The 51,731-nt window shown below is 59.8% G+C and carries 51 protein-coding genes and 1 rRNA gene; 19 read left to right on the top strand and 33 right to left on the bottom strand.

Annotated elements, in window-relative coordinates:
• The first annotated feature begins 208 nt into the window (after positions 1-208).
• Together rrf and BSU04_RS15445 are read left to right on the top strand one after the other, a co-directional pair.
• A 5S ribosomal RNA gene (gene rrf, locus BSU04_RS15450) occupies positions 209-321 on the top strand.
• Between the two features lie 180 nt (positions 322-501).
• Positions 502-2,115, top strand: coding sequence for an NAD(P)/FAD-dependent oxidoreductase (locus tag BSU04_RS15445; protein WP_089161426.1), 1,614 nt, complete (start codon positions 502-504; stop codon positions 2,113-2,115).
• 177 nt (positions 2,116-2,292) lie between these two features.
• On the opposite strand, the gene BSU04_RS15440 is transcribed toward BSU04_RS15445, so the two are convergent.
• From BSU04_RS15440 to BSU04_RS15430, 3 genes are read right to left on the bottom strand one after another with little or no spacing between them, the layout of a single operon-like run.
• Positions 2,293-3,834: a UxaA family hydrolase gene (locus tag BSU04_RS15440; protein ID WP_089161425.1), complete on the bottom strand. Its 1,542-nt coding sequence runs from the start codon at positions 3,832-3,834 to the stop codon at positions 2,293-2,295.
• A 12-nt stretch (positions 3,835-3,846) separates the two neighbouring features.
• Positions 3,847-4,965, bottom strand: a complete 1,119-nt coding sequence (locus BSU04_RS15435; RefSeq protein WP_089161424.1) for a D-mannonate oxidoreductase — start codon at positions 4,963-4,965, stop codon at positions 3,847-3,849.
• A 16-nt stretch (positions 4,966-4,981) separates the two neighbouring features.
• Complete coding sequence (locus tag BSU04_RS15430) at positions 4,982-6,004, bottom strand: zinc-binding alcohol dehydrogenase family protein (protein WP_089161423.1); 1,023 nt, start codon at positions 6,002-6,004, stop codon at positions 4,982-4,984.
• Positions 6,005-6,175: 171 nt separating this feature from the next.
• On the opposite strand from BSU04_RS15430, the gene BSU04_RS15425 reads away from it, so the two are divergent.
• A complete protein-coding gene (locus tag BSU04_RS15425; protein WP_089161422.1) occupies positions 6,176-6,883 on the top strand; it encodes a FadR/GntR family transcriptional regulator in 708 nt (235 codons plus the stop codon).
• A 75-nt stretch (positions 6,884-6,958) separates the two neighbouring features.
• On the opposite strand, the gene BSU04_RS15420 is transcribed toward BSU04_RS15425, so the two are convergent.
• Positions 6,959-7,279, bottom strand: a complete 321-nt coding sequence (locus BSU04_RS15420; protein ID WP_031362147.1) for a hypothetical protein — start codon at positions 7,277-7,279, stop codon at positions 6,959-6,961.
• A 448-nt stretch (positions 7,280-7,727) separates the two neighbouring features.
• Between BSU04_RS15420 and BSU04_RS15415 the strand changes: the two genes are divergently transcribed.
• The gene (locus tag BSU04_RS15415; protein ID WP_256982799.1) at positions 7,728-8,624 is read left to right on the top strand and encodes a class I SAM-dependent methyltransferase; all 897 of its coding nucleotides are present in this window, start codon (positions 7,728-7,730) and stop codon (positions 8,622-8,624) included.
• 2 nt (positions 8,625-8,626) lie between these two features.
• On the opposite strand, the gene BSU04_RS15410 is transcribed toward BSU04_RS15415, so the two are convergent.
• Both BSU04_RS15410 and BSU04_RS15405 read right to left on the bottom strand, forming a co-directional pair.
• A complete protein-coding gene (locus tag BSU04_RS15410) occupies positions 8,627-9,181 on the bottom strand; it encodes a DUF1415 domain-containing protein (protein ID WP_089161421.1) in 555 nt (184 codons plus the stop codon).
• Positions 9,178-9,828: a TetR/AcrR family transcriptional regulator gene (locus BSU04_RS15405; protein WP_089161420.1), complete on the bottom strand. Its 651-nt coding sequence runs from the start codon at positions 9,826-9,828 to the stop codon at positions 9,178-9,180. Before BSU04_RS15405 ends, BSU04_RS15410 begins: the two co-directional genes overlap by 4 nt.
• Before the next feature lie 130 nt (positions 9,829-9,958).
• On the opposite strand from BSU04_RS15405, the gene BSU04_RS15400 reads away from it, so the two are divergent.
• The gene (locus BSU04_RS15400; RefSeq protein ID WP_089161419.1) at positions 9,959-11,242 is read left to right on the top strand and encodes an MFS transporter; all 1,284 of its coding nucleotides are present in this window, start codon (positions 9,959-9,961) and stop codon (positions 11,240-11,242) included.
• 137 nt (positions 11,243-11,379) lie between these two features.
• Positions 11,380-11,976 (top strand): nitroreductase family protein, encoded by a 597-nt coding sequence (locus tag BSU04_RS15395; RefSeq protein ID WP_089161418.1) that lies wholly within the window; start codon positions 11,380-11,382, stop codon positions 11,974-11,976.
• A 195-nt stretch (positions 11,977-12,171) separates the two neighbouring features.
• Here the strand turns inward: BSU04_RS15395 and BSU04_RS15390 are convergent, their stop codons facing one another.
• Complete coding sequence (locus BSU04_RS15390) at positions 12,172-13,653, bottom strand: MFS transporter (protein WP_089161417.1); 1,482 nt, start codon at positions 13,651-13,653, stop codon at positions 12,172-12,174.
• On the opposite strand from BSU04_RS15390, the gene BSU04_RS45435 reads away from it, so the two are divergent.
• Entirely contained in the window at positions 13,652-13,855 is a 204-nt protein-coding gene (locus BSU04_RS45435) for a hypothetical protein (protein WP_144021244.1), read from the top strand. The two genes, BSU04_RS15390 and BSU04_RS45435, sit on opposite strands and share 2 nt — an antisense overlap.
• Positions 13,852-15,102, top strand: a complete 1,251-nt coding sequence (locus tag BSU04_RS15385) for an Hsp70 family protein (RefSeq protein ID WP_089161416.1) — start codon at positions 13,852-13,854, stop codon at positions 15,100-15,102. The genes BSU04_RS45435 and BSU04_RS15385 overlap by 4 nt, the downstream gene beginning before the upstream one ends.
• Before the next feature lie 165 nt (positions 15,103-15,267).
• On the opposite strand, the gene BSU04_RS15380 is transcribed toward BSU04_RS15385, so the two are convergent.
• Positions 15,268-15,471, bottom strand: a complete 204-nt coding sequence (locus tag BSU04_RS15380) for a cold-shock protein (protein ID WP_089161415.1) — start codon at positions 15,469-15,471, stop codon at positions 15,268-15,270.
• A 422-nt stretch (positions 15,472-15,893) separates the two neighbouring features.
• Here BSU04_RS15380 and BSU04_RS15375 point away from each other — a divergent pair, with 422 nt between their 5' ends.
• On the top strand, positions 15,894-17,486 hold the full coding sequence (locus BSU04_RS15375; protein ID WP_089161414.1) for an APC family permease: 1,593 nt from the start codon (positions 15,894-15,896) through the stop codon (positions 17,484-17,486).
• Positions 17,487-17,591: 105 nt separating this feature from the next.
• Here the strand turns inward: BSU04_RS15375 and BSU04_RS15370 are convergent, their stop codons facing one another.
• The 7 genes from BSU04_RS15370 to BSU04_RS15340 all read right to left on the bottom strand — a co-directional run bounded on the left by BSU04_RS15370 (position 17,592) and on the right by BSU04_RS15340 (position 23,698).
• Positions 17,592-18,377: a DODA-type extradiol aromatic ring-opening family dioxygenase gene (locus tag BSU04_RS15370; RefSeq protein ID WP_089161413.1), complete on the bottom strand. Its 786-nt coding sequence runs from the start codon at positions 18,375-18,377 to the stop codon at positions 17,592-17,594.
• Between the two features lie 97 nt (positions 18,378-18,474).
• Positions 18,475-19,089 (bottom strand): UbiX family flavin prenyltransferase, encoded by a 615-nt coding sequence (locus tag BSU04_RS15365; RefSeq protein WP_089161412.1) that lies wholly within the window; start codon positions 19,087-19,089, stop codon positions 18,475-18,477.
• 2 nt (positions 19,090-19,091) lie between these two features.
• Positions 19,092-19,403 carry a Grx4 family monothiol glutaredoxin gene (gene grxD / locus BSU04_RS15360; protein WP_089161411.1) on the bottom strand — a complete coding sequence of 104 codons (312 nt, stop codon included), beginning with the start codon at positions 19,401-19,403 and terminating at the stop codon, positions 19,092-19,094.
• Between the two features lie 176 nt (positions 19,404-19,579).
• Positions 19,580-20,407: a peptide chain release factor N(5)-glutamine methyltransferase gene (gene prmC / locus BSU04_RS15355; RefSeq protein ID WP_089161410.1), complete on the bottom strand. Its 828-nt coding sequence runs from the start codon at positions 20,405-20,407 to the stop codon at positions 19,580-19,582.
• Positions 20,404-21,486 carry a peptide chain release factor 1 gene (prfA, locus tag BSU04_RS15350; RefSeq protein WP_089161409.1) on the bottom strand — a complete coding sequence of 361 codons (1,083 nt, stop codon included), beginning with the start codon at positions 21,484-21,486 and terminating at the stop codon, positions 20,404-20,406. The genes prmC and prfA overlap by 4 nt, the downstream gene beginning before the upstream one ends.
• A gap of 97 nt (positions 21,487-21,583) precedes the next feature.
• On the bottom strand, positions 21,584-22,897 hold the full coding sequence (gene hemA, locus BSU04_RS15345) for a glutamyl-tRNA reductase (RefSeq protein WP_089161408.1): 1,314 nt from the start codon (positions 22,895-22,897) through the stop codon (positions 21,584-21,586).
• A 51-nt stretch (positions 22,898-22,948) separates the two neighbouring features.
• The gene (locus BSU04_RS15340; RefSeq protein ID WP_089161407.1) at positions 22,949-23,698 is read right to left on the bottom strand and encodes a response regulator transcription factor; all 750 of its coding nucleotides are present in this window, start codon (positions 23,696-23,698) and stop codon (positions 22,949-22,951) included.
• A gap of 201 nt (positions 23,699-23,899) precedes the next feature.
• Between BSU04_RS15340 and BSU04_RS15335 the strand changes: the two genes are divergently transcribed.
• From BSU04_RS15335 to BSU04_RS15325, 3 genes are all read left to right on the top strand, one after another.
• On the top strand, positions 23,900-24,163 hold the full coding sequence (locus BSU04_RS15335; protein ID WP_089161406.1) for a hypothetical protein: 264 nt from the start codon (positions 23,900-23,902) through the stop codon (positions 24,161-24,163).
• A 71-nt stretch (positions 24,164-24,234) separates the two neighbouring features.
• Entirely contained in the window at positions 24,235-26,055 is a 1,821-nt protein-coding gene (locus tag BSU04_RS15330) for an aminopeptidase P family protein (RefSeq protein ID WP_089161405.1), read from the top strand.
• A gap of 30 nt (positions 26,056-26,085) precedes the next feature.
• A complete protein-coding gene (locus BSU04_RS15325; protein WP_089161429.1) occupies positions 26,086-26,709 on the top strand; it encodes an HAD family hydrolase in 624 nt (207 codons plus the stop codon).
• Here the strand turns inward: BSU04_RS15325 and BSU04_RS15320 are convergent, their stop codons facing one another.
• The 4 genes from BSU04_RS15320 to ychF form a co-directional block, all read right to left on the bottom strand.
• A complete protein-coding gene (locus tag BSU04_RS15320) occupies positions 26,710-27,828 on the bottom strand; it encodes a DUF748 domain-containing protein (protein WP_089161404.1) in 1,119 nt (372 codons plus the stop codon).
• An 88-nt stretch (positions 27,829-27,916) separates the two neighbouring features.
• Entirely contained in the window at positions 27,917-29,584 is a 1,668-nt protein-coding gene (ettA, locus tag BSU04_RS15315) for an energy-dependent translational throttle protein EttA (RefSeq protein ID WP_089161403.1), read from the bottom strand.
• A 226-nt stretch (positions 29,585-29,810) separates the two neighbouring features.
• The gene (locus tag BSU04_RS15310) at positions 29,811-30,101 is read right to left on the bottom strand and encodes a DUF3761 domain-containing protein (protein WP_089161428.1); all 291 of its coding nucleotides are present in this window, start codon (positions 30,099-30,101) and stop codon (positions 29,811-29,813) included.
• A gap of 567 nt (positions 30,102-30,668) precedes the next feature.
• Positions 30,669-31,763 carry a redox-regulated ATPase YchF gene (gene ychF, locus BSU04_RS15300; protein WP_089161402.1) on the bottom strand — a complete coding sequence of 365 codons (1,095 nt, stop codon included), beginning with the start codon at positions 31,761-31,763 and terminating at the stop codon, positions 30,669-30,671.
• Between the two features lie 252 nt (positions 31,764-32,015).
• On the opposite strand from ychF, the gene BSU04_RS15295 reads away from it, so the two are divergent.
• From BSU04_RS15295 to BSU04_RS15280, 4 genes are all read left to right on the top strand, one after another.
• The gene (locus tag BSU04_RS15295; RefSeq protein WP_089161401.1) at positions 32,016-33,188 is read left to right on the top strand and encodes a UbiH/UbiF family hydroxylase; all 1,173 of its coding nucleotides are present in this window, start codon (positions 32,016-32,018) and stop codon (positions 33,186-33,188) included.
• A 47-nt stretch (positions 33,189-33,235) separates the two neighbouring features.
• Positions 33,236-33,967: a DsbC family protein gene (locus BSU04_RS15290; protein ID WP_089161400.1), complete on the top strand. Its 732-nt coding sequence runs from the start codon at positions 33,236-33,238 to the stop codon at positions 33,965-33,967.
• A gap of 166 nt (positions 33,968-34,133) precedes the next feature.
• Entirely contained in the window at positions 34,134-35,933 is a 1,800-nt protein-coding gene (locus BSU04_RS15285; RefSeq protein ID WP_089161399.1) for a M61 family metallopeptidase, read from the top strand.
• A gap of 148 nt (positions 35,934-36,081) precedes the next feature.
• A complete protein-coding gene (locus tag BSU04_RS15280) occupies positions 36,082-36,678 on the top strand; it encodes an FMN-dependent NADH-azoreductase (protein WP_089161398.1) in 597 nt (198 codons plus the stop codon).
• 60 nt (positions 36,679-36,738) lie between these two features.
• Here the strand turns inward: BSU04_RS15280 and BSU04_RS15275 are convergent, their stop codons facing one another.
• The 8 genes from BSU04_RS15275 to rpe all read right to left on the bottom strand — a co-directional run bounded on the left by BSU04_RS15275 (position 36,739) and on the right by rpe (position 43,972).
• The gene (locus BSU04_RS15275; protein ID WP_089161397.1) at positions 36,739-37,512 is read right to left on the bottom strand and encodes a uracil-DNA glycosylase; all 774 of its coding nucleotides are present in this window, start codon (positions 37,510-37,512) and stop codon (positions 36,739-36,741) included.
• The gene (locus BSU04_RS15270) at positions 37,509-38,165 is read right to left on the bottom strand and encodes a CYTH domain-containing protein (RefSeq protein WP_089161396.1); all 657 of its coding nucleotides are present in this window, start codon (positions 38,163-38,165) and stop codon (positions 37,509-37,511) included. Before BSU04_RS15270 ends, BSU04_RS15275 begins: the two co-directional genes overlap by 4 nt.
• Positions 38,166-38,186: 21 nt before the next feature.
• On the bottom strand, positions 38,187-38,972 hold the full coding sequence (gene trpC, locus BSU04_RS15265) for an indole-3-glycerol phosphate synthase TrpC (protein WP_089161395.1): 786 nt from the start codon (positions 38,970-38,972) through the stop codon (positions 38,187-38,189).
• Positions 38,973-38,984: 12 nt separating this feature from the next.
• Positions 38,985-40,016, bottom strand: a complete 1,032-nt coding sequence (gene trpD, locus BSU04_RS15260; protein WP_089161427.1) for an anthranilate phosphoribosyltransferase — start codon at positions 40,014-40,016, stop codon at positions 38,985-38,987.
• Between the two features lie 14 nt (positions 40,017-40,030).
• Positions 40,031-40,615 (bottom strand): aminodeoxychorismate/anthranilate synthase component II, encoded by a 585-nt coding sequence (locus BSU04_RS15255; RefSeq protein WP_089161394.1) that lies wholly within the window; start codon positions 40,613-40,615, stop codon positions 40,031-40,033.
• A 14-nt stretch (positions 40,616-40,629) separates the two neighbouring features.
• Positions 40,630-42,126, bottom strand: a complete 1,497-nt coding sequence (gene trpE / locus BSU04_RS15250) for an anthranilate synthase component I (RefSeq protein WP_089161393.1) — start codon at positions 42,124-42,126, stop codon at positions 40,630-40,632.
• Between the two features lie 404 nt (positions 42,127-42,530).
• Positions 42,531-43,280 carry a phosphoglycolate phosphatase gene (locus BSU04_RS15240; protein WP_089161391.1) on the bottom strand — a complete coding sequence of 250 codons (750 nt, stop codon included), beginning with the start codon at positions 43,278-43,280 and terminating at the stop codon, positions 42,531-42,533.
• On the bottom strand, positions 43,277-43,972 hold the full coding sequence (rpe, locus tag BSU04_RS15235; RefSeq protein ID WP_089161390.1) for a ribulose-phosphate 3-epimerase: 696 nt from the start codon (positions 43,970-43,972) through the stop codon (positions 43,277-43,279). Before rpe ends, BSU04_RS15240 begins: the two co-directional genes overlap by 4 nt.
• Before the next feature lie 273 nt (positions 43,973-44,245).
• Here rpe and apaG point away from each other — a divergent pair, with 273 nt between their 5' ends.
• Positions 44,246-44,620 carry a Co2+/Mg2+ efflux protein ApaG gene (apaG, locus tag BSU04_RS15230; RefSeq protein ID WP_089161389.1) on the top strand — a complete coding sequence of 125 codons (375 nt, stop codon included), beginning with the start codon at positions 44,246-44,248 and terminating at the stop codon, positions 44,618-44,620.
• A 44-nt stretch (positions 44,621-44,664) separates the two neighbouring features.
• Here apaG and BSU04_RS47615 read toward each other — a convergent pair whose 3' ends face one another.
• On the bottom strand, positions 44,665-44,787 hold the full coding sequence (locus BSU04_RS47615) for a hypothetical protein (protein WP_256982789.1): 123 nt from the start codon (positions 44,785-44,787) through the stop codon (positions 44,665-44,667).
• Here BSU04_RS47615 and mltA point away from each other — a divergent pair.
• Complete coding sequence (gene mltA / locus BSU04_RS15225) at positions 44,786-45,952, top strand: murein transglycosylase A (protein WP_089161388.1); 1,167 nt, start codon at positions 44,786-44,788, stop codon at positions 45,950-45,952. The two genes, BSU04_RS47615 and mltA, sit on opposite strands and share 2 nt — an antisense overlap.
• Before the next feature lie 64 nt (positions 45,953-46,016).
• Here mltA and paaK read toward each other — a convergent pair whose 3' ends face one another.
• The 4 genes from paaK to paaN all read right to left on the bottom strand — a co-directional run bounded on the left by paaK (position 46,017) and on the right by paaN (position 50,488).
• Positions 46,017-47,321, bottom strand: coding sequence for a phenylacetate--CoA ligase PaaK (paaK, locus tag BSU04_RS15220; RefSeq protein ID WP_089161387.1), 1,305 nt, complete (start codon positions 47,319-47,321; stop codon positions 46,017-46,019).
• Positions 47,322-47,395: 74 nt separating this feature from the next.
• Positions 47,396-47,827, bottom strand: a complete 432-nt coding sequence (paaI, locus tag BSU04_RS15215; RefSeq protein WP_089161386.1) for a hydroxyphenylacetyl-CoA thioesterase PaaI — start codon at positions 47,825-47,827, stop codon at positions 47,396-47,398.
• A 33-nt stretch (positions 47,828-47,860) separates the two neighbouring features.
• Positions 47,861-48,658 carry a 2-(1,2-epoxy-1,2-dihydrophenyl)acetyl-CoA isomerase PaaG gene (gene paaG / locus BSU04_RS15210; protein ID WP_089161385.1) on the bottom strand — a complete coding sequence of 266 codons (798 nt, stop codon included), beginning with the start codon at positions 48,656-48,658 and terminating at the stop codon, positions 47,861-47,863.
• 120 nt (positions 48,659-48,778) lie between these two features.
• Positions 48,779-50,488 (bottom strand): phenylacetic acid degradation protein PaaN, encoded by a 1,710-nt coding sequence (gene paaN / locus BSU04_RS15205; protein ID WP_089161384.1) that lies wholly within the window; start codon positions 50,486-50,488, stop codon positions 48,779-48,781.
• A 130-nt stretch (positions 50,489-50,618) separates the two neighbouring features.
• Between paaN and BSU04_RS15200 the strand changes: the two genes are divergently transcribed.
• The gene (locus tag BSU04_RS15200) at positions 50,619-51,395 is read left to right on the top strand and encodes an enoyl-CoA hydratase (protein ID WP_089161383.1); all 777 of its coding nucleotides are present in this window, start codon (positions 50,619-50,621) and stop codon (positions 51,393-51,395) included.
• Here the strand turns inward: BSU04_RS15200 and BSU04_RS47110 are convergent.
• Positions 51,382-51,731: hypothetical protein (locus tag BSU04_RS47110; RefSeq protein ID WP_218827291.1), on the bottom strand; the 350-nt coding region annotated here is incomplete at its 5' end. The genes BSU04_RS15200 and BSU04_RS47110 overlap by 14 nt on opposite strands.

Here is a 51,731-nt window from a genome sequence, read left to right as displayed (position 1 = left end):
GCCGTTCGTGCTTCAGCACTTATGGATGCCCCATCCCGCGCAACGCGCGGGGTCTTAAGCACACGCCTAGGTTGAGATCATGTTGTGCCAAGTAACAAACACAATCCAGTAACAACGAGGCGCTCGGGCTTAAACACCCCGGTGAACTCGACTACTTCTTCCCCAGATTGGTTGTAGCGCCCCCAAGCGATACAACACCCCCTTTATGCCTGATGACCATAGCGAGTTGGTCCCACCCCTTCCCATCCCGAACAGGACCGTGAAACGACTCCACGCCAATGATAGTGCGGATACCCGTGTGAAAGTAGGTAATCGTCAGGCTCCTCATGCGCTGCATTGCATCGCAGCTAAACAAAAACCCCACCCCACAAAGGTGGGGTTTTTGCGTTCCTGAACCCTTCCTCCTACTCCCACTTCCCATCTCAACGCTTCCACATCCTTCAACACGCTAAAATAGCGCTTTAGCCTGATGTGTTCACGGCTTTTGCAAAACAGGTCCCCATGCTACGTCTAAGCGAAATCAAGCTGCCGCTTGAGCATTCGGAAAGCGAACTCGAGTCGGCAATTCGCTCACGTCTCGCGCTTATTCATGTCCCCACCGATGGGCTGATCCGCTATACGGTATTCCGTCGTGCGCACGATGCACGCAAGCGCGCGGACATCAAGCTCACATATATCGTCGATGTGGACGTGAAGGACGAAGCCTTAGCGCTTCGTTATCTGAACGATCAACCGCATTGCAGCGTAACGCCGGACATGGCGTACAAGTTCGTCGCGAAGGCGCCGGTGTCGATGACATCGCCGAGGCCTGTGGTAATTGGCATGGGGCCGTGCGGTTTGTTCGCTGGATTGATTCTCGCGCAGATGGGATTTCGTCCCATCATCCTGGAACGCGGCAAGGCTGTTCGCGAACGGACCAAGGACACTTGGGGCTTGTGGCGGAAAAACGTGCTGAACCCCGAGTCGAACGTGCAGTTTGGCGAAGGGGGGGCCGGGACGTTTTCGGACGGCAAGCTCTACAGCCAGATCAAGGACCCGAAGCACTACGGCCGCAAGGTGCTCGAGGAGTTCGTGCTTGCCGGTGCGCCCGAAGACATTCTCTTTCTGAGCCGGCCGCATATTGGTACGTTTCGGCTGGTGGGGATGGTCGAGAAAATGCGCGCGACGATTCATCAACTTGGCGGAGAAGTGCGCTTTGAGTCGCGTGTCGAAGATATTGAGATTGACGGCGGCAAGGTGCGAAGTCTCACGCTCTCTGACGGCGAAAGGTTGCGATGCGATCACGTCGTGTTGTCGGTGGGACATAGCGCTCGCGATACGTTCGAGATGCTGCACGATCGCGGCGTCTACATGGAAGCGAAGCCATTTTCACTCGGGTTCCGGATTGAGCATCCGCAAGGACTGATAGATCGGAGCCGGTTCGGCAAATTCGCGGGACATAAACTGCTGGGCGCAGCCGATTACAAAGTCGTCCATCATTGCAGCAACGGTCGGGCGGTCTATAGTTTTTGCATGTGTCCGGGAGGGACGGTGGTTGCGGCGACCTCGGAATCGGGTCGTGTCGTTACGAACGGGATGAGCCAATATTCGCGCAATGAGCGTAATGCGAACGCGGGAATTGTCGTCGGAATTACGCCGGACGATTTCCCGGGCGGACCACTTGCAGGGATCGCGTTTCAAAGGCAGTGGGAAGAGCGGGCGTTCGAACTCGGCGGTGGTGATTACTGCGCGCCAGCGCAGTTGGTGGGTGATTTTATTGCGAGGCGGCCGTCTACCGCGCTTGGAACAGTGGAGCCGTCGTATAAACCTGGCGTGCGAATGACTGACCTGACGAGCGCGTTGCCTGAGTATGTGGTCGAGGCGATTCGTGAAGCCTTGCCGCAGATCGACAAAAAGATCCCCGGTTTCGCTATGCACGACGCTGTCCTGACGGGCGTCGAGACACGTACGTCGTCGCCAATACGGGTTCGCCGAAAAGACGATTACCAAAGCGTTAATGTCGATGGTCTTTATCCCGCAGGCGAGGGTGCGGGATACGCTGGCGGTATCTACTCTGCCGCTATCGACGGGATAGAGGTGGCCGAGGCGCTCGCGTTGAAAATGATGGCGGGTTAAGGCGTTTTCTCACATCGCCAGCGCTTGGTGGGTTGGGCATGGATGGAGCGTCGTCGCTAATCAAAATGGCGGCGAGAGCCGCTCGCGCCGCTTCGGAACGTGGATCCGAATAGTCGGGCGAGCTATGCGCCATATTTTATTTCGCCGCAGCAGATGCCCGCGCCAATCAAAAACCCATCACGTAATCACACCCACCTGCCACGGCACGAATTCGTTCTGCCCGTAACCGTGGGCTTCGCTCTTCGATGCGACTCCCGACGCGCAATCCAGCATCATCTGGAAAATGGCTTCTCCAAGCTGATCGATGGATGCCGTTCCGTCGACAACCCCACCACAGTTGATATCGATGTCTTCCTCTTGCCGTTCCCATAGCGCTGTGTTCGTGGCGAGCTTAAGCGATGGCGAGGGCGCACATCCGTAAGCCGAGCCGCGCCCGGTTGTGAAGCAGATCAAATTCGCACCCGACGCAACCTGGCCTGTTGCCGAGACGGGGTCGTAGCCAGGCGAATCCATGAACACAAAACCCTTCGCATCAATAGGTTGAGCGTATTCATAGACCTCCACGAGCTTTGTCGTGCCGCCTTTCGCCACTGCGCCTAGTGATTTCTCGAGAATTGTCGTCAAGCCACCGACCTTGTTTCCCGCCGATGGATTGTTGTCCATCGCCGCACCGTTTCGCGCGCAATAGTCCTCCCACCACTTGATGCGTGTCAGTAGTTTTTCGCCGACTTCCCGGCTCACCGCGCGTCGCGTAAGCAGATGTTCCGCACCGTAGACCTCGGGTGTCTCCGAGAGAATCGCCGTGCCGCCATGCTGAACCAGACGGTCGACGGCCGCGCCCAGCGCCGGATTCGCCGAGATTCCCGAATAACCGTCCGAGCCCCCGCATTGCAATCCAACCACCAGGTGCGACGCCGGCACGGGTTCGCGTTTCACGCGGTTGGCATCGGCGAGCAGTTCTTTCACCATCGCGATGCCGCGTTCGATCGTCTTGCGGGTGCCGCCGCTGTCCTGGATCGTGAAACTTTGTAGTTTCGCGCCGTTATCTTTCAAGCCGGCCGAACCGAGGATCCCCGAGATCTGATTCGTCTCGCAGCCCAGGCCGATGAACAGCACAGAATGAAAGTTCGGATGGACGGCGTAACCCGCGAGGGTGCGACGCAGGATCGCGATGCCGTCGCCGAGTGAATCGATGCCGCAGCCCAACCCATGCGTCAACGCGATCACGCCATCCACGTTCGGATAATCGGCCAGCGCTTCAGGGCGAACATCGCGGCGAAAGTGATCGGCGATGGCCCGCGCCACCGTGGCCGAGCAATTCACACTCGTCAGGATGCCGATGTAATTGCGCGTGGCCACGCGGCCGTCATCGCGGCGAATACCCATGAATGTAGCGGGTTTATCGACGAAATGGGTTTCGCGCATATCGACGCCGAACTCGTGTTCGCGCTCGAAATCCGCCATGCCGAGGTTTTGGACATGAACGTGCTGGCCACGCGAGATGGCGCCCAGCGCCACACCGATGATCTGGTTGTAGCGTCGCACGGGTTCACCTTTGGCGATGTCACGCGTCGCGATCTTGTGGCCCGGCGGAATCAGCCCGCTCACCACCAGCGGTTCGACTTCAGACGTAATGCGTGCGCCCGACATAAGCTGGCGCGTCGCGATCACGACATCGTCGTTGGGATGAAGGCGGATGACCGTGTGATCGATAGACATAGCAAGCGTTCCTCAGGACAGCGCCGCGACAAGCCGCCGCTGTTCAATATTCAAACCGAGTTGATGCGCAAGTTCGACCGCCTGTTTGAAACGGCGTTGTTTTTTCTCTGCGTGATTACGCGCGATGTCTGAGAGCCGATGATCCAGAAACGGATTCTCGAAGCGGTCCCGGACATCGACGAGATACGCGCGCGCGGCGTCGTGCTCGCCGAGGGCATCGAAGATTGGCAGCACTTCGTCGCTCCATGTCGATTCCAATGTCGTGCGCCACGCTTCGTTGCGCATGGCGTCCTTGACGTTGGTGTCGGCGGCGGCAGGATCGGCGAGCCAGAGTTCCGCGAGCATCGTATGGCCGAGGTTGAGCAGGAGAAGTTTGAGGCGCTCGTAGTGGGCGAGGTCGTCAGTCAGCACGATGTCTTCGTGCTCGCAAGGCAGGACCATGCCAGGCTGACGCTCGATTGCCCATAACGCGTAGGGCTCGGCGATTGCACCAACGGGATGAATCGGTTCCGAGACAATGCGGTCGACCAGCGAGTTCACCCATATGCAATCGTGTTGCAAATAGCGGATGAACGCGTCGTCTGCTCGCCACTGACTTGCAATGCCGATAATCAGATCGCGCAATGTGTCGCCGTTACGCGATACCAGTTCGCAAGGGAACAAGGTCACCGGTTCAGCGCCCGCGACAAACCGGTCGTGCAGCAGCACTGCGAGCTTGGCGGGAAAGCCACGCGGGACAGAGTTTTCCTCAATGCTTCGCACGATGTCGTCTTCAAACGGTGCGTACCCGGTATCGCCGGTATTCGACACGATCACCTTGACGTCGTGCCGCATGCGCTCTCGGAGCGTCGGCCAGTCATCGGCGGCGTTAAGGGCTTCGGTGATCGCGTCGCATTGCACGGTGACGTCGATGGTCGCCGCGCCTTGCTGGCCGCGAATCCGCACGGGGTACACGCTAGCGGCGCGCAACGCGTCTATACGCGCTCGGCTTTCCGCATTCGATGTGCTCTGCACGACGGTAATCCGTCCGAGCGCCTGCGACGGCTCACGTCGCGCAGCCTCCGCAACGAATAAATCGACATGCGCCTGAAGGAAGCGGCTCGTCCCGAACTGGAGAATCGGATTGCTCATCGTCTATACGGCCGTGTCAGCACTCGACCAGTGCCTTGATCACGCCTGCAGACGGGTCGAGCAGTTTGGAAAATTCGCTCGGCAAATCGCTCAGCTTGAGCGTATGCGTATTCAGCGCCGCCGTGGGAATGAGTCCCGCACGCATGGCCTTCAGCACGGTTTCGAAGTCGTCCGGCGTGGCGTTACGGCTTGCAAGCAGGGTGGTCTCGCGCTTGTGAAACTCGGGATCTGCAAACGAGATCCGGTCACTGACAATCGATATCAGCACGTATTTTCCGCCATGTGCAACGAACTCCAGACCACGCTCCATTGCTTTCACATTGCCGGTGGCATCGAAGACGATATCGAAAAACTCGTTGCCGGTGAGTTCCGCAAGCTGTTTTGCATCCGCTGCGGCGCCGGTTGTATCCAGACGCACGACATGGTCGGCGTTCAGCAGCGTCTCACAGAATCGCAACCGGTCCTCGCGGCCATCCAGCACCGTTACTTCCGCGCCGCGCAACTTGGCGAAGATCAATGCCGCCATTCCGATCGGCCCGGCGCCGACCACCAGCGCCCGCTGCTTCGGCTGCACGTCGGCTCGCGCGACGGCGTGCGCGCCGATAGCGAGGAATTCGATCATCGCTGCCTGGTCGAGCGTCACACCATCGGCTTTGAACACAAACTCCTGTGGCACGGCGAGTTGCTCGACCAGGCCGCCGTCGGTATGCACACCCAGGACACGAATATTCATGCAGCAATTCGGCTTCTTGGCCCGGCACGCGATACATTTCCCACACGCCAGATAGGGCATCACGTACACCTGATCGCCCTTTGCCACGCGTGCGCCGGCCGGTGCCGATTCCACGATCCCCGATAATTCATGCCCCATTACCCGCGGATACGATAAAAACGGTTGATTCCCGGTGTAGATATGCAGGTCCGTACCGCACACGCCGACACGCTTGATGCGGATCAGAACGTCGTCGATTCCGGGTTCGGGCGACGGGCGATCAATCAGGACGAGCGAGCCGGGTTGTTCGCAGATGACAGTTTTCATGGGGATAGGAATGATTTTTTGGCCTTACCAGAATGCATATTAATTTCCTAAAACGCAATTGGTCAAGCCAATTAGCCTCGGCTAGGGGTTTGGCCTGACCATTGACGGCATCGTTGTTTAGAATTCAGCCTTGCCGCCGGTGCGGCCCGCCTGCCCAGATAAGGAGCCTTCGTGGCTGTCAAACCCATTGAGACGCGTCGTCTCTACCTTCAGATCGCCGATAAACTGCGCGCGCGAATCGAAGAACAAGGCTTCGCGCCAAACGGACGCCTTCCTTCCGAGCGTGAGTTGGCGCTGATGCTGGGGGTGTCGCGGCCGTCGGTGAGAGAGGCTCTGGTGGCGCTGGAGCTCGAAGGGCGCGTGGAGATCCGGATGGGATCGGGCGTCTATATCTGTGCGCCGTCCGCGTCCGGATCGCGCCCGAATCTGCCGCCGGGAACGGAATTCGGTGAAAGTCTGCTCGAAATCATGACGGCGCGAATGGTGATCGAGGGCGCGATTGCGGCGAATGTCGCGGCGTTCGGCAAACCCAAGGCGCTCAAGGCGCTGCGCGAGATCTACGAAAGCATGGCGCGGGATGTGGCGAACGGGCAAATTCCGCTGGCGGCGGATCGCGCGTTTCATTTAGCCGTCGCGCAGATGTCAGGAAACGACGTGTTGGTGCGCACGGTACAGGGACTTTTCGATGAACGGCATAGTCCGCTGTCATCGAAGCTGCGTGTGCATTTTGAGGGGGAGGAAACCTGGGCGGCCGCTTTAAGCGAGCACAAGGACATACTGGACGCGCTCGAAGCGCGCGATGCCATTCAGGCCCAGGCTTCGATGCAGCGCCATTTGAAGGCGTCATACGAGCGGTTGATGACGCGCCGCAAGCATTGAAAAATAACCATCAGGCCAGTCCGCAGTCAACTCCGGACTGGTCTCCGAACAACGTACACAACGTACAAGCAGCGTTCAACCAGGATAAGCCTCATCCACTTTCAGCCCGGCGAGCTTGAAGATCACGCGCAACGTCTGCGGCGCAATCTCGCGGCGCGAGGCGAGGGTCGTCAGCACGAAATCCATCACTTTCGCGTACTTGAGCATGGTCAGGCACGTTTCCATGTCGGTGGTGCCGTCGCGCATGACTTCCGCGAGCCGCAACATTTCGCCGGAAATTTCTCTGGCCATTTCGAGTTCAAGTTGCTGTTTTTCGCTCCACTCGGGCATTGACGTGAGCTTTGCAAGCATTTCCTGAAACTGCTGTTCGGCTTTACTGTCTCGGATTGGGTCCATCGCCGTCCTCATTTTGTTCGCGTGTTCCCCGCGGGAACGCGCCGTGTGCGTTAGGTGTTACGTAACAGACCATGCGTCGACGTTCGCCGGTGCGTTTCACCGGCCATGGCCCCAAGGGTTGCCGAGGTCATCAATTCGTCGCGCTTGGCCTTGCTACCAGGGCGTCCAGCTATAAAAGTCGCGGCCTTGTGCCGCCGTAATATCCGTCCATCCCGTTGGTTGTCCCGTTCTAAATGCACGAAATGTTCCATCCGAAACCCAAGTTCCTCAGTGCTGCGTTGAGGCGACTCGAAACCTCTGTCAGTTCCCGATGCTGCGTCATGCGGGAGCGTCTTTGCGCTTTTGGGTAAACTTGCTCATTTACATCGATACAACCAGCGGTTAGCGCACACTTCGCGCCAAAAATTCCGCGTGACCCCGACTACAGAATCACTACGGTATCCAGACGATGGCCAAGAAGTCCCGGGCGCCGAACGCGCCCATTGCATCAACGGATTCGTCCGATCAAAAGCCGGAAACTTCGGCCAAGCACGACATTCGTCCCGGTCAGTCCCTCGAACTTTTGAAGGAACTGCACATCTTGACGCGCGACGGCAAGATGAATCAAGACAGCCGTCGAAAGTTAAAACAGGTCTATCACCTGTTTCAGTTCATCGAACCTTTGCTTGCGGAAATTCATGCAAAAGAGGGTTCGGTGACGCTGGTCGATCATGGAGCGGGCAAGTCTTACCTTGGCTTCATTCTCTACGATCTCTACTTCAAAGCTCTGCGCGATCGGTCACATATCTTTGGCATTGAGACACGTTCAGAGCTGGTCGAAAAGTCCGAGGAATTGGCCGCGCGGTTGGGATTCGAAGGTATGTCGTTTGTGAATCTATCCGTGGCTGAATCTATTACCTCAGACCGAATGCCTGCGACGGTGGATGTCGTCACGGCATTGCATGCATGCAATACCGCGACCGATGACGCGATTCATTTCGCTTTGCAGAAGAAAGCGAAAACCATTGTGGTGGTGCCCTGTTGTCAGGCCGAGGTGGCCTCTGTTCTACGCAAGAACAAAGGGCATTCGCTCTCGAAGAACGTGTTGACGGAGATGTGGCGGCATCCGCTGCATACGCGCGAATTCGGCAGCCAGATCACGAATGTGCTTCGCTGCCTGCAACTGGAATCGCACGGGTATCAGGTGAGCGTGACGGAACTCGTCGGCTGGGAGCACTCGATGAAAAACGAGTTGATCATTGCGCAGTTCAAGGATCTGCCACGCGGTAAGCCGGCGCAGCGTCTGTCCGATGTGCTCGAAACGCTCGGTCTGGAAGAGATGCGCGAGCGGTTTTTTACGACTTGAATCTACTGGTCGAGCCCGGCGTCACGTTTCATGTGTTCGAGCCAGCCGGCGTGGCCGAGACGGCGTAGCGTGGCCATGTTGCGCTCGTAGATATCGGCGGCGTCGGGGAACGCTTCCACTGCCCGTTCAATGCTTGCCTCGCGCAGCAAATGGAAGATCGGGTATGGCGCGCGGTTCGAGAAATTTTCGATGTCGTCGGGTTCCGCGTCATCGAATTGATAGTTCGGGTGAAAGCTCGCGATCTGTAGTTCACCTTCCAGCTTGAGTTGCCTGAGGAGGGTATCGGCGAAATGAAGGGCGTCGTTGTAGTCGGCGAAATCGGCGAGCGCATGTGGGACGATCAACAACGTTGTGTCAGTTTTTTCCGGATCGGTATTGGCCAGATGCTTCAGTTCGGTTTCGATATCGGTGAGCACATCTTCGAACGTATGCGCCTCGCTGACGGCGTAGCGAATCTGGTCTTTCACATACACGGCTTTGGCAAACGGGCACAGGTTCAGGCCAATGACTGCGCGCGAAAGCCAATGTCGCGTTGAGTCGATAATCTCGTCCTTCACAGCTCGATCCTGTCTTCACCGCGCGCCGCTTGCACGAGCAACGCGGCCGCCGTGGGCGCTGCGCGCATCGGTCCACAGCCGGGGCCGTAAGTCTGGCTCGCGGCGTACACGCCTTCTATCAGCAACGCGAGTGAATCGGCGAGAAGTTGAGGATCGGCCGCGCCCGCCGCTGTCGATAACTCCAGCAACCGGGCAATCAAATACTCCTTGTTGCGCGCGACCGATACCCGTGCCGGATGCTCTCGATCCGCGAATTCGCAGGCCACGTTCACGAACGGACAGCCGCGATAATCCGGATTCGATGCCCGTTCGACAAGGTCCGTCATGCTCTGTACAAGCGCCTTGGCCGGTTGACCTGGATGTTTGGCGATACTGCGTTCGACACGATCCCGAAAGCGCGTGTCCATTCGCGTGAGGTATGCCACCACCAGATCGTCCTTCGACGAAAACTGCCGGTATACGCTCATCTTGTTCACGCCCGCGCGTTCGACCACTGCGTCCACGCTGATCGCCCGAATGCCGTCGCGATAAAAAAGATTTTCCGCGGCGTCCAGCAGTTGTTCCTGCGCGGTGGCGCCGTCCATGTGTCGGCGGACGGTTTTTTTATCGGTGACAGGATCTTCATTCGATACGCGTACCACGGTCATGTCCTTTGCCTCAGAAGGGATGCTTGACATGTTACCCAGCAGTCACTAAGCTCGCAACCTAAATGTGACTGAGTAGTAACGTTCGTCGAAGCGTTCGTTGCAAGATATCCAGAAGAAACCGGAGCGAAGGATGAATTGGGCAGCCAGGCGGCTTTCGGGCCGCATGCATTACGCGTGGATATCGGTAGGCGTTGTGTTTCTTGTCCTGCTCGCGGCGGCCGGCACGCGCGCGACGCCAAGCGTCATGATGTTGCCGCTCGAACAGCAATTTGGCTGGAGCCGCGCGACCATCTCCCTCGCGATCTCGATCAACCTGGCGCTGTACGGCCTGACCGGGCCGTTCGCCGCTGCCGCGATGCAGCGTTTCGGCGTGCGCCCGACGTTGCTTGTCGCGCTGGGGGCACTGGCGACGGGCGTGGGGTTGTCGGCGCTGATGACTGCACCATGGCAGATGATCCTGGTGTGGGGCGTGCTGGTAGGCGGAGCCACCGGCGTTGCCGCCATTACCCTGGCGGCGACGGTGGTGAATCGTTGGTTCACGTCGCATCGCGGACTGGCGATGGGAATTCTTACCGCCAGTTCGGCCACTGGCCAGCTTGTGTTCCTGCCCATGCTCGCGGCGATCACTGAGCGCTTCGGCTGGCGTCCCATGGTGTTGGTGGTCGCGGCGGCTGCGGCGGTGACGTTGCCGTTGGTGGCATGGCTGCTGCCCGAGCGTCCTGCCGATCTCGTACTACGCCCGTTCGGCGAGGCCCCTGATGCGCCGCCACCTGTTCCCGTCGCGCAGAAGAATCCGATCGCGCTCGCCTTCGGCACGCTGGGCATGGCGAGCAAGAGGCGCGATTTCTGGCTGCTGTCAGGCAGCTTTTTTATCTGCGGCGCGAGCACGAACGGGTACATCGGTACGCATCTGATCGCAATGTGCGCCGATCACGGCATGACCGAAGTGCAGGGGGCAGGCCTCCTCGCCGCCATGGGCGTTTTCGATCTCTTCGGCACGACGCTTTCCGGCTGGCTTTCCGACCGCTTTAACGCTCGCGTGCTGCTTTTCTGGTACTACGGCTTGCGCGGTTTGTCGCTGATGTTCCTGCCGCACGCGTTTGGTATCGACTTCTATGGACTACCCGTCTTCGCCGTGTTCTACGGTCTGGATTGGGTGGCGACCGTGCCGCCGACCGTCCGGCTCGCTACCGACGTGTTTGGCAAGGAGTCGGCGCCTATCGTATTTGGCTGGGTCGTGGCGGCGCATCAGCTCGGCGCGGCGTTCGCGGCGCTTGGCGGCGGCATGTTGCGCGCGAGTCTTGGCACCTACACGGTCGCAACGATGATCTCGGGCAGCCTGTGTATTGTCGCGGCGGTCATGGTCCTGCGGATCAACAAGGCGCCGCGTGCCATGCAGGCGTTGGCGACCTGACAGCGGCCGCTCGGCGCTTGCCGGTGGCGTAGCGAATTCAATCTCGCAGCGCGGGTTTGCCAGCTTGGTTATTCTTATGGTCTTGCAGCGTGCAGGTGAGCGCACGCTGTCCGGATCAACCAACCAGGGACTGCCGCATGACCGAAAAAATCGCACCTACTGAAATCGCAATCGATGCGCTGCTGGCCGGCCGCTGGAGCCCGCGGGCGATATCGAACAAGGCGGTGAGCCGCGAGCAATTGCATAGCGTGCTGGAGGCAGCGCGCTGGGCGCCTTCTTCGTACAACATGCAGCCGTGGCGTTTCCTGACCTTTGATCGTAACCACGACGAGGCCTCTTTCCAGAAGGCTTTCGCTACGCTGGTGCCGTTCAACCAGGGGTGGAACGCCAATGTGCCCGTGCTGATTTGCGTGCTGGCGAAGACCTTGACGCCCAAGGGTGACGTGAATCGCACGGCTCAGTACGATTCCGGCGCGGCGGGTATGGCGCTGACGCTCCAGGCTCACGCGCTTGGTCTGGCCGCCCACCAGATGGCGGGTTTCGATACCAACGCGTTCCGCGAGGCGTTCTCGCCGCCGGAGGATGTAGAAGTGATCGCGATGATCGCATTGGGACATCACGGCGATCCCGCTTTGCTCGATGCAGCCCTGCTGGAGCGCGAAAACGCACCGCGCTCGCGCTCGGCGATTGGAGAAATCGCATTCGATGGCGCTTGGGGCAAGGCTTTTAAATAAGCGGCTTTGAGTGGCTGCACGCGCATGCTGTCAAGCGCGGCTGTGAGATAGACGCTGCGCGAAACGCGATAGCCGTTGCCACGAAGTCATAGTCCTGGATCCCCGAAGCTCGATGTTTCGGGGATTTTTCGTTCTTGCCTGCAGGACTACTGGGCTACAGGACTACAGAAACGCGCAGGAACGCGCAGGAACCTCTCAATCCTCCTCAGCCGATGACAACGGCCGCGCCACGTCCTCCAGCGATTTGCGTTCCGCCGATACCCCCCAGATTCCCGCGACAACCGCTGCCAGCACCATCAGTGCAGAACCGATCAGATAGCCCACAAACACCGCGCCGCGCTGATGCGTGTCAATGAGCCGGCCGAATAGCGCCGGCCCCACAATGCCGCCCAGCGCCGTCCCAAAGGCATAGAAAATCGCGATGGCCAGTGCACGAATCTCGAGCGGAAAGGTTTCGCTCACGGTGAGGTACGCCGAACTTGCGGCCGACGACGCAAAGAAGAAGATCACCATCCAGGAAATAGTCTGCGTGGTGCTTGTCAGCCAACCCTGCTCGAACATGTATCCGCTGATAGTCAGCAAAATCCCCGACATGCCGTAGGTGAAGGCAATCATCTTGCGCCGGCCGAGGACATCGAAGAGTTTGCCGAGCATGATCGGCCCGAGGAAATTGCCGGCGGCAAACGGCAGCACATACCAGCCGATGTGATCCCCAGGCACGCCGTAGAAATCGGTCAGGACCAGCGCGTAGGTGAAAAAGATCGCGTTATAGAAAAACGCCTGGGCGGTCATCAGCGTCAATCCGACCAGCGAGCGCCGCCGATGCGAATGAAACAGCGAGTGGAATACTTCACTGAGTCTGGTGTGATCGCGGGCATGCAGGCGCAGCGGTTTGATGGGATCGGTGGACAACGCCACGCCATGTTCGCGAAACTTCGCCTCGATGCCCTCCACGATTTCCTTCGCCTCATCCACGCGGTTATGCGTGATCAGCCAGCGCGGACTTTCGGGGACCCACATGCGCATGAAAAGGATCAGCAATCCCAGGATTGCGCCGATCAGAAAACACGCGCGCCAGCCGTAATCGGGCGGCAGCAGGCCTGGATCGAGCAGCACGATCGAACCCGCCGCGCCCAGTCCTGCGCCGACCCAGAACGTACCGTTGATCGTCAAGTCCGTCCAGCCGCGCACGCGAGCGGGGGTGAACTCCTGGATCGTGGAGTTGATCGCTGTGTATTCGCCCCCGATTCCCGCACCGGTCAGGAAGCGAAACAGCACAAAACTTGCGAGATTCCATGAAACGGCCGTGGCCGCCGTGGCCACCACATACAAAAACAGGGTGATGAAAAAGAGCTTGCGACGGCCTAGCCGGTCTGTAAGCCAGCCGAAACCCAGCGCGCCGATCACCGCGCCCGCAATGTAGGCGCTACCAGCGAAACCGACATCCGCGTTCGAAAACTTCAGCACGTGACTGGTTTTCAACGCACTGGCCACCGCGCCGGCGAGGGTCACTTCAAGTCCGTCGAGCAGCCACGTAATTCCGAGCGCCATCACAATCAGGGTATGAAAGCGCCCCCATGGCAGCCGGTCGAGCCGTCCGGGCAGATCGGTTTCGATGATCTTCGCCGGTGCTTCCTCTTCTCCTCGGATTGCGCGGATGGTCGTGGTGTCGTTCATGCGTTTGGCCGGTAACGTGGGGATGACCGGCTACACGCACCACCGGCAGAGAGCATTAATTACCGGGTTTTCGAGCAAAATCCGTTCCCCCGGCCATGTTTTTGATTGGCTGTTGATGTACTGCGCGTTACGTGCTAAAAACGCGCTCCACTTTTTGTTTGCGACGTCGGCGGCGTTTAACCTGCCGTCGCTCACCTCATGACCTATTGCGCGATCGATTTCGGCACGTCGAATTCAGCGGTCGCATTGCCCGACGGGGCGTCGATCCGGCTCGCGCCGGTCGAAGGCAGCGCCACCACGTTGCCGACCGCTGTCTTTTTCAACACGGACGAGGACGAGCAGGCCTACGGGCGTGCCGCGCTCGAGTCTTACATCGACGGCTTCGACGGCCGCCTGATGCGCTCCATGAAGAGCATTCTCGGCTCGCCGCTGGCGGAGACGAGCACGGACCTGGGCGACGGTTCCGCGATTCGCTACGTCGATGTCATCACGCTGTTCCTGCAGCATCTGAAGCAGAAGGCGCAGGCCGTTTCCAGCACGCCGATCACGCGGGCGGTGCTGGGCCGCCCGGTATTTTTCGTCGATGACGATCCGCGCGCCGATCAGCTCGCCCAGAACCAGCTTCAGGCTGCGGCGCAAGCCATTGGTCTGACGGATATCCACTTTCAGTACGAACCAATTGCCGCCGCTTTCGATTACGAAGCGCGCTTGACGAAGGAAGGGCTGGTGCTGGTCGCGGATATTGGCGGCGGCACCTCCGACTTTTCGCTGGTGCGGGTCGGGCCGGCGCGCGCCAAGCTGCTGTCGCGAAAAGACGACGTGCTCGCGCATTACGGCGTCCACGTGGCCGGAACGGACTTCGACCGGCGCGTGGAGCTCGCGACAATCCTTCGCGAGCTCGGCTACCAGTCGATAGCGCCGGAGGGCCGCGAAGTACCGAACCGTGTCTATTTCGACCTGGCCACCTGGCATCTGATCAACACGGTCTACGGGCCGAAGCGTGTCAACGAGCTACAGCTGATGCGCCATCTCTATAGCGACGCAAAGCACCATGATCGCCTGATGCGTGTGGTCGAGCGCCGCCTTGGACACGCGCTGGCGTCGCACGCGGAGGCCGCGAAGATAGAAGTGGCGGCGGGCGGTGAGACCACTATCGGGATGGAGGAGGTTGAAGAGGCGCTGCGTATCGGTTTCAACGAGCAGCAACTCATTGACGCGGGCCTGGAAGAGACGCGGCGAATCGTGGCGGCAGCCAAGGAGACGGTGCACCGCGCGGGCGTGGCGCCCCAGGACGTGGGCGCAGTCTATTTCACCGGTGGATCGACGGGCCTGGGTTTCCTCTCGCAATCGCTCTCCAATGCATTCCCGGAAGCTGAAGCAGTTTTTGGTGACAGGCTGGCCAGCGTGGCGACCGGGCTCGGTATCTATGCGCGCCGGCTATTCGGCTGATCGGGATGAGCGGTGGTCGGGTTTTCGCCGACCGGTATTACTTGCTATTGCCGTCTCGGCAGTCATTTAAAGTAGTTTCTCATTAACAACTGATAAGCCCGCAATGCAAAAAGAAAAACCCCGCGAATGCGGGGGTTTTCTCTGCTATTCAAACGGCAATAAGACTTAGGCCGGTTTGATGTTTGCAGCCTGCTTACCCTTCGGGCCGGCCTTCACTTCGAAGCTAACCTTCTGGTTTTCCTGAAGTGTCTTGAAGCCTTCCACGCGGATTTCAGAAAAATGTGCGAACAGGTCTTCGCCACCACCGTCCGGCGTGATGAAGCCAAAGCCCTTTGCGTCATTGAACCACTTGACGGTACCGGTTTCCATGTTACGTGTTCCTAAAGATGTTGAATAAGGCCGAAGCCCGGATGTGCATGAAAATCAAGGAAGGGGCAATGGGACCAACCGGAGTACCGTGATGGGCGAACTACGAAAGACCAATTCACTCGCCACTTGAAATCGTGCAAGAAGGTTTATACGGCGAATCAAACTCAAGGTCAAATAATATCCGACTGTAAACTGGGGTTTTTTGAGATGTTTTCTCGGCTTTCTGAACGTTTATTACAAAACTTTCGGTAAATATTTTATGCTTGGATCGGACGTGTTCAAAACCTCAGTCGTAACAGATAGAGCGTGATGCCAGCGCACCCGTTAAACTACGCGCCACGTTGGTGCGGGGATGAATATAGCTCAGGGTCCGTATTATCCCGCATAAGGTATTTGAAAGTTTTCTGACTGAAGGAGACGTAGTGAAAAGTTCTATTCAACGGAACATTGGGCCGGTTGCGCTGCTGCTGACCGGCCTGGGCTCCATCATCGGTTCGGGCTGGTTATTCGGTGCCTGGAAAGCAGCCAAGATCGCGGGTCCGGCGGCCATCGTCGCATGGGTTATTGGCGCAGTCGTCATACTTGCCATTGCACTGACTTATGCCGAACTGGGCGCAATGTTCCCGGAGTCTGGCGGGATGGTTCGGTATGCGCGGTATTCACATGGCGCACTGGTCGGATTCGTCAGTGCCTGGGCAAACTGGATTGCGATCGTTTCGGTGATTCCGATTGAAGCGGAAGCATCGATTCAATATATGAGTACCTGGCCCTATCAATGGGCGCATGCGCTTTTTGTCGATGGATCGCTAACGCCGGTCGGCCTCGGTTTATCGGCATTACTGGTAATCGTATATTTCCTGCTGAATTACTGGGGTGTTAAATTATTCGCCCGTGCCAATTCCGCTATTACCGTATTCAAGTTCATTATTCCCGGTGCGACCATTCTCGGTCTTATGCTCACCGGCTTTCATAGCCAGAACTTCGGTACGAGTTCGAGTTTCGCGCCTTATGGCTGGTCCGCAGTGCTGACTGCGGTTGCTACCAGCGGTATCGTATTCAGTTTTAACGGTTTTCAGAGTCCGGTGAATCTCGCCGGAGAAGCGCGCAATCCCGCGAAGAGTATTCCATTCGCAGTGATTGGCTCGATCCTGATGGCACTCGTGATCTATGTGTTGCTGCAAGTGGCGTACATCGGCGCGGTTAGTCCTGGCGACGTGCTGAAAGGCTGGAGCAATTTCAACTTCGCGTCGCCATTCGCGGAACTCGCGTTGGCGCTTAACCTCAACTGGCTCGCGTTTCTTCTTTACGTCGATGCGTTCGTCAGCCCAAGCGGTACCGGCACGACCTACATGGCGACCACCTCGCGCATGATCTACGCCATGGAGCGCAACAACACGCTGCCGAAGATACTGGGCTATGTCCATCCGCTTTACGGCGTGCCGCGTCCGGCGATGTTCTTCAACCTCGGCGTCGCTTTCGTCTTCATGTTCTTTTTCCGCGGCTGGAGTTCGCTCGCAGCGGTGATTTCGGTCGCGACCGTGATCTCGTACCTGACCGGCCCGGTCAGCTTGATGGCGTTGCGCCGCGCGGCCACGGACCTGCATCGGCCGTTGATGATCAAAGGCATGACCATCATTGCGCCGTTCGCATTCGTGTGTGCGTCCGAGGTGTTGTACTGGGCAAAATGGCCGCTGACCGGCGAAATCATCCTGCTGATGGTGGTCGCGTTGCCGGTGTATTTCTACTATCAGTTCAAGACGGGTTTCAACGAATGGGGCGATGACTTGAAGGCGGCATGGTGGCTGATCGTGTATTTGCCGGCGATGGCCATTGTTTCGCTCATCGGCAGCAAGGAATTCGGTGGACGCGGATTATTGCCGTACGGCTGGGATATGGCGTTGGTGGCCGTCATGGCGCTGGCGTTTTATTATTGGGGCGTGCAAACCGGGTATCGGTCCCAATATCTCGAGGAACGTGAAAGTCACGACGATATCCTCGCCGAAGTCGGTGCGTGATAGCCAGTTCTTGAAACCCAGCTGTCTCAAATAAAAAAACCCGCTTGAGCAATCAAGCGGGTTTTTTATTTCTGTTCGTGGCAAATCGCCGCATTTTGTGGGCTTTTAGGCGGCGCTAAAAACGTAATTTGTCATGGCCAACGTTTTCTGAAATGTACCAAGTGACTGGATGCCCAGTTCGAAATCATCGTCGGCGGACCCCAGCGCGCCAAAGATGGGTAGCAAATGTTCATCGGTAGGATGCATCAGCACGGCGTGCGGTGCCTGTTTCCGGTAGTCCAGCAACGCTTCGATGTCACGTTTCGCCAGCCGATCCTCAAACCAGTCGGTGAATTCAGTCACGCGCGGGTCGGCGTCTTCCGGCCGCGCGCTGAAATCCGCTGTCCGCAGATTGTGCGTGATCTGTCCCGAGCCCACGATCATTACGCCGTCATCCCTTAGCGCTCGTAGCGCGCGGCCCACGTGGTAGTGGTGAGCCGGATCGAGATGCGGTTGTATCGATAATTGCGCGACCGGGATCCCCGCGTCCGGAAACATCAGCAGCAGTGGCACCCAGGCGCCATGATCAAGACCGTGCTCAGTGATGGCCGACGGAATGCCCGCTTGGGTCAGCAGCGCTGCGGCGTGCTTACCGAGCTCCGGCGCACCCGGCGCGCGGTACTGGATCTCGTAAAGGGCGCGCGGAAAGCCGTAGAAATCGTGAATGGTCTCCGGTTGCTCAGCGATGCTCGCAACCGGCTGAGCCGTGCCCCAGTGCGCGGAAAGCATGAGGATCGAACGCGGGCGCTCGAAGCGCGTCGCGAACGAGGCGAACTCCGCGGAAGGCATCGACGGGTCGATGGGAAGCGTTGGAGCGCCGTGGGAAATGAAAATGGTCGGAAGGCGGGTCATGGCAGCGAATCTCTGGAAGAGGTATTACCACGACTATAAAGACGGTCGCTAGGTTGATAAACAGCCAGCGAGGCAACGAATTGTGTCGCCGATGTTGTTAATTATCCGTGTCCTTCAACCCCGGCCAAGCCGCCGCGATCGGATTGCCGAGCGCGAGCATGTCAATCACGCGATCCACCGTCTGATCGACCATTTCATCGATGGAAGCCGGACGATGGTAAAACGCCGGCAACGGCGGGAAAATGACGCCGCCCATTTCGGTGACCGAGGTCATGTTGCGCAAATGCGCGAGGTTGAACGGCGTCTCGCGCACCATCAACACCAGGCGGCGGCGTTCCTTCAGCACGACATCGGCGGCGCGGGTAATCAGATTATCCGACAGCCCGAGCGCGATGCTCGCCAGTGTTTTCATGGAACACGGCGCGACGACCATGCCGTCGGTGGCGAACGATCCCGATGCGATGCTCGCACCGACATCGCGGACGTTATGCACGACATCTGCAAGCGCGTGGACGGTGGTTTTATCGAGATACAGTTCGTGCTGGATGTTCAGCCAGCCCGCGCTGGAGATCAGCAGATGCGTTTCGACGCCACCCAGGCGGCGCAGCGTTTCCAGCAGCCGGACGCCGTAGATTGAACCCGTTGCACCCGTAATGGCGACAATCAGCCGCCGCGGCACGGGCGCGGCGGTCGAAGGACGTGCGGCAGACAATCTCAGGCAGCGGCGAACAATTGTTGCAGTTCGCCCGATTCGTACATTTCCATCATGATGTCCGAGCCACCGATGAACTCACCGTTCACGTAAAGCTGTGGAATGGTCGGCCAGTTGGAGAATTCCTTGATGCCCTGGCGGACGCCTTCGTCTTCGAGAACATTGACGGTCTTGATCTCGGTCACGCCGCAAGCCTTCAGGACCTGAATGGCGCGGCCGGAGAAACCGCACATGGGGAACTGCGCGGTGCCCTTCATGAACAGCACGACCGGTGCTCCTTCAACGATTTCCTTGATGCGTTCTTGCGTATCCATGGCGTTTCCTGCGAGGCGTTGTAATGCGGGGTTGATTTTGGGTTCAGCGGTGAGGCATGCGCTACTTCAAGCGAAATTTCACACGCTAACGATCTGAAATGATAGCGGATTTCAATCGGGGCGGCTTGAGCGGGTCGGGAGGCCTCGTGGCCGTCTGTTAGGGCAATCAAGGGGCGTCATGCCGTGAAAAAGCCGCCGCTGACACGTTCGATACCAGCCAGATCACGCTTCGAGCGTACGTCGGACAAGCCGCGCGCCGTCAGTAACGCGCGTACGTCCGCAGCCTGATCGTAGCCGTGTTCCAGCCAGAGCGAGCCGCCCGTCGACAGAAAAAACGGCGCTGTCTGGACAATTGTGCGGATGGCGGCAAGTCCATCGGCCTCATCGGTGAGTGCGGTGCGCGGTTCGAAGCGCAGATCGCCCTCGGAAAGATGGGGATCGTTCTGCGCGATATACGGCGGATTGCTTACGATCAACTCAAAGCGCAGGGCGGGATCGAGGGCGCAGGTCCAGTCGCTTTGGAGCAGGTTCAGTGGCCGGTCCATGCCGAGCAGCGTCAACGCATTGCGAGCGGCTACAGCCAGCGCTCCGGCAGACTGATCGACCGCCCAGACCTGAGCGTCGGCGCGGGAAAAAGCGATCGCCACCGCGATCGCGCCGCTACCCGTGCCCAGATCGAGCACTCTCGGAGCTTCGAGCCCGCCCATCTGTTCGAGCGCAATTTCCACCAGCAATTCCGTTTCCGGCCGCGGAATCAGCACCTCCGGCGTGACCTCGAACTCAAGTCCGAAAAATTCCCGCGATCCCACCAGTTGCGCAATCGGTTCGCCCGCCGACCGCCGTTGTGCCAGCGCGTCGAAACGATCGACGCTCGCGACCGCCAGTTCCTCGTCGTCGCGTGTGATCAGTTCGGTGCGCCGCCAGCCGAGCACATGCTCGAGCAGGATCCGCGTTTCGAGCGCGGGCAGGGAAGACGCGCGCATCAACCCGGCAACCGTCGTCATTCGGAATCGCCCAGCGCCGCCAGCAACTCGGCCTGATGTTCGCTGACGAGCGCGGCAACGAGGTCGTCGATATCACCATCCATGATCGCGTCGAGCTTATACAGCGTCAGATTGATCCGGTGATCCGTCATTCGCCCCTGCGGAAAGTTATACGTGCGAATCCGTTCCGACCGATCTCCCGAGCCGATCAGGCTCTTGCGCGTGGCCGCTTCCTTTGCGTGCTGCTCGTGATGTTGCTTGTCCATGATCCGGGCGGCGAGCACCTTCAGCGCGCGATCCTTGTTCTTGTGCTGCGAGCGGTCGTCCTGGCATTCCACGACAATTCCAGTCGGCAAATGCGTCACGCGCACGGCTGAATCGGTCTTGTTGATGTGCTGGCCGCCCGCGCCGGAAGCCCGGAAGGTATCGATACGCAAGTCCGCCGGATTGATTACCACTTCGCCAATTTCGTCGGCTTCGGGCATCACGGCCACCGTGCACGCCGACGTGTGAATGCGCCCCTGCGTTTCGGTCGCCGGCACACGCTGTACGCGATGCCCGCCCGATTCGAACTTCAGTTTCGAGTACACGTTCAGGCCCGCGATCCGCACGATCACTTCTTTATAACCGCCGAGATCGGAGCCGCTTTCCGACATCATTTCGACCGTCCAGCGATTGCGCTCGGCGTATCGAAGATACATGCGCAGCAAGTCGCCCGCGAACAGCGCGGATTCATCACCGCCGGTGCCCGCCCGGATTTCGATGAAAATATTGCGGTCATCGTTGGGATCTTTCGGCAGCAACATGGCTTGCAGATCGCGCTCGATGGCAACCATCCGCTCGCGCGCCTCGCCAATTTCCTCTTCGGCGAAATCGCGCATGGACGGGTCGGAGAGCAATTCCATGGCGGTGGTTTCGTCATTCGATGCTTGCCGCCACAACGCATATTGCGTAACGACCGGCCCGATTTCGGCGTTTTCCCGCGTGATCTTCCGGTACTGATCCATATCGGCGGTCACATCTTCGCGGCTCATCAGGTCATTGAGTTCGGCCAGCCGGGTAGTCAGCTGGTCGAGCTTGTTTTGCATGCTCGTTTTCATGGAAGGCTGGAGCGAAGCTCCGGAGAAGACAGCGATCAGGAACGCGACCGCAAAGATGTTCGCATGCGGCGCAACCGAAGAGGCGAAGAGAGGGGCGCTAAGTTTCCGACGGATCGGACGGATCGTTCGATCCCGACGGATGGCCGTGTTTGTAAAGCCCGCCCATCAGATCGATGAGCTGGTCGCGATTCTCGCGGCTGGCACGGCTGAGCGCGTGCGTGGGGCCGTGGATCAGCTTGTTGGTCAGCGACTGCGACAGCGCTTCGAGCACCGCCGCCGGGTCGTCGCCACGCGCGAGCATCTTGCGGGCGCGTTCGACTTCGGCGCGGCGCATTGCGTCCGCCTGCGTGTGCATGTGGCGGATCACGGGCACGATGCTGCGTGCGTCGAGCCATTGCATGAAGTTCTGCACACGGGTGTCGATGATCGATTCCGCCTGCGCCACCGCCGCTTGCCGGGACGCGCTGCCTTCGCGAACGATGGCGCCGAGGTCGTCGACGGTATAGAGGAATACGTCCTGCAGTTTGCCCACTTCGGGTTCGATGTCGCGCGGCACGGCGAGATCGACCATGAAAATCGGCCGGTGGCGGCGTGCCTTGACGGCCCGTTCCACCGCGCCGAGTCCGATGATCGGCAATGTGGATGCCGTGCACGACACGATGATGTCGAACTCGTGCATGCGCGCGGGCAGCTCGGAGAGGGGAATGGAACGGCCGTTGAAGCGTTCAGCTAGCTTTTCACCGCGTTCCGCAGTGCGGTTCGCCACCACGAGCTCGCGCGGCTTTTGCGCGGCAAAATGCGTCGCGCACAACTCGATCATTTCACCCGCGCCAATGAACAGCACACGCTGACCTGAAATGTTTTCGAAGATGCGCTGCGCGAGGCGCACGGCCGCAGCCGCCATGGAAACAGATTGCGCCCCAATTTCAGTCGTCGTGCGGACTTCTTTCGCAACGGCAAAGGTGCGCTGGAACAACTGGTTCAGATACGTGCCGAGCGCGCCGGCTTCGGACGCGGTGCGCACCGCATCTTTCATCTGGCCGACGATCTGCGTCTCGCCCAGCACCATGGAATCAAGTCCGGACGCGACGCGAAACGCATGCCGCACCGCTTCAGACTGCGGCAGTGCGTAGACGTGCGGCGCAAGTTCGGAGACCGGCAGGTTGTGATACTTGGACAGCCAATGGATCGCGGCGTCGCGGGCGGCTTTGTCGTCCGTCGCGCAATACAGCTCCGTGCGGTTGCACGTCGACAGGATTGCGGCTTCCGGCACAGTTTTCCCCAGCGACCCCAGCCACAGATCTTTCAGCGCGCCGAGCGCTGGTTTGATCTGTTCGAGCGGAAACGCCACGCGTTCGCGCAAGGCGACAGGCGCAGTGTGGTGGTTGATTCCGATCGCGAGGAGCTGCATGTAGTGGGCCTGATCCGATGGCCTTGGAAAACCTTGGAATTTAGCCCGATATTATAGCCTTTCGCGGATTTCTTCAGTTCCAGCCGGGAAACCCATGCCAGACATGCCACCCGGCACATAGTCGGATTCGATCCGGTCCAGTTGGTAACCGTAGCCGTACAGCGGTGTCAGCCGGTAACCGTTGTCCGGCCGGAGATGCAGTTTCGTGCGCAGACGGGACGCATGGGTATCGAGTGTCCGCGACGCCATGTCGCTCCCGCGCGGCCACACCACTTCCATGATGTGTGCGCGAGACACGGCGCGCGACAGGTTCGTGAACAGCAACCGGGCGAAGCGGAATTCCTTCGGCGTGAGCAAAACCCGCTGATCCAGGAAACTGACGCTCAACTCGGACACATTGAACCGGTACTCGCCGAAATGCTCGGCAGCGGGTGTGCGGACCGCGCTTCGGCGCGCCAGCACTTCCACACGGGCGGCCAGTTCGGTGCAGCGGACGGGCTTGGCGACGCAATCGTCAGCGCCCGCTTTCAGGCAGGCGACCATGTCGGACTCGCTTTGACTTGCCGCGATCAACACGATGGGAAGCTGCGGCGCCAGTTGCCTGACCCGTTCGATGATCTCCGCGCCGATCATGTCGCGCGTTTCATTGGCGGCGATCAGCAGGTCGAATGTGTCGTACCTCATCCGGTCCAGCAAAACGGGCGCGGTGGGGAAGAAATGGCAGAAATGACCGTCCAGGACAAGCGTCCGGCGGATGAGTGCGGCGTGCTGAACGTCCGCGTCGATGATGGCGATTCGCATGATTTCCGACGCCGCCGCGCGCGCTGAGAGCAGGCCGGGGGGCGCGGCACTTGCTTGCCATCGCCATTCCAGCCCCCTAAACTCATCCGCTACGCCGCAAACGCCTTCCAGACCTTCTAGGTTTACAGAACCGAAAATGCTAGTTCACGAATCCGATTCAACCCATAGGTTTAATCTTAATTCCGCTGGAACGCGCCGCTAATGGGGTGGCCTGGGATCGTATTTCTTGGTTTGGTGGTCGGGCTGGCCGGCTGGTGGCTGCATCCGTTGCGGCGTTTGGCCTCAGGACCATTCGGCCGGCTATGGGCCGCGGGACTCGCCGGTATGGTGGCGGCGATGGTCGCGAAAATGCTCGGCAACGTCACCGGCGCATTCCACGACGGTGACTCCCTCGAATGGCTTGCGTGCGCGCTGTTGGCGCTGGTCGCCGTGACAGTCTCGGTAGGGCTGGCGGCGCGGCGGTGACTCGCCGTTGCCCGCTGCTGATCTGATGGTTCGACTGGTTCAACGTAACAAAAAATTCTGCAGGTGACTCCATGAACGATCGACTGAATTCCCCCGATGGCCAGACTTTCGCCCGGCGTATCGAATTGCTGCGCGGCGCCATGGCGCGTGAGGCATTGGCTGCCGTGCTGGTGCCGTCGTCTGACCCGCACATCTCCGAATACCTGCCGGAGCACTGGCAGGGGCGGCAGTGGCTCTCAGGATTCACCGGTTCGGTTGGCACGCTGGTCGTGACCGCCGATTTCGCCGGCGTGTGGGTCGACAGCCGCTATTGGACGCAGGCCGAGGCGCAATTGACCGGGACCGGCATCGCGTTGATGAAGATGATGGCCGGACAGCAATCCGCTCCGCATGTGGACTGGCTCGCGGAGAATGTGGCGGCCGGCGAGACGGTGGCAGTCGATGGCGCCGTGCTCGGCGTGGCGGCCGCGCGGGCGCTGAAGGATGCGCTGACGGCGCGCGGGATCGTGTTGCGCACGGACCTGGACCTGCTCGATGCCGTCTGGCCGGAGCGGCCGGATTTGCCATCGGAGCGTGTGTACGAACACGTCGCGCCCCAGGCGAGCGTGACGCGTGCGGAAAAGCTGGCGCAAGTGCGGCGCGTGATGCAAGAGAAGGGCGCCCAGTGGCATTTCATCTCGACGCTCGACGATCTCGCGTGGCTGTTCAACCTGCGCGGCGCCGATGTCACCTATAACCCCGTATTCGTGGCGCATGCGTTGATCGGACTGGATGACGCCGCGTTGTTCGTCGGCGATGGCAAGATTTCCGATGATCTCAAGGCGTCGCTGGTGAAGGAGAACGTGCGCGTCGAGCCGTATTCCGATGTGGCCAATGCGCTTGCCGCGTTGCCCGCGGGCTCGGCGCTGCTCATCGATCCGCGCCGGATCACATTCGGCTCGCTCGAGAAAGTGCCGGCGCAGGTGAAGATCGTGGAAGCGGTGAACCCGTCGACGTTCGCCAAGTCGCGCAAGACCGCAGCCGACGCCGCTCACATCCGCGCGACCATGGAGCAGGACGGCGCGGCGCTCGCCGAGTTCTTCGCATGGTTCGAAGATGCGCTTGGGCGCGAGACGATCACGGAGCTCAACATCGACGAAAAATTGACGGCTGCGCGTGCGCGCCGGCCAGGTTTCGTGACGTTGAGTTTTGCGACGATCGCCGGCTTCAATGCGAACGGCGCCATGCCGCATTACCGCGCCACCGACGCCTCGCATTCGGTGATCGAAGCCAATGGCTTGCTGCTGATCGACTCGGGCGGTCAATACGTGAGCGGTACGACGGACATCACGCGCGTTGTACCTATCGGCACGATTACGGCTGAGCACAAACGTGATTTCACCATCGTGCTGAAGGGGACGATCGCGTTGTCGCGGGCGCATTTCCCGCGCGGCATTCGTTCACCGATGCTCGACGCCATCGCTCGCGCGCCAATCTGGGAAGCCGGCGCGGATTACGGCCATGGCACGGGGCATGGCGTCGGTTATTTCCTGAATGTGCACGAAGGCCCGCAGGTGATCTCGCACTACGCGCCGGCCGAGCCGTACACCGCAATGGAAGACGGCATGATCACGTCGATTGAACCGGGGCTTTATCGGCCGGGGAAATGGGGTATTCGGATCGAAAACCTGGTAATGAACGAACCCGCCGGCAAAACTGAATTCGGCGATTTCCTCAAGTTCGAAACGCTGACGTTGTGTCCTATCGACACACGCTGCGTCGACCTGACCCTGCTGCGCGACGACGAACGCGCGTGGCTCAACGACTATCACGCAACGGTTCTCGAACGCGTCTCGCCGCATGTGTCGGGCGCGGCGAAAACGTGGCTCGAAAAACGCACGCAAGCAATCTGAACGGAGCGGCGCATGGCAATCAGGCAAGGCATGGCGATCAAGGCAGTGGTGTTTGATTTCGGCGGCGTGTTGATCGACTGGAATCCCGAGTACGTGTACAGCCGGCTGATTCCCGATGCCACCGAACGGCGCTGGTTCATGGACAACGTCGTGCATATGAACTGGGTGCTGCAGCAGGACGCAGGGCAGACGATCGCCGACGGCAACGCTGAACTGATCGCCAGGTTTCCCGAGCATGAAGCCCTGATCCGCGCGTTTTACGAGCGCTGGCAGGAAATGGTGGCGGGCGTGCTGGAAGATGGCGTTGCACTGGTCGACAAGCTCGAAGCCGCGCATGTGCCGCTGTTCGGACTCACCAACTGGTCCGCTGAAACGTTCCCCTGGGCGTGGGAGCGGTTCCCGGTGCTGCAGCGCTTTCGCGAGGTGGTTGTGTCGGGGCGGGTGTTGGTCGCAAAACCCGATCCGGCGATTTTCGCGTTGATGTGGGCTGAGATTGAAAAGCATCTTCCGGGCATTCAACCGCAGGAAGTCGCTTTTATCGATGACAACGCGAAGAACATCCAGGCCGCCACCGCGCTTGGCTGGACCGCCGTGCATCACACCAGTGCCGAGCAGACCGAAGCGCGTTTGAGGGCGCTCGGCTTGCCCGTGTGATCACTTTCCGAACAGATGCTTCAGCGTGTCGCCGATGCTCTTGACCACACCGCCGGCGTTTTTGGCCACGCCTTCGGTGTTCACGCCGACGACCTTGGCGAAGCCCTCCGCGAGCTTGTTTATCAAGCTCTCGTTGAGCGAGAACTTCGGGTCGCGCAGGTCGCCGTCCAGCTCGAAGTTCAGCTTGATCTGATCGTGGTTTTTCAGCGCCGCGATCGCGAGCTTCGTCGGGATGGTGAGGAAGGTGTCGAGCGGATTGCCGTTATCCGATAACTGCAGCCGGTTCAGCACGACCGAACCCGGCGCATGGATACGGGAGTCATGCACCGTGGCGTCGAGCGTGAGGTCGAGCGTGCCGCCCGTAACGCTTGTCTTCGCGCCCGCTTTTCTCAGCAGATAGGGATCGAGCGTGACGATATCGACGTTGTGCAGGCTCGTGTGCGTCTGAGAATCCTTGTTCGCAATTTTCACCCAGCCGTTGAACGCGACCGTGCCCGTATGCGACGGTCCTTTGATCGACCCGGTCATGTCTAGCGTGGTTGGTTCGACGAGCGCAGGAAGATGCAGGTTATCGACGTTGGCCCGCGCGTCGGAAATGAGGATCTTGTAGGGCGGCGTCTGCACGGATTCATCGAAGAATTCCATCGTGCCGCGTTCAAACGTGACGTGATCGATCAGCCGGTCTTCCTGCGCGTGGGCAGCGGCTTCGCTTGAACCCGCCTGTGCCTCGCGCGTCGACTGCCGGAGATTGGGCAGCAGTTCGACGCGGCCATCGGCGAAACGGGCAACGGAAAGATAAAAACCATCTACCGTCACATGTCGCAGATGCACGCGGTTGGTCAGGAGGGCGCGCATATCGACGTTCAGGGTCACGCGCTCGGCTCGCATCGTGTCGTCCGTGGGCCAGCCTTGCGGTCCCCGCAGACGCACGCGGCTCAGCGTGATGCGCGCATAACCCACATCGATATCTTCCACCGAGCCGAGCGGCTCGAGTGCTTCGAGCACGCGCGCCTTCATTTCATGCGCGACGAAAAATCCGCCGCCGACTAGCGCCAACAGCAACACCACGATGACCGCGCCCGCCCACAGCGCCACGCGTCGCGCCTTTGTACCCGCCATCCCGATGTCCCCCATCCAAGCCGCGCGCGGGCGGCGATCCGGTGCGTTGTTGTCGGCCGTGGCCGTGCTTACCGGTGCTTACCGTCGCTTACCGGACGATCGGCTTATAGCGCAGGCGTTTTGGCTTCGCCGCTTCTTCGCCCAGACGATTACGCTTGTCGGCTTCGTACTCTTGATAGTTGCCGTCGAAGAACGTCACTTGCGAATCGCCTTCAAACGCAATGATGTGCGTCGCGATACGGTCGAGGAACCAGCGATCGTGCGAGATCACCATCACCGATCCCGCGAATTCCAGCAACGCGTCTTCCAGCGCGCGCAGCGTTTCGACGTCCAGGTCGTTCGACGGCTCGTCCAGGAGCAGTACGTTGCCGCCTTCAATCAGCGTTTTCGCCAGATGCAGTCGGCCGCGTTCACCGCCCGACAGCGCGCCGACGGTCTTTTGCTGATCGCCGCCCTTGAAGTTGAAGCGGCCGATATACGCGCGCGACGGTGTTTCGTACTTGCCGACAGTCAGCACGTCGGCGCCGCCCGAAATCTCTTCGAACACGGTCTTGCCGGCGTTGAGCGCGTCGCGGCTTTGATCCACGTAAGCCAGCTTGACCGTCGGCCCCGTGACGATTTCGCCCGAATCCGGTTGCTCCTTACCCGTCAGCATGCGGAACAACGTGGATTTCCCTGCGCCATTCGGCCCGATAATTCCGACAATCGCGCCCGCCGGGATCTTCATGTTGAGGTTATCGATCAGCAACCGGTCGCCGTATGCCTTGCTCACGTTCTTGAACTCGATCACTTCGTTGCCCAGCCGGTCGCCGACAGGGATGAAGATTTCCTGCGTTTCGTTGCGCTTCTGGTATTCCTGGCTGTTGAGTTCCTCGAACCGCGCGATCCGCGCCTTCGATTTCGCCTGGCGGCCCTTCGGATTCTGGCGCACCCATTCCAGTTCCTTCTTCAGCGCCTTCTGCCGCGCCGATTCCGTCGATTCTTCCTGCTTCAGCCGATCCTGCTTCTGATCGAGCCAGCTGCTGTAGTTGCCCTTCCACGGAATGCCGTGACCGCGGTCGAGTTCGAGAATCCACTCGGCGGCGTTGTCGAGGAAATAGCGATCGTGGGTGACCGCCACGACGGTACCCGGATAGCGCGTCAGGAATTGTTCGAGCCAGTCCACCGATTCGGCGTCCAGGTGGTTGGTTGGTTCGTCGAGCAGCAGCATGTCGGGCTTTTGCAGCAGCAATTTGCACAGCGCCACGCGACGCTTTTCGCCGCCCGACAAATGCTCGATTTTCGCGTCCCACGCGGGCAGGCGCAGCGCGTCAGCGGCGACTTCGAGTTGTTGCTCGGGCGTGCCGCCGTCGCTGGTTGCGAGAATGGCTTCGTATTTGGCCTGCTCGGCGGCGAGGGCGTCGAAGTCGGCGTCGGGTTCCGCGTAGGCCGCGTAGATGGCGTCGAGCTTTTTCTGTGCGGTGAAAACATCGCCGAGGCCGTCTTCAACGGCTTCGCGCACGGTTTGCTGCGGATCGAGTTGCGGTTCCTGCGGCAAGTAGCCGATGTTCAGGTTCGGCATCGGCGTGGCTTCGCCTTCGATTTCCTTGTCGACGCCCGCCATGATGCGGATCAGGGTTGACTTGCCGGAACCGTTCAGGCCGAGCAGGCCGATCTTGGCGCCAGGGAAAAACGACAGCGAGATGTCTTTCAGGATCTGGCGCTTGGGCGGCACGATCTTGCCGACGCGGTTCATGGTGAAGACGTATTGGGCCATTTGCGGGTTCGGTTGTCTTGAGGTTTGCGGTTTTCGGTTTTACGGCGGGCTTCAGCCGGGCGGGCTCAAGGTTTTAAGCCTCTGCCGGGAAGCAACCGGATTCAATACGCGACAATGCGTTTCCCGCAGCGCGCGAGAAGTGACGACATTGTACTTCGATGAATATGGCTGTCTGGCGGACGTTTATCTGCTTTGATGCCGGCTTCGGATCCTGAGCCCGGCGTTCTCAGCGCCAGGCTGCAACGCCGCCGTGGCGCGAACACGTGCCGCTGCGATGCCGGCTGAAGCTCCATGTGCCATCGCGCAATTGGGCGGTAGCGCCGTCGGGGGCTTCGCCCGAACGCGAATGCGCCGGGGAGTGGACGGTGTCGCCGTCGTGATTGCGATAGGTCTGGTGGTTGTCGAGGTCCGACTCGTTTGGGGCGGAGTACGCGTAGGCGAATGCGGCGGAGCCATTGAGCGCCAAGGCGGCGGCGAGGAGGATTGAAGCGGTGCGGCGATAGAAACGTGTCGTCATGTGTTTTTGTTTTGGACACGAGGAGCGTGAATGCTTGGCGCGGGGTTGTCCCGGATCGCCGCATTGATGGTCCAACTCTGCGCGTCGGGTCTGGACGGCGAAATAGGTCTGTGCAAACGCAATTTCGTGCTTCTTGGGATCGCCGTTTTGCGCGGCCAGATAGCAGGCGTAGCGAGTGAGCATGATGTCATCGACTTCACGCTGGCTGCCCGAGCCGAGGTCGCCCATTTTCCTGGCATCAGGAAATGGCCTGCAGCCGCATGCCCCGACGTTTCGCAGGCGATCTGGGCTTTGTTCACAACCTTGACGAAATTTTCCCACTTCGCATACCCAAGCAGGTGCTGAAGGTCGCGGGCAAGCCAGAATTCGACGCCGCTATTGGTCTGCTGAGCGTGCGCTTCGAAATGCTCGGTCAACGAGTAAATCAGCCCTGTCTTCATGTACACCGTCCAAGGTGGGTTGCGCGCGGTGGCGAGCAGAGCGGCCGGCGCAAAGCAATAAAAAAGCGGAATCCCCTTTATCAAGGACCCCGCTTTTAATCACAACATCGAACGACGATTTATTACATCAGACGTTAAACAAGAAATTCATCACGTCGCCGTCGTGCACGACATATTCCTTCCCTTCAGCCCGCATCTTCCCGGCTTCCTTCGCGCCTTGCTCGCCCTTGAACGCGACGAAGTCATCGAAGGCGATGGTCTGCGCGCGAATAAACCCGCGCTCGAAGTCCGTGTGAATAGCGCCGGCGGCCTGAGGCGCGGTGTCGCCGATATGAATTGTCCACGCCCGCACTTCTTTCACGCCTGCCGTGAAGTACGTCTGCAATCCAAGCAGCTTGTAACCCGCGCGAATCACACGATCCAGGCCCGGCTCTTCCATGCCGATATCGGCCAGGAACTCCTGCTTGTCGGCATCGTCGAGATCCGCGATTTCCGCTTCGATCGCCGCGCATACCGCCACCACCGGCGCGCCCTCGGCCTCCGCGTGCTTTCGCACCGCGTCCAGGTGCGCATTGTTCTCGAAACCATCGTCCTTCACGTTGGCCACGTACATGGTCGGCTTGGCCGTGATCAGGCACAGCGGCTTGATCAGCGCGAGTTCGTCTTCGCTCAGGTCCAGCGCGCGCACAGGCTTCGCCTGATCGAGTTGCGCCTGGATCTTTTCCAGCAAGGGGACGAGCTTCGCCGCTTCCTTGTCGTTGCCCGAGCGCGCCGACTTGGCGTAACGGTGATGAGCCTTTTCAACCGTCGCCAGATCCGCCAGCGCCAGTTCCGTATTGATGACTTCGATGTCTGCGAGCGGGTCGATCTTGTTCGCGACGTGAATCACGTTTTCGTCTTCAAAGCAGCGCACGACGTGCGTGATGGCGTCAGTTTCGCGAATGTTCGCGAGAAACTTGTTGCCCAGGCCTTCGCCTTTGCTCGCGCCGGCCACGAGGCCCGCGATATCGACGAATTCGACAATGGCCGGAACCACGCGCTCGGGTTTGACGATGTCGGAAAGTGCCGCGATCCGCTGGTCCGGCACTTCGACCACGCCGACGTTCGGCTCGATCGTGCAGAACGGATAGTTTTCGGCGGCAATGCCGGCCTTGGTCAGTGCATTGAACAGTGTGGACTTGCCGACGTTAGGCAAGCCGACGATGCCGCATTGGAGGCTCATGGAATCCTTCGAACTGGTGAAACGGCGTGCGCCGCGCGGGTCAACGCTGGTTACGCGTGTCGCGGGTTGCACAACCCCCGGGACCTACGCGCATAGCGGGCGGCCACGTCGTGCGGGCCGGAAAAACCGCTATTGTAGCGCCACGGCCGGGTGGGCTGCGCGCTCAGGAAATGCCGCTACAGGGCGTCGCACCCGCTGAAACCTCCCATTGCACATCGAATCCCGAAATACCCCGGCGGCTATAATGGCTGTATGACTTTCCACTCACGAAATTTCCATGCGGTTGTGGTCGGCGGCGGCCTGGTCGGCAAGACGGCGGCGCTCGCGCTGACCCAATCCGGCTTGCGCACGGCGTTGCTGGCAACGCCTGCTGCAGCCGCGCCCGCCGCCGACAGCTTCGATTCCCGCATCTACGCGCTGTCATCGAGCTCGCAGGCGCTGCTGGAACGGCTACGCGTCTGGCAGGCGCTGGAGCGCGACAAGCTCGGGCCGGTGCTGGACATGCGCGTTTTCGGCGACGCTTTTGCCGAGCTGCATTTCTCCGCGTTCCAGGCTGCCGTGCCGCAATTGGCGTGGATTGTGGAATCGTCGTTGATCGAACGATCGCTCGATGCCGCGCTGCGTTTCCAGCCGAACCTCACGTGGGTCGATTCGCGCGCCCAAGGCCTGTCGATCCAAGACGACGCCGCACATCTGACCCTCGCAAACGGCGACTCGCTCGAAGCGGACCTGGTGGTCGGCGCGGACGGCGCGCATTCCTGGGTGCGGGCGCAAACGGGCGCGAAGATGCAGCGCCGGGACTATCGGCAAACGGGGGTGGTCGCGAACTTCAAGTGCGAAAAGCCGCACGGCGAGACGGCGTACCAATGGTTCCGCGATGGCGAGATCATCGCGTTGCTGCCGTTGCCCGGCGACCACGTCTCGCTCGTGTGGTCCGCTAAAACCGAACACGCCGATACCCTCCTGAAACTCGATCCCGCCCAACTCGCGGCGGAAGTCGAAAAAGCCACGCAGAACATGCTTGGCGGACTCGAATGCGTGACGCCGGCGCAGGGCTTTGCGCTCGCGCTGCAAACCGTGGACCGGCTGATCGGCCCACGTGTGGCGCTGGTTGGCGACGCCGCACATCTGATTCACCCGCTCGCTGGGCAGGGCATGAACCTGGGTTTGCGCGATGTCGCCGCGTTGGCCGAAACCCTCGCCAACAAGGAAGCGTTCCGAACGGCTGGCGACCCCGTTTTACTGCGCCGATACGAACGCGCCCGTCGCGAGGACATCCAGAAACTGACGCTCGCCTGCGACGGCCTGCAGAAACTCTTCGCCATGCCCGGCACGCTCGCTCGCGGGCTGCGCAACACAGGCATGGCGCTCGTGGGTGCACAACCGCTTATCAAGCGCTGGCTTGTATCCGCGGCGTTGGGTTAGGACTGGCTAAAAACATCCCACTTACTTCAAGATTGACGGAAACTCGAATGAAAATCACTCTTCGCCGCGCCCTGGTCGCTGCTGCCACGCTGGCCGCGGTGTTTGGTATCGGCATTGCGGCACAAGCCGATCAGACCACCGACAAGATCAAGGCCACGCTGCAATCGCGCATCGGTGACGCCGACATCAAAAGCGTGGAGAAGTCACCGGTTCCGGGGCTTTACGAAGTCAATCTCGGCGCGCAGATCGTCTACACGGATGCCACCGGCAACTATCTGCTGATGGGTGATCTCGTCGATACCCGCACGCGCACGAATCTCACCGAAGCGCGTCTGGCGGAAACGAACAAGATCGACTTCGCGAAGCTGCCATTCGAGAACGCGGTCAAAGTGGTGAAGGGCACGGGCGCGCGCAAGATCGCTGTCTTCTCCGATCCGAATTGCCCGTACTGCAAGCAGTTGGAAACCACGCTCAAGTCCGTCGATAACGTCACCGTCTACACCTTCCTGTATCCGGTTTTGTCGCCCGATTCGTCGGTCAAGTCGAAGTCGATCTGGTGTTCGAAGGACCGTTCGGGCGCGTGGGAAGGCTGGATGCTCGACCACACGGCGCCCACTGCCGCCGCTAGCTGCGACACAACCGCTATCGACAAGAACCTGAAGCTCGGCCAGTCGATGAACGTCACCGGTACGCCGACCGTTTTCCTCGCCGACGGGCGCCGCCTGCCCGGCGCAGTGCCGGCAGATCGGCTGGAGAAGGAGTTGTCGGCGGTTCGCTGATTAAGCTGTCTGAGTTGACGATTAGTCGACCAACGACGAAGGAGGCGCGCGAAGCGCCTCTTTCGCTTTCATGAAGTTGCGCGACGGGTCCACTCATGGACCGCGCAGGCACTAAACGCCGGGGCGCACAGCCAAACCCGGCGACAAGAACAAAGGACCTCGACGCATGAACGCCATCCGTTACACCATCGTTCCGAAAAATCCCGCCGCGCATCTGTTCGAAGTGACGCTGACCGTCGCGCAACCCGATCCGTCGGGCCAGCGTTTCGTGCTGCCTGTGTGGATTCCGGGCAGCTATATGATCCGCGAATTCGCCCGCAATATCGTCACGCTGCAGGCGTTCAACGCCGCTGGCCGCAAGCTCGCCATCGATAAAACCGACAAGCACGCGTGGCAATGCGCACCGCACGATGGCCCGATCACGCTGCGCTACGAGGTATACGGCTGGGACCTCTCGGTGCGCGCGGCGCATCTCGACGACACCATCGGCTTTTTTAACGGCACGAGCGTGTTTCTCGCGGTGGAAGGGCAGGCCGATGCGCCGTGTATCGTCGACATTCAAAAGCCTGTGGGCAAGCAATACGCGAATTGGCGCGTGGCGACGGCCTTGCCAGAGGCGCGCGGCACGAAGCGCTATGGCTTCGGCGCTTATGAAGCGCTGAATTACGATGCGTTGATCGATCATCCCGTGACGCTGGGCGAGTTCGCGCTCGGTTCCTTCGACGCCTACGGCGCGAAGCACGACATCGTGATTTCAGGCCGCGTGACCGGGCTTGATATGCATCGCCTGGAAACTGACCTCAAGCGCGTTTGCGAGTCACAAATTGCCTTGTTCGAGCCGCGCACGAAGAAGGCGCCGGTTGATCGTTATGTGTTCATGACGGTCGCTGTCGCCGATGGTTACGGTGGCCTGGAACATCGTGCATCGACGGCGCTGATCTGCAATCGTGCCGATCTGCCGGTTGCCGGGCGCCCGGATGTGACGGACGGTTATCGAACGTATCTTGGTCTTTGCAGCCACGAATATTTCCATACGTGGAACGTGAAGCGCATCAAACCCGCTGCGTTCGCGCCATACGATTTATCGCAGGAAAATTACACGTCGCTGCTGTGGTTGTTCGAAGGTTTTACGTCGTACTACGACGACCTGATGCTCGTGCGCAGCGGCCTGATCAGCGCGAACGAGTATTTTTCGCTTCTGGGAAAGACGCTTGGCGGCGTGTTGCGCGGGTCGGGTCGCCTCAAGCAGACCGTGGCCGAAAGCTCGTTTGACGCGTGGGTCAAATATTATCGGCAGGACGAAAACGCGGCGAACGCGATTGTCAGCTACTACCAGAAGGGTTCGCTTGTCGCGCTCGCTTTCGACCTGTCGATCCGCGCGCAAACCGAAGGCAAGAAGTCACTCGACGACGTCATGCGGCTTCTGTGGCAACGCTACGGCCGCGATTTTTATCACGGCAAAGCGCGGGGTATCGAAGAAAGCGAAGTGGAAGCGCTGTTTGCCGAGGCGACCGGCGCCGACTTGAAAAAGCTGTTCCGCGAGGGTGTTCACGGCACGCGCGATCTGCCACTCGATACGTTGTTCGAGCCCTTCGGTATCACGTTCGCGCCCGATGTCGCGACCAACGGCACGGCGGCGAAACCATCCCTGGGCGCCCGCGTTCGCAATGGTGCGGATTGCGTACTCGCGGCTGTCCACGAGAACAGCGCGGCGCAGAAGGCGGGGTTATCGGCGGGTGACGTGCTGGTTGCAATCGACGGCTTGCGCGTAACGGGATCAAACCTCGATACGCTGCTGTCGCGATATTTGCCAGGCGCGAAGCTTGAAGTGCACGCATTCCGGCGCGACGAGTTGCGCGTCGCGCAGGTCAAACTTGATTCGCCGGAGATATCGCGTTATGTGCTTTCCACTGCCGATGGCCGCGGTCCATCGAGGCAATGGCGCGAACGCTGGTTGAAAGGTTAAGGGGCTAAAGCAGGGATAAAGTCGGATTGTTCTACTGTTGCAACAATCCTTCACGAGTGCACAGCTTGTTCCCGGCGTCGTAAAAAAGAAGAATGCGTCCTGTCAGAGCGCGATCCGTGCTCGAACTCCACAAGACACAGGAATCATCATGACGACCATTCTTCAAATCAATTCCGCAGCCCGCTCGCAAGGCGCCCAATCCACGTTGCTGGCTGACGAAGTGGCTGCAAAGCTGCAGCAAGCGCACCCGGGTGCGAAGCTAGTCGTGCGCAATCTGCTCTCCGATAACCTCCCGCACCTTGACGACGCTACCCTCGGCGCATTCTTCACGCCCGCGGATCAGCGCACAGCCGAACAGAACGCGATCCACGCCAAGAGCGAAGCGCTTATCGCCGAATTGCAAGCGGCTGACGTGGTCGTGATCGCAGCACCGATGTACAACTTCGGCATTTCGTCGCAACTGAAGGCGTACTTCGACTGGATCGCCCGCGCAGGCATCACGTTCAAGTACGGCGCGAACGGCCCTGAAGGCTTGGTAACGGGCAAGAAAGTGATTGTTGTGTCCGCACGAGGCGGCAAGTACAGCGGTACGCCGAACGATTCGCAAACGCCGTATCTGAAGTCGTTCCTGGGCTTCCTGGGCATGACCGACGTCAGCTTCATCTTCGCCGAAGGCCTGGCAATGGGCCCGGACGCTGCCGGCGCCGCATTGGCGACCGCACGCGACGCGATCGCGGCGCTGTAAGCTTGTAGATTGCAGGACGCTTGAAAAAAACCGCCGTGTCGTGAGACATCGGCGGTTTTTTTACGCAGCTGCGTCAGGCAGACGCCAGTCGATGGCGGGTCGCCCGTGTTCCTCGAGATACGTATTTGCCGAAACAAAATGCCCGCAGCCCAGAAAGCCGCGATGGGCTGACAGCGGAGAGGGGTGGGGTGCCTCCAGAACGTGGTGCGCTTTCCCGGACGCCACCGCCGACGCAATCAACCCGCGTTTTGCCTGCGCATGCGCGCCCCAAAGCATGAACACGAGATGTTCGTGCCGAAGGGCAAGTTCGTGAATCAGTGTGTCGGTGCAATGCTCCCAGCCGCGTTTGGCGTGACTGCCGGCTTTATCGCGTTCAACGGTCAGCGATGTGTTCAACAGCAGCACGCCTTGTTGCGCCCAAGCGTCGAGGCAACCGTGAGCGGGCGCTGCAAAGCCCAGGCTGGCGTTGATTTCCTTGAAGATATTCTTCAGCGATGGCGGCGGCCGAACCGGCGACGGCACTGAAAACGCCAAACCGTGAGCTTGTGGAGCACCGCGATCTTCGCCGTGATACGGATCTTGTCCGAGGATGACGACCTTCACATCGCCGGGGCGAGTCAGGCGCAAAGCGCGGAAGACATCGGCGGGATACACGGTCTTGCCGGCGGCGCGCTCGGCGTCGACGAACGCGCACAACGCAGCGTAATGCGGGCTATCGATAAAAGTCTTCAGATGTTTGCGCCAGTCGACCGGCAACGCGTCGAATTGACTTTCCAGCGAGGTGAACGCTTCTGCTTTGGGAGGAGCTGCTTCAAAAAGCGACGCCTGACTCATTTCAGCCCACCGTTGGATCCGGCCACTTTGGGCTCGCACAGATCGTATCCCCGGCGCGCCTTGCTGGCGTCTTCGGGCTCAAGGTAGAGAAACGCCCCCCGCATTTGCGCGGCAAGGTTGTTCAACGCTTCCTCGTTGCCGGATTTCAGCTCGAGTTCGAGTTCACTGATCGGCGTGGTCAAGCGCTCGCCGTCCACGTCAGCCACTACTTCGCCAAGATCCAGCGCGGCTTCGATCTTCGCGCCGTCAATCTCGACGTCCCAGATCACACGCGAGAAATCGGTGCGGAACAAGGCGGCCAATTCTGGCGCGGCGTCGCTGAGCGCGTTGGCAGCGTTCTCGTCGTCGCAGATTCCAAGCAGCGCGGGGATTTCCAGCGCCTCGCCGGCTACCGGGAGTTCCCACTCGTGTCGATTATGCAAACCGCCCGTCGATTCTCCCGCTGTCTTGTACGTTTGCAGCCATTGATCCGGCGTGCCGCGCAGACGCACCGCGCTTTTTGCCTTCGCTAGCGCACGGTCGGGGGTATCGAAGTACACGTTGGTAAGCTGGATTTTGCGGCCTTCCCGACCGGTGCGTCGCGTCAGGTCCTTCGCTATCTCGCCATGTTCCGACGTGGGCAGCGCCAGTTTGATCTCGCGTTCAATGCTCAAAATAAACTCCGTGCAACATCGTCAGAAGAACATTCGCGCCAGTTCGGTACCGGGGTCTTCGGCGCGCATGAACGCTTCGCCGACCAGGAACGTTTGCACATCCATGGCGCGCAGCCGGTCGACATCGACACGGCTCAGGATGCCCGATTCGGTCACCACTATACGGTCTTCGGGAACCATGTCGAGCATGCCTATCGTCGTTTCGATCGATGTCTCGAACGTGCGGAGATTGCGGTTATTGACCCCGATCAACGGCGTCTTCAAGGTAAGCGATTGCTCGAGTTCGTCACGATCGTGAACTTCCACGAGCACCGCCAGCCCGAGCGAGTGCGCGTACGCTTCCAGATCACGCATTTGCAAGGGCTGGAGCGCGGCGGCGATCAGGAGGATGCAGTCGGCGCCCATCGCGCGGGCTTCCAGGATCTGATAGGCATCGACGATGAAGTCCTTGCGCAGAACCGGCAGGCTGCAGGCGGCGCGGGCTTCTTCGAGATATGCAACGCTGCCCTTGAAGAATTGAACGTCGGTCAGCACTGACAGGCACGCGGCGCCCCCTTGTTCGTACGATTTCGCGATATCGGCGGGGACGAAGTTCTCGCGCAATACGCCCTTTGACGGACTCGCTTTCTTCACTTCCGCGATGATCGCTGGCTTCCCCGCGGCGTGCTTCGCGCGCAATGCGCCGACGAAGTCGCGCGAGTCGCGCTTGCTCGCCTGCACACGCAGTTCCTCGAGCGACACGCTTTCCTGAGCGATACGAATTTCGCCGCGTTTGACTTCGATGATGCGGTCGAGAATGTCACTCATGTCCTGGCCTCCTTATTTTGCGAATTGCTGCGTGAAGCGCACAAGTTCATCAACTTTTTCGCGCGCTTGTCCGCTCGCGATCACCTCTTTCGCGACGACCATGCCGGCCTCGATCGATTCGACCACGTTCGCGGCATACAGCGCCGTGCCCGCATTCAGCGTCACGATTTCACGCGCGACACATGGCTTGTTGTTCAACGCGCCGAGCAGCATGGTCTTTGATTCCTGCGCGTCGGCCACTTTCAGCGTCCGGTTCGACACCATCTGCAGGCCGAAATCTTCCGGATGAATCTCATACTCGCGCACTTCGCCGTTGCGCAGCTCGCCCACCACCGTTGCCGCGCCCAGCGACACCTCGTCCATGCCGTCCTTGCCGTACACCACCAGCACGTGCTTAGCTCCCAGGCGCTGCATGACGCGCACCTGGATGCCGACGAGATCTTCGTGGAACACGCCCATCAGCTGATTCGGCGCGCCGGCTGGATTGGTCAACGGACCGAGGATGTTGAAAATCGTCCGCACGCCGAGTTCGCGACGTACCGGCGCGATGTTTTTCATCGCCGGATGATGGTTCGGCGCGAACATGAAACCCATGCCCGTTTCGGCAATGGATAACGCGACCTGTTCCGGCTTCAGATCGATATTCACGCCCAATGCTTCAAGCACGTCTGCGCTGCCCGATTTACTCGATACCCCGCGATTGCCGTGCTTCGCGACCTTCGCGCCGGCGGCCGCCGTGACAAACATGGTGGCCGTCGAGATGTTGAAGGTATGCGAGCCGTCGCCGCCGGTGCCGACGATATCGACGAGATTCTCGCTATCCGGCACGCTCACGTGATTAGCGAACTCGCGCATCACGGTCGCCGCCGCCGCAATTTCCCCGATGGTTTCCTTCTTCACACGCAAGCCCGTGATGATCGCGGCGGACATCACCGGCGACATTTCGCCGCGCATGATCATGCGCATCAGGTGCAGCATTTCGTCGTGGAAAATCTCGCGATGCTCGATTGTCCGTTGCAACGCTTCCTGGGCTGTAATAGTCATGATCGGATCTCGGTTCACGCGCGAATGCCTTGCGCCGGGCTCTTGACGAAGTTTTCGAGCAGCGCGTGGCCGTGCTCGGACAGAATCGATTCCGGGTGGAATTGCACGCCCTCGACCGCGAGTTCCTTATGACGCACGCCCATGATTTCACCGTCGGGCGTCCACGCTGATATTTCCAGGCAATCCGGCAGCGACTCGCGTTCGATCGCGAGCGAGTGATATCGCGTCACGCTGAAATGTTTCGGCAGGTCGGAAAACACGCCGCGGCAATCCGTTTCGATCGTACTGACTTTGCCGTGCATGATGGTTTGCGCGCGCACCACGCGTCCGCCGAACGCCTCGCCAATAGCCTGATGGCCCAGGCAAACACCGAGAATGGGGATCTTTCCGGAAAACTCGCGCAGCACCTCGAGCGTGATGCCCGCATGTTGCGGATTGCTCGGTCCCGGCGACAGGCAAATGCGCTCGGGATTGAGCTTCGCGATTTCATCGAGGGTAATTTCGTCGTTGCGGAAAGTCCGCACGTCCTCGCCCAGTTCGCCGAAATACTGCACCAGGTTATAGGTGAACGAATCGTAGTTGTCGATCATCAGCAGCATGGTTTGTCTCCGGATCAGAAGTCGCTATCGAGGCCGTCTTGCACCTGCTCGGCGGCGCGCAGGACTGCTCGCGCCTTGTTCTCCGTCTCCTGCCATTCCGACTCGGGCACCGAATCCGCGACGACACCCGCTGCAGCCTGCACGTACAAATTGCCCTTGTGGATCAGACCAGTGCGGATCGCGATGGCGAGATCCATCTCGCCCGTGAACGACAGATAACCGCAAGCGCCACCGTACAAGCCGCGTTTCACCGGCTCCAGTTCGTCGATGATTTCCATCGCCCGCACTTTCGGTGCGCCGGACAGCGTGCCGGCCGGGAAGGTGGCGCGCAGCACGTCGAAATTCGTCGTACCCGGTTTCAGCTTGCCCTCCACCGAACTCACGATGTGCTGAACGTGCGAGTACTTTTCGATCGCCAGCTTGTCCGTCACCACTACCGACCCCGTCTGCGCAATCCGGCCCACGTCGTTACGTGCCAGATCAATCAGCATCACGTGTTCGGCCACTTCCTTCGGGTCGTTCAGCAATTCGGTCGCGAGTTCGGCGTCGCGCTCGGGCGTATTGCCACGCGGCCGCGTGCCGGCGAGCGGACGAATGGTCACGATCCGTTCGTCGCCCCGTTTTTCCTGCCGCACCAGAATTTCCGGCGATGCGCCCACCACATGAAACTCTCCGCCGAAGTTGTAGTAATACATATACGGCGAAGGATTCAGCGAGCGCAACGCGCGATATAGCGAGAGCGGGTTATCGCGGAACGGCTTCACGAGCCGCTGGCCAACCTGAACCTGCATCAATTCGCCCGCCGCGATGTACTCCTTAGCCTTGCGCACCGCGTTCAGGTAATCGTCCTTCGCAAACTCTCGGTACGTCTCCGTACGCACGCTCGCCGACGTCACCGGCGGCTGCACGGTCGTGCGCAAACGAGACCGCAATTCGCGCAGGCGCTGTTTGGCTTTGGTGAACGCTTCGGGCGTGGTCGGGTCGGCGTAGACAATCAGATAAAGCTTGCCGGCGAGGTTATCGATAACCGCCATTTCCTCGGTCAGCAACAATTGGATATCGGGCAGGCCGAGATCGTCGCGCGGAGCCGAATGCGCCAGCTTCTTTTCGATATAACGCACGGCGTCATAACCGAAATAACCGGCCAGACCGCCGCAAAAACGAGGTAGTCCCGGGCGCTGCGCAATCTTGAAGCGCTTCTGAAATTCTTCGATAAACGTCAGCGGATCGGCTTGGCTCGTTTCAATGACGTTGCCGTCCTTCACCACTTCCGAGACGCCGTTCTGCACGCGAAGCATGGTGCGAGCCGGCAAGCCGATAAACGAGTAACGCCCGAAGCGCTCGCCACCCACCACGGATTCGAGCAAGAACGAGTTGGCGCCGTTACGCTCGGTTTGAGCCAGCTTGAGATAAAGCGAAAGCGGCGTTTCGAGGTCGGCCAGCGCCTCGGCGATCAGCGGAATGCGGTTGAAACCTTCATTCGCCAGCGATTGGAATTCGAGTTCGGTCATGTTCTGATCCTTTACGTGTCGCTTGTTGGATTTGGCGACATCGAGCACACACTGGGCGCTGCGGACAATTTACCGCGCGGCGCGTATCCCACTCTTCGCTCTCGTTTGCGCATCGCATGATGCTTCAAGCGCTGACCCGATCGTTCAGGCGGAGCCATTTGCTAAAACGGCATGGCAGCAAAACGAAATTTGGGCGCAACGAATGATGCAGATCAGGCCAGGCATCAAGGTAAAACAAGTCGGCGGGATCGGCGCGCGGTATGCGCAGCGAAACAAAAAACGGTTGCCGAAGACGAGCTTCAGCGACCCTCGGGCGAGGTTAGCGCGACCAGCGACGCCAGGGCCAGGCTCCCCGGTCGATGCTGCTCAGACTCCGTTTTTTGTTCAGAAACATGAGGATTGAACTAGTCGGTCGATGTTGTCGCGCCGGGTGCTACGGGCGCGGCCATGGTTGCTGCTATTGCCTGTGCGGCGGCTAGCAGGGAAGAAACTATACCATCGGATTTCACCAGGTGCACGGGTTTGCCGTGGTTGTAACCATAAGGCACCGTAAGCGTCGCCATGCCCGCCGCGCGACCCGCCAGTGCGTCATTCTCCGAATCCCCAATGGCCACAGCTTCGCGCGGCAGCACGTCCAGCCGCTCGCAGGCTATCAGCATAGGCGCCGGGTCCGGCTTTTTTTGCGGTACCGAGTCCCCGCCGAGCACGACCTTGAAGAATTCGGTCAAGCCAAATTTCGCCAGCAATTCGACAGCGAACCTGTGCGGCTTGTTCGTCACGCATGCCAATGGCAAACCGAGATCCCGCAGCGCTCTCAGGCCCTCCGTGACTTCGGGATAGAGGGTGGCGTGCTGTCCATTGATGCGCGCGTATTCCGTCTGATAGATCGCGAGCGCGTCCTCGAACTTCGTGGTTGCTTCCAGTGCTGAAAACCGCACGGCCAGCACGCTGCGGATCAGGTTCTCCGAACCCTTGCCTATATAGCCAATGACTTCGTCCCGATCCGTGGCCTTTGTGCCAATCCGCGCCAGCATGCCGTTCAGCCCGGCGACGAAATCGTCGGCGGTGTCGATCATTGTCCCGTCGAGATCGATGATCGCCGCGCGCAGCGTCTTGTTCGTGAACGCCGGAAGCTCGGCCGTGAGTTCGCTCATCGCGCTTCTCCGGTATTCACTTTGGCCAGCTCCGCGCGCATTTGCGCGATCACGTCGTGGTAATTGTGGTGACCGAAAATGGCTGACCCGGCCACGAACGTATCTGCGCCGGCTTCCGCGATTTCCCGGATGTTGTCGATTTTGACGCCGCCGTCGACTTCGAGATGAATCTCGCGCCCGGTCCGCTCGCAGTATTCGTCGATACGCCGACGCGCTTCGCGCAGCTTGTTGAGCGCTTCCGGAATGAACGACTGGCCGCCAAAGCCCGGATTCACCGACATGATCAGCACCAGGTCGACCTTGTCCATCACGTGGTCGAGATGATTCAGCGACGTGGCCGGGTTGAAGACAAGGCCCGCCTTGCAGCCGTGATCGCGGATCAGCGAAAGCGTCCGATCGATATGATCCGAACCTTGCGGGTGAAAGCTGATCACATTAGCGCCGGCTTTTGCGAAATCCGGCACGATGCGATCTACCGGCCGCACCATCAGATGCACGTCGATAGGAACATCCGTATGCGGACGCAGCGCCTCGCAGACCATGGGGCCGATTGTCAGGTTCGGAACATAATGGTTGTCCATCACGTCGAAGTGGATCCAGTCTGCGCCAGCGGCGACCACATTGCGGACCTCTTCGCCGAGAATGGCGAAGTCGGCGGACAAAATACTGGGGGACAGGCGAAATTGCGTCATGACGTCAGCCGGTTGCAAGCGGAAAATGCATTTTACAGCGTGACGACCTTTTTGACCGCTGACCGAATGGCCTACGTCCCGTCCTGCGGCCTTCCGCGGATGATTCGCGCGTAAGACAAAGCCCTTGCACGCAGTGGCGTGTTGTTGCGGGCACCGGCTGCATCAAGCAGAATGCGTCACCTGACGTTCACGCAAATTCGCGCGATCCGCGCCGGGCCTCTGTCCGAAAAAGGGTTAGAACCCGCGCAGCACATTTTTTGAATTGGAACAGCGATGAGCCAGTATGAATTCAGCGTTTCCGTCCAGACGCAATATCTCCCTGAACAATCGGATCCGGACGCTCACCAGTTCGCGTTCGCGTACACCCTGACCATCCGCAATACCGGGCAGGTTGCGGCACAACTGATCTCGCGCCACTGGATCATCACCGACAGCGACGACGTGGTGCAGGAAGTAAAGGGACTTGGCGTGGTGGGCAACCAGCCATTGCTGCCGCCTGGCGAGAAATTCGAGTATACGAGCTGGGCCGTCATTGCGACGCCCGTTGGCACCATGCGTGGTTCGTATTTTTGCGTAGCCGAAGATGGTGAGCGTTTCGAGGCGCCAATTGCCGAGTTTTCATTGCACATGCCGCGTACGCTGCATTGACTGGCAGCACTGAAGCACGTGCTGTCATGGCGCCTGCGTTTTTCCTAGCGCCTGTTTTTCTTCTTGCCCGAAGCCGTCCACACGACGATAAAGATCAGCAGAAACAGCGCCACGAGAGACTCGAGCGCAAAGATAAGCATTGGGTATTCGTCGAATAGATCAGACATGGCGGTTCTCATCAAGAACGAACATTGTATGCGTTTCACCCGCTCGCTCGCCGGATTGGCCGGCTGGGCGGCGTCGATCACAGCTGCCGTCCTGCTCGCTTCGTGCGGTGGCGGCGGTGCTATCAAGTCCGGGTATCTTGCGCCACCGACCGGTGCGCCGATCATCGCGGGACAGCGCGCGGCTAACCGTCTGACTGCGGTGAGCTGGCAGCAGGTGCCTGGCTGGCAGGACGATTCGCTGCTCGGCGCAACTGCCGCAATGCGCCAGAACTGTAGCCGTCTAGCGCAACAGCCCGCGTGGCGCCGGGCGTGCGCGGCAGCGCAAAGACTCGACGATCTCGACATGAACGCCGCCCGCGAATTCTTCGAGGCGTATTTCACGCCTTTCCAATTGGCCAACACCGACGGCACGCTCGATGGTCTAGTGACCGGTTACTACGAGCCGTTGTTGCGCGGTTCGCGTACACGTCACGGGCCTTATCAGTACGCGTTGTATCGATGGCCGTATCGCTTCAAAGCCGGGACTGCGTTGCCGACGCGGGCCCAGCTTGAAAGTTCGGGCGTGTTGAACGGCAACGAACTGGTTTGGGTCGACGATCCTATCGAAGCGTTCTTCCTGCAGATCCAGGGCTCGGGACAAGTCGTGATGGAAGACGGGACCACGATGCGCGTCGGGTTTGGCGGGACTAACAACCAGCCGTACAAATCGATCGGGCGTGAGTTGCTGGATCGACGTGAACTCACGCCTGCACAGGCCACGATGCAAGGTATCAAGGCATGGGCGAAAGCGAATCCGTCGCGTGTCGATGCATTGCTCGACGTCAATCCGCGCTTTGTGTTCTTCCGCGAGATGCCGGGCACAGAAACGCTGGCGGCTGGTGTGGGAATTGGGCCGGTGGGCGCGCTGGGTGTTCCGCTTACGCCCGAACGCTCTATTGCCGTCGATCCGTCCTCCATCCCGCTCGGCACGCCAGTTTTCTTGCAGACCACTCGCCCGTTGAGCAATGCGCCGATGAACCGGCTGGTGTTCGCCCAGGACACCGGCAGCGCAATCAAGGGTGGCGTGCGTGCGGATTATTTCTGGGGTTTGGGCGACGACGCAGGAGATCTCGCTGGCCGGATGAAGCAGGCCGGCAGAATGTGGTTGCTGCTGCCGAATTCGTAGCCGGGAGGGTTGGAGATGTAGCGAGAGTGGTCGTAAGCGCCGGCTTTGTCCGGCGCTTGTCAAATCAACTCGCTGCTTTGCGCCGGTCGATCACGCGTCGCGCCTTTCCGACTGACCTCTCAATACCGTTCACACCCAGCACCTGAACCACCGCGCTGACACCGATCAAAGCCTTGATGTCGTAACTGAGCGCAGCTTTCGCCTGATCGAGAACACCGGTATCCGGAGCCGTTTCGGGACAAGGTTCGACATTCAACGTGAGCACATCAAGCGGACCTTCTTTCGTCAGCACGATCTGGTAATGCGGCGCGAGCGCGTGTTGCTTGAGCAGCAGCTCTTCAATTTGCGTTGGAAATACATTCACGCCGCGCACGATCATCATGTCGTCCGAGCGCCCCGTGATTTTTTCCATCCGCCGCATTGTTCGCGCGCTGCCCGGCAAAAGCCGGGTGAGATCGCGCGTCCGGTAGCGAACGATCGGCAGCGCCTCCTTGGTCAGCGAAGTGAATACGAGTTCGCCCAGTTCGCCGTCTGGCAAGACCTCGCCGGTCTCAGGATCAATGATCTCGGGATAGAAATGATCTTCCCAGATGGTCGGGCCGTCCTTCGTCTCGACACACTCCGACGCCACCCCCGGTCCCATTACTTCCGATAGCCCGTATATATCGACAGCGTCGATGCCCATCCGCTTCTCGATAGCCGTGCGCATGTCGTTCGTCCAAGGCTCCGCTCCGAAGATGCCGAGGCGCAGCGAGCAATCGGCAGGATGAACGCCCTGGCGCTCGAGTTCGTCGGCGATCGACAGCATGTAGCTGGGCGTCACCATGATGATGTCTGGACGAAAATCCTGGATCAGTTGTACTTGCTTTTCGGTCTGGCCGCCGCCGAACGGGATCACGGTCAAACCCGCACGCTCGGCGCCGTAATGAGCGCCGAGGCCACCCGTAAATAAACCGTAGCCGTAGCTGACGTGCACTTTGTCACCGCGCCTTGCACCCGCGGCCCGAATAGAACGCGCAACGAGATTTGCCCAGGTGTCGATGTCCTTCGCGGTGTAACCAACCACAGTCGGCTTGCCTGTCGTCCCCGACGACGCGTGGATTCGCGAAATCTGATCGTGTGGCACGGCGAACATGCCGTACGGATAGTTATCACGGAGATCCTTCTTCGTCGTGAACGGGAAGCGCGCCAAGTCGGCCAGGGTTTTCACATCATCCGGATGCACGCCCGCTTCGTCGAACTTGCGGCGGTACACCGGCGAGTTTTCATACGCATGGGCGAGCGACCACTTGAGGCGTTCGAGTTGCAGCGCCGTTAGTTCGTCGCGGCTGGCCGTCTCGATCGGGTCCAGCGGAAGCGCGTTGTTCATCGAGTGTCTCCTTCTTGATCGTCAATCAATCGCCTGACTAAAGTTCGTATGGGCGCTGTGGTTTGCGGAGTGGATCAGGATTCCACGGGAACGAGATTGCCCTTTATCTGCGAGGACTTGCCGCGGAACATCGCGACTATTTCGCCTTCACTGTTCGTGACGCGAATGTCGTAGATGCCGGTCCTCCCCGTCAGTGATTGTTCGACAGCTTCTGCCGACAAGCGGTCACCGCCCTTCACCGCGCGCAAAAATTCAATTGAACAGCCTGCCGCAACCGTATTGATGTTGTGCGAATTACAGGCGAACGCGAACGTGGAGTCGGCCAGTGTGAAAATGAGCCCGCCGTGGCAGATGCCGTGGCCGTTCAGAAAGTCGTCACGGACGTTCATCTGCATGCGCGCGTACCCCGGACGAACTTCCTTGAGTTCGAGGCCGAGTGCACGGCTGCAAGCATCCGCTTCGTACATGGCTTGCGCAGTCGCGTTGGCGAGTTCTCCAGGCGTCATTGCTGTGTTCTCCCGAAATTTTCTGATCGAGTTTCAGAGGCCATCGAAGCGGGGCGCACGTTTTTCCTTGAAGGCTGCGACACCCTCGGCATAGTCGTGCGAGTCACCCAGTTCGCGTTGAATGTCGCGCTCCAGATCGAGTTGCTGATCGAGCGTGTTGTTCGCGGCAGCACGGATAGCGTGCTTGATTGCAGCGATGGCCTTAGTGGGCTGCTGTGCGAGTTGTGCGGCAAGCTTCAGTGCGGCGCTCTGCAATTGCTCGTCGTCGACCACTTTCCATACCAGTCCCCATGTTTCGGCTTGTTCGGCGCCCAACTTGTCGCCGGTCCATGCGAGGCCCAGCGCCCGTGCTTCACCTACGCGCCGCGGCAAAAGCCACGTGCCGCCGGAATCAGGAACCAGACCAATCTTCACAAAAGCCTGGACGAAACTTGCTGAACGGGCGGCTACGATCAGGTCACACGCCATAGCGAGATACGCTCCGGCACCGGCAGCAATACCGTTGACGGCAGCAATCACAGGTAACGGCAACGCTTGCAGGCGGCGCACGAGTGGGTTGAAATGCAGGTCGATCAGCGCGCCCAGGTTGGTCATCGCTGCGGGTGTGAAGTCAAGATCTGCGAGATCCTGGCCCGCGCAAAAACCGCGACCAGCCCCTGTAATCACCAATGCTCGAGCGTTACTTCCTTCAACCTGATCGAGCGCCTTGCTCAATTCCTCATGCATCGTCCGCGTGAAGCTGTTGAGTTTGTCGGGACGATTGAGCGTCAGCGTGGCTACACGCGTGCTGGCGTCGATAGTGATGACGATTGGATTGCCGTTGTCGGACATGGAATCTCCTTGCTCGCTACGTTGTGCAAATACGCATGCCTTCGATACTAGCCGCGCCCGGCGCCGCTTTCCATTCGGCCGAACGGCCTATGTCTTCACACGGCGTTGCGGGCTGGGCACCTATGCCGTTTGGCCAGCTGTTGCCGGCGCGGTCTTGGGTGCAACATGGACTCTGCTTTGAACAACGCGGAAGCGGTTCGCGACGAACGCTGCGTCTGACAGCGCCGAGTTAGCTGCAGGATTAGCGCCGGTGCCGTGGAAATCCGAGTACGCCGCTGTCTGGTTGACGAACACGCCACTGGTCAGATTGATCGAGAGCGCGACACCGCCGCGAATCGCTGCGTCGTAGGCGGCGTCGACTACTGCATCGTCTGTGCTGTATACGGAGAACGTGAGCGCACCGTGTTCCGCGGCAATCGATCCTGCCAGATCGAGCGACTGTGTCGTCGAGTCCGTCGCAATGACGAACGAGATTGGGCCAAACCATTCCTGCGTGAATTTTTCGGCGTCGGTGCGGACGTCCATTTTCAGCATCAGGGGAGAGCGCACGTGGGCATCAGGGAACGCAGGATGAGCGAGCGATTGACTATCCGTCAGCACTTCGCCCAGTTGCCGGGCGTCGACAATGCGCGCCATCACGCCATCATTTTGAATGGCGCCCGTCAATTCGACTGCACGCGCCGGATCGGAGACCAGCTTTTCGACGGCGGCCGCGAGTGTCTTCGCGACGTCTTCGAAGCTCACGTGGCCGTCGCTGGTGTGGATGCCGTCGCGTGGCACGTAGATGTTTTGCGGGGCCGTGCACATTTGGCCGGAGTACAACGCCAGCGAGAATGCGATGTTGCCGGCAACGGCTTTGAGGTTATCGACGGAATCGATCACGATCTGATTCACGCCGGCCTTCTCCGTGTAGACCTGCGCCTGGTGCGCGTGGCGCTCGAGCCAGTTGCCGTTCTGCGTGCTGCCGGTGAAATCGATCAGCTTGATTTCGGGACGCAGCGCAAGATCCTGAACGAGGGTGCCATCGTTCGCTTCGGTCGCAAGCAGCGTGACCACGTTCGGGTCGAATCCGGCTTCGCGCAAAACATCGCGAGCGATGCGTACCGTAATTGCCATCGGCAGGATGGCGCCAGGATGCGGCTTGACGATGACCGTGTTGCCTGTGGCCAGGTCAGCGAACATCCCCGGATAGCCGTTCCAGGTGGGGAATGTGCAGCAGCCGAGCACGAGACCCGTGCCGCGCGGCACGATGGTGAAACGCTTGTGCATCGCGAGCGGGGGATTCTTGCCTTGGGGTTTTTCCCAATAAGCTTCGGAGGGAATTCGGCGAAGCTCGTCCCACGCGTAGGCCACTGCTTCGAGCGCACGATCCTGTGCATGCGGACCGCCTGCCTGAAAGGCCATCATGAAGGCTTGCCCGGTCGTGTGCATGACGCTGTAGCTGATCTCGAAACTCGCCTTGTTCAGCCGGGTCAGTATTTCGAGGCTTACACCCACCCACGCGTTGGGACCGGCCGCGCGCCACTGGCTTTGAGCCGCCCCGGATGCAGCCAGCAATGCGTCGACGTTCGCTTTCGGATAGCGAATTCCGAGCGCGAGCCCAAAAGGCGAACGCTCATTGCCAACTGTCTCGCCGGTTGTCGGCTGGTCCAGATCGAACGTCCGATTCAGGTGTGCTTTGAAGGCCGCCTCGCCGTCCGAATTAGCCGTTTCACCGTACACTTTGGGACTCGGCATTTCGGGAAACGGGCTCCAGTAGCCACGTGTTGCAATGGCGGCAAGCGCTTGGTTAAGCGTCGCTTCGTGCTTCGTGAATAGCGGATGTGTCATGGCGGCAAGTGATGAGTGACGGTGATGGACGCTTGATCAATTAATTGACCGACCGGTTGGTTTGCGAATGTTAGCATTTTCGAGACGCGTGCGCGAAGCGTTTTCGCGCGAGTTCACATAGGAGGAATGCATGGCTTACGAGAATTTATTGACCGAAGTCCGCGGACGAGTCGGCTTGATCACGCTGAACCGGCCCAAGGCGCTCAACGCGCTAAACGACGCCCTGATGGATGAGCTTGGCGTTGTGCTGAAGCAATTCGATGCCGACGAGAACATCGGCGCGATCGTGCTGACCGGCAGCGAAAAGGCGTTTGCGGCAGGGGCAGACATTGGCATGATGGCCGGCTACTCCTACATGGACACGTTCAAGGGTGACTACATCACGCGCAACTGGGAAACGGTGCGCACGATTCGCAAGCCGATCATTGCCGCGGTGTCAGGCTTCGCGCTTGGTGGCGGCTGCGAGTTGGCCATGATGTGCGACATCATCATTGCGGCGGACACTGCCAAGTTCGGCCAACCGGAAATCAAGCTTGGCGTGATTCCGGGTGCCGGCGGTACGCAGCGCTTGCCGCGCGCAGTGTCGAAGGCGAAGGCAATGGACATGTGTCTGACCGCACGCATGATGGGTGCCGAGGAGGCGGAGCGCGCAGGCTTGGTATCCCGCGTTGTGCCGGCGGCGAGCTTATTAGATGAAGCAATGGAAGCCGCATCGACAATCGCAAGCTTCTCGCTGCCTGCCGTAATGATGGCGAAGGAGTCCGTTAATCGCGCATATGAATCGACATTGGCGGAGGGAGTTCACTTCGAGCGGCGCATGTTCCATTCGCTCTTCGCCACTGAAGATCAGAAGGAAGGAATGGCCGCATTTGTTGAGAAGCGGAAACCGGTTTTTAAGCACCGCTGAAATTCTTTTCGCGAACCCCTTGCGCGAGGAGGAAACGGGCACTAGAATTCCGTTCCTTCGCTTCACGAAGAGGCGAAGGGAAGTGAGAAAGTGCAGTGAGCGTGGCGCTTGAGAGGATGCCGCAGAGCCAAGCAGGACGGGCTTCGCAGCGAATCGGAAAGTCTGGGTTAAGTAAAAAAACCTGTTGACGAAAAGCGAAGCGCACGACATAATCTCGTTTCTGTGCTGCAGATGCAGCGACGCGAAAGCGGCAGGGTTCTGAGGGTAGGGATCGTGCGGTGGGTAGCGAATGTTCTTTAAAAACTAACAGCCGATAAGTGTGGGCGCTTGGTGCTT

The sequence above is a fragment of the Caballeronia sordidicola genome (assembly GCF_002220365.1).
In the GTDB taxonomy this organism is placed as follows: Bacteria; Pseudomonadota; Gammaproteobacteria; order Burkholderiales; family Burkholderiaceae; genus Caballeronia; species Caballeronia sordidicola_C.
This window is presented reverse-complemented; position numbering and strand designations above follow the sequence as displayed.

Coding starts and splice junctions, on each gene's coding strand:
- ychF (WP_089161402.1), bottom strand. CDS start 31,763: ATGAGCCTCCAATGCGGCATCGTCGGCTTGCCTAACGTCGGCAAGTCC.
- BSU04_RS15325 (WP_089161429.1), top strand. CDS start 26,086: ATGGCGATCAAGGCAGTGGTGTTTGATTTCGGCGGCGTGTTGATCGAC.
- BSU04_RS15330 (WP_089161405.1), top strand. CDS start 24,235: ATGAACGATCGACTGAATTCCCCCGATGGCCAGACTTTCGCCCGGCGT.
- BSU04_RS15310 (WP_089161428.1), bottom strand. CDS start 30,101: ATGACGACACGTTTCTATCGCCGCACCGCTTCAATCCTCCTCGCCGCC.
- BSU04_RS15285 (WP_089161399.1), top strand. CDS start 34,134: ATGAACGCCATCCGTTACACCATCGTTCCGAAAAATCCCGCCGCGCAT.
- BSU04_RS15255 (WP_089161394.1), bottom strand. CDS start 40,615: ATGCTGCTGATGATCGACAACTACGATTCGTTCACCTATAACCTGGTG.
- BSU04_RS15280 (WP_089161398.1), top strand. CDS start 36,082: ATGACGACCATTCTTCAAATCAATTCCGCAGCCCGCTCGCAAGGCGCC.
- paaN (WP_089161384.1), bottom strand. CDS start 50,488: ATGACACATCCGCTATTCACGAAGCACGAAGCGACGCTTAACCAAGCG.
- mltA (WP_089161388.1), top strand. CDS start 44,786: ATGGCGGTTCTCATCAAGAACGAACATTGTATGCGTTTCACCCGCTCG.
- BSU04_RS15340 (WP_089161407.1), bottom strand. CDS start 23,698: ATGCGAATCGCCATCATCGACGCGGACGTTCAGCACGCCGCACTCATC.
- BSU04_RS15435 (WP_089161424.1), bottom strand. CDS start 4,965: ATGAGCAATCCGATTCTCCAGTTCGGGACGAGCCGCTTCCTTCAGGCG.
- BSU04_RS15440 (WP_089161425.1), bottom strand. CDS start 3,834: ATGTCTATCGATCACACGGTCATCCGCCTTCATCCCAACGACGATGTC.
- BSU04_RS15335 (WP_089161406.1), top strand. CDS start 23,900: ATGGGGTGGCCTGGGATCGTATTTCTTGGTTTGGTGGTCGGGCTGGCC.
- BSU04_RS15405 (WP_089161420.1), bottom strand. CDS start 9,828: ATGACCGTGGTACGCGTATCGAATGAAGATCCTGTCACCGATAAAAAA.
- grxD (WP_089161411.1), bottom strand. CDS start 19,403: ATGGATACGCAAGAACGCATCAAGGAAATCGTTGAAGGAGCACCGGTC.
- trpD (WP_089161427.1), bottom strand. CDS start 40,016: ATGACTATTACAGCCCAGGAAGCGTTGCAACGGACAATCGAGCATCGC.
- BSU04_RS15370 (WP_089161413.1), bottom strand. CDS start 18,377: ATGACCCGCCTTCCGACCATTTTCATTTCCCACGGCGCTCCAACGCTT.
- trpE (WP_089161393.1), bottom strand. CDS start 42,126: ATGACCGAACTCGAATTCCAATCGCTGGCGAATGAAGGTTTCAACCGC.
- apaG (WP_089161389.1), top strand. CDS start 44,246: ATGAGCCAGTATGAATTCAGCGTTTCCGTCCAGACGCAATATCTCCCT.
- BSU04_RS15420 (WP_031362147.1), bottom strand. CDS start 7,279: ATGGACCCAATCCGAGACAGTAAAGCCGAACAGCAGTTTCAGGAAATG.
- BSU04_RS15445 (WP_089161426.1), top strand. CDS start 502: ATGCTACGTCTAAGCGAAATCAAGCTGCCGCTTGAGCATTCGGAAAGC.
- BSU04_RS15380 (WP_089161415.1), bottom strand. CDS start 15,471: ATGGAAACCGGTACCGTCAAGTGGTTCAATGACGCAAAGGGCTTTGGC.
- BSU04_RS15275 (WP_089161397.1), bottom strand. CDS start 37,512: ATGAGTCAGGCGTCGCTTTTTGAAGCAGCTCCTCCCAAAGCAGAAGCG.
- rpe (WP_089161390.1), bottom strand. CDS start 43,972: ATGACGCAATTTCGCCTGTCCCCCAGTATTTTGTCCGCCGACTTCGCC.
- hemA (WP_089161408.1), bottom strand. CDS start 22,897: ATGCAGCTCCTCGCGATCGGAATCAACCACCACACTGCGCCTGTCGCC.
- ettA (WP_089161403.1), bottom strand. CDS start 29,584: ATGGCCCAATACGTCTTCACCATGAACCGCGTCGGCAAGATCGTGCCG.
- BSU04_RS15295 (WP_089161401.1), top strand. CDS start 32,016: ATGACTTTCCACTCACGAAATTTCCATGCGGTTGTGGTCGGCGGCGGC.
- BSU04_RS15430 (WP_089161423.1), bottom strand. CDS start 6,004: ATGAAAACTGTCATCTGCGAACAACCCGGCTCGCTCGTCCTGATTGAT.
- BSU04_RS15200 (WP_089161383.1), top strand. CDS start 50,619: ATGGCTTACGAGAATTTATTGACCGAAGTCCGCGGACGAGTCGGCTTG.
- BSU04_RS15385 (WP_089161416.1), top strand. CDS start 13,852: ATGACCTATTGCGCGATCGATTTCGGCACGTCGAATTCAGCGGTCGCA.
- prfA (WP_089161409.1), bottom strand. CDS start 21,486: ATGAAAACGAGCATGCAAAACAAGCTCGACCAGCTGACTACCCGGCTG.
- paaK (WP_089161387.1), bottom strand. CDS start 47,321: ATGAACAACGCGCTTCCGCTGGACCCGATCGAGACGGCCAGCCGCGAC.
- BSU04_RS15320 (WP_089161404.1), bottom strand. CDS start 27,828: ATGGCGGGTACAAAGGCGCGACGCGTGGCGCTGTGGGCGGGCGCGGTC.
- BSU04_RS15290 (WP_089161400.1), top strand. CDS start 33,236: ATGAAAATCACTCTTCGCCGCGCCCTGGTCGCTGCTGCCACGCTGGCC.
- BSU04_RS15240 (WP_089161391.1), bottom strand. CDS start 43,280: ATGAGCGAACTCACGGCCGAGCTTCCGGCGTTCACGAACAAGACGCTG.
- trpC (WP_089161395.1), bottom strand. CDS start 38,972: ATGAGTGACATTCTCGACCGCATCATCGAAGTCAAACGCGGCGAAATT.
- BSU04_RS45435 (WP_144021244.1), top strand. CDS start 13,652: ATGCGTTTGGCCGGTAACGTGGGGATGACCGGCTACACGCACCACCGG.
- prmC (WP_089161410.1), bottom strand. CDS start 20,407: ATGACGACGGTTGCCGGGTTGATGCGCGCGTCTTCCCTGCCCGCGCTC.
- paaG (WP_089161385.1), bottom strand. CDS start 48,658: ATGTCCGACAACGGCAATCCAATCGTCATCACTATCGACGCCAGCACG.
- BSU04_RS47615 (WP_256982789.1), bottom strand. CDS start 44,787: ATGTCTGATCTATTCGACGAATACCCAATGCTTATCTTTGCGCTCGAG.
- BSU04_RS15395 (WP_089161418.1), top strand. CDS start 11,380: ATGACCGAAAAAATCGCACCTACTGAAATCGCAATCGATGCGCTGCTG.
- BSU04_RS15390 (WP_089161417.1), bottom strand. CDS start 13,653: ATGAACGACACCACGACCATCCGCGCAATCCGAGGAGAAGAGGAAGCA.
- paaI (WP_089161386.1), bottom strand. CDS start 47,827: ATGACGCCTGGAGAACTCGCCAACGCGACTGCGCAAGCCATGTACGAA.
- BSU04_RS15415 (WP_256982799.1), top strand. CDS start 7,728: ATGGCCAAGAAGTCCCGGGCGCCGAACGCGCCCATTGCATCAACGGAT.
- BSU04_RS15400 (WP_089161419.1), top strand. CDS start 9,959: ATGAATTGGGCAGCCAGGCGGCTTTCGGGCCGCATGCATTACGCGTGG.